The organism is Chryseobacterium daecheongense (assembly GCA_027920525.1).
In the GTDB taxonomy this organism is placed as follows: Bacteria; Bacteroidota; Bacteroidia; order Flavobacteriales; family Weeksellaceae; genus Chryseobacterium; species Chryseobacterium proteolyticum.
Genome location: CP115858.1, coordinates 1,499,459 through 1,557,129, shown reverse-complemented (window position 1 = coordinate 1,557,129; position 57,671 = coordinate 1,499,459). Strand labels below are relative to the sequence as shown.

Sequence of the window (57,671 nt, the reverse complement as noted above, 5' to 3'; positions counted from 1 at the left end):
TAAGTTTATCTACTGTTTTTTTAGCGAGCTCCGGTTCGAAAAGAAGTTCCAGATAGTCCTGGGCTGCCGGGAAATCATGTTCTTCCGGTTCTTTGATCCAGATATTGTCTCGGCTTAAGCTTTTTTTCATAAAAGTATATTATTACATAAAGTTACCAAAAGATCGCATATAGTGCACGCATTTTTATTGCCTATTTCCTATAAACCAGCTAATCACGAATTAGCTAAGACTATGAAAGTACCGGTGATTATTTAAAAGCTGAAATAACAGGGATTTTTTAGGATTATTAAAATTGAAATTGTTTCGGGAGAAGATTTTGTATTGTGAAATTTTTGGTATAATATAATATTTGTTATGAATATTTTGTTGTGTTATGTTTTTAATTAATTATAATTAAATGAAATTTTCTATATGATTCATTATTGGATGAATTTGCATAAACGTGAATCATCCCATATTTTTTCCTTAAATTCGCATAAAAATTTTAAGCTAATGAATTACGATATTATTGTCATCGGAAGTGGTCCTGGTGGATATGTTACAGCGATTAGAGCGGCACAGTTGGGTTTCAAAACTGCAATTATCGAAAAAGAGAATTTAGGTGGAATTTGCCTTAACTGGGGATGTATACCAACTAAAGCTTTATTGAAATCTGCTCAGGTTTTTCATTATATTAATCATGCTGAAGATTATGGTTTAAATAAAGTAGAGCCAAGTTTTGAATTTCCAAACGTAATTCAAAGAAGCCGTGGTGTTGCCAACAAAATGAGCAAAGGAATCGAGTTCTTAATGAAAAAAAATAAGATCGATGTTATCCTTGGTACGGCTAAAGTTTTAAAAGATAAAAAAGTATCTGTTACAGATAAAGACGGTAAAGTGACTGAATATGCAGGAAGTCATATTATCATTGCAACAGGTGCACGTTCAAGAGAATTACCAAATTTACCACAGGATGGTAAAAAAGTAATCGGATACAGACAGGCATTATCTCTTCCTGAGCAGCCAAAATCTATGATCGTTGTAGGTTCAGGTGCAATCGGAGTAGAGTTTGCCGATTTCTATAACACGATGGGAACAAAAGTGACTATTGTTGAGTTTATGCCGAACATTGTTCCTGTAGAAGATGAAGAGATCTCTAAACATCTTGAGAAATCTTTGAAAAAATCAGGAATCGAGATTATGACCAATGCTTCTGTAGAAAGCGTGGATACCAGCGGAGAAGGTGTAAAAGCAAATGTAAAAACTGCTAATGGAAACATTACCCTGGAAGCTGATATTTTACTTTCAGCGGTTGGTATTGCTGCCAATATCGAAAATATAGGATTGGAAGAAGTAGGAATCCAGACAGATAAAGGAAGAGTTTTGGTTAATGAGTGGTACGAAACTTCAGTTCCCGGATACTATGCTATCGGTGACCTTATCCCGACTCAGGCATTAGCACACGTAGCTTCTGCAGAAGGAATTACATGTGTTGAAAAGATCAAAGGATTGCACGTAGAGAAAATTGATTATGGCAATATTCCTGGATGTACTTACTGTCACCCTGAAGTTGCTTCTGTAGGTCTTACAGAAAAGCAGGCTAAGGAAAAAGGATATGAAATCAAAGTAGGTAAATTCCCTCTTTCTGCAAGTGGTAAAGCAACTGCAAACGGAAATACAGATGGTTTCATCAAAGTTATTTTCGATGCTAAATATGGAGAGTGGTTAGGATGTCATATGATCGGTGACGGAGTAACTGATATGGTTGCCGAAGCTGTTGTTGCAAGAAAATTAGAGACAACAGGGCACGAGATCATTAAATCTATCCACCCGCACCCAACTGTTTCTGAAGCAATCATGGAAGCAGCTGCGGCAGCTTATGGAGAAGTGATCCACATTTAATCTATAATACAGAAATATTTAAAAGCCCAGATTATTCTGGGCTTTTTCAATATAGTTTATGCAGGAATATTTATTAAAATAATTTTAAAATTAGAATATTTCAAAAAAATAATCAGATTTTCTCGACCTGTTTTCTTAATTTTATTCTATGAATCTTGAGAAAGTAGGGCTTGTTTTATCAGGTGGCGGTACCAAGGGTATTGCACATGCCGGAGTTTTAAAATTCCTGATTGAGAAGAATATTGATATTGATGTATTGTCTTGTTGCAGTGCAGGTTCTATCGTAGGATGTCTGTACGCAGTCGGTAAAACACCTGAAGAAATTCTGGAATTCTTCAATTCGGTTTATTTTTTTAACTGGAAGCATTTTACATTCAACCAACCCGGGCTGGTATCCTCCATTATTTTCACCAACTATTTAAGACCCATCTTTCAGGATATGAAACTGAAAGATCTGGATAAAGAGGTTAAGATCGTAGCTACGGAACTGGTGTCCGGGACGCAGAAAATTTTTGATGAAAATTTTAAAGTTACAGATGCAATTATTGCCTCATGTTCTATTCCCGGGATTACAACGCCTTATATCATCGGCGAAGAGATGTATTGTGATGGAGGAGTATTAAATAACTTTCCTGCAGATATCATCAGGGAGGAATGTGATAAGCTGATCGGGGTTTTTGTATCTCCGCCTCATGAAATCGATATTAAAGATTTAAAATCCATTAAAGCTATTGTTTCACGCTCTTATGACCTTCTTTCGTACAGAATAGAGAAAGGAAAGTTCGATTATTGTGATTGGTTCATTACCTCACAGGATCTTTCCAATTACGGAACTTTTGAAAGGAAAAAGGATCGTCTTGAAGAGATTTTCAATATAGGCTATAATTCGGCAAAAGAAAGTTTTGCAGAGAGTAATTTTTATACCCAGATAAAACAATTAGGTACATAAAATAAAAACTCCCGCATCCAATGCGGGAGTTTTTATTTTACTTTTTTACCACGATTCCATCCTGTTGTACCACAGTATTACCACTTTCATCACTTACAACGAGCGTATAGGGTGCTTTCGTTGCTGAATCGGTGAGGTAATTTCTCCACACCTGGTAATGAAATCCTTTATTTACGAAATCATAATAATAATTACCTCCGGAACCATCTGGAACAAGCTCTCCGTCACTGATGATCATATTAGGTTTCGAGGTAAGTTTTGAATTGGCTCCCCATGCCTGATAAAGGTATTTTCCGTTAGGTTGAAGATCGATCCGTATTTTAAATTTCTTTGTTTTAATAATAACGGTTTTGGGAACCTGCTGGATATATTCTGAACTGTTTTCAGTTTTTATAACCGGATTTTCATTAGCAGCGTATGCATAAGCTGGAGAAGCTAATGCTATAATTAATGTGCCCATTAAGATTGTTCTGATCATGGCAATAGGTTTTAAAATTAGATTACCTGAATCTAATCAAATATAAAGCCATTAAAAAATCAATACAATTTAAATCTTAGCTGGTATGGCTTGCAAAAGCTTCTTCCAGGCTGCCGAATTTTCCTTTGAATTCTTCAATCGGACAATCCTGAAGGATATTTCCTTTATGGATAAGAATTACCCGTGAGCATAATGCTTCAACCTCCTGCATAATATGGGTTGACAGCAGGACGGTTTTTTCTTTACCGATCTCTTTTACCACATTTCTTATTTCAATAATCTGATTAGGATCCAGACCGTTGGTAGGTTCGTCAAGAATGAGAAGATCAGGCTGATGTAGAATAGCCTGTGCCAAACCAACCCTCTGCTTATATCCCTTGGAAAGCTGGCTGATTTTTTTCGATTTTTCAGGAGTGATCCCTACAAGCTCTATCACTTCATTAACCCGTGTTTCAGGGATTTTATGAATATTAGCCACAAATTGCAAATATTCTTTAACATACATTTCCAGATACAGAGGATTATTTTCGGGAAGAAACCCAATATTCTTCTTAGCTTCTATCTCATATTCCGAAATATCTTTATCATTAAAGATGATTTGCCCTTCATCTATTTTTAAAGCTCCGACAATGGATTTCATTAAAGTAGATTTTCCTGCGCCGTTAGGTCCCAGAAGACCAATGATTTCATTTTTATCAATGGAGATGTTAATCTGGTTAAGGGCGGTTTGGTCACCAAATTTTTTGGTTAAATTGATTATTTGAAGCGACATAGGGTGTAATGATCTTTTTGCAAAAATAAAATAAAAAAACTCATTCTTAGGAATGAGCTCTGCTATATTGTAAAAATAATTATTATTTTTTCGTTTTCTTATTTTTATTGCCGGAATTATAAGATGATGCTGAAGTGTCCGGCTTATTGGAATGAACATTGTTCATCATGGCAGTCCTCTCATACAGAGATGATTTCCCATTTGTTTTTCCGAAGATTTTATCGACCTGCTTCTTATTTAAGAATTGAGATTTTCCAACATATTTTCGGTTTTTATTAATGAACTGGATAAACTGAACGGTTGGCTGGCCATAGTTTTTCTCATAATGGAGCTCAATGATATCGTTTGGAAGCTCCAAAGCGATGTTTCCTTCAGGAAGGGAAATAAACCCGTCCGTAATCAGTTTATATAGATCAGAGACATCTCCGTTCAGGTTTTGAAAAGAAAAAGATCTGAAAGTATTGAGGTTGCTGGTATTAAGATCCTGGTAATTGATAGTGAATTTATCCTCCTTTTTATATAAGCCAACAGAGTTATCTTTACCAATTTCCACTAGAGTCTCATTTTTTAACACTTTAATTTGTGCAAAAATTGAAATACCGAACAGACAAGTAAATAGTAAAATTATTTTCCTCATTGGATTGATTTTTAACATTTTATAATATGGCGTCCTTGCAATTCCGGGATTAGATAGCATTAAAAACTTCGTCCCTAAAGCAAAAGTAACATTTTTTTTTGATATTTATTTTTGAAATATGCGCTATGTTATGTACAACATCTAACTCTAACGCAAAAGAGTTTATTCCGAATCACGCTGAATTACCCGGCTGTTCACGAAAATGTAAAAGAGTAATATGATTTTGGATAACAGAAAGTTGCGGGGAACAGATCACCCGGAATAGATATCCGGTAAGAAATGGGTAAAATAAATTTTTCATGTGTTTTAATTGTGTTACTAAGACAAATCTATGATATTAAATTTAATTAATTCAATTTATCCCAAAAGTTTGGAAAATTTTTGAACAGTGACCCTACAATGGCAGGTCTTTATGTTTTGAATAGATGAGTCTGATAAGCCCGGAATTTACTATTCAATTATTCTGAAGTGTTTGCTGGAACAGGTTTATACAGGTATTTCCTTAGTTTATTAACGGGTAAATAGACGGAAAGTACAGACAGTATTCCTGCAAGTGCTCCTACGAGTATGGCCATTGCCATAGCATCGAGCTTGTAGTTTGTTGAAAATTTGTACTGAGCAAATACCAGAAGAGAAAGTACAAGAAGCCCACTGACAACACCATGTAATATACTGAATTTCGTCATGAACTTTTTTGTATTCAGCTTGTTATCTACCATGAATTCTATTGTCCCCTCTTCTGCAGCGGCAGTCACTCTTTTGGTGATATCGATCGTGAGGATAACCGGCAGGAAAATGGCCATTGGCAAGGTTAGCCGGGCCAGATTCTGGGTACCTGAGAAGAAATGAGTATAACCCAGCTCGTGAAAGCTTGCATAGGCAATAATAAAATTAAGAAATGCATTCGGAAGAACATAGTAGATCGTCCGCGTTAATAAAAAGCGTTTGAGAGTGGTTTTCTTTTTTATAGTAGGGGATTTATCCGTTTTCATGTTTAGTTCTGTAAAGATACAGTAAGTAGTTCAAGGGCTTTATCTTTAATTTCTGTGGCTTTCTGTCTAGACAGGAAATCTTCATTCGACATAAGCGTAAAATCCATTTCCTGCTTGTAGGTAGTGGTAACCAGGGTGTTCGAATTGAGCCAAGGAAAAGCGACGGTGGGACTCATAATCGTTTCGAGCTCAAAACGCTGATATTGATCCGGAATATTAATTTTTCCCATGTTGGATAGGGTAATATCATGTCCGCCGTGGGTTGATTTAAGCATGCTGATCATGCGTTCTACAAGCGGGTGCATCTGTTCACCCATCCAAAGAAGTTCCCGTGCTTCTATTTTTTCTAATTTCTCAACAAGGTCTTTTTTGATGTGTCCTGCCTGGTCAAATATCCCATAATTTCCTTTTTTCAAAGAAAGTTCTATGGTAGGAGCAAAAGCAAATACATGATCCTGCTTTATTTCCGGAATAAAATGGCGCACGTCCACGGGGCTGATCACTTTTCTTTTAGCCTCAGCTCCCCGGATTTCCTGAAACGCCTGCATGAATGAAGCACACAACAGCGAGTGTACAGAAACACCATGCGCTTTACACTTACTGGTGATCTGATTCGTTATTTCCGGGTTCAGTTTCCAATGGATCACATAGTTTTTTCCAAGATTTCTTTTTTTACTTTTCTTTTGCATCAGAAAGAAGAGCCTGGCCATAAGCAGGTATAACCTTGCTTTGCGTACTTTCTTTTTGGTATTAAAACCAGATGGCAGGAAGTCATCAACTGAGCTGAATGCCTGGTATGTATCCAGTTCCACAGTTGGATCATCCAGCAGGCAGAGAAGCTCCCGCATCAGAGTCACCTGGGAAGTTCCATCACAAATGCAGTGGGGAAGTACCCAGAGAATTTCGGAAACCTCATTTCCTTTAATCCATACCAGTTGAGCCAAAGGTTTCCGATGATCTTCAAACATGCGGAACCATTCTTTTTCAGACTCACGCAACCAATCTTCATCGGATTCCCGGTCTATGATCCGAAGGGGAATGGCTTCCATCTCTCTTTCTTCTATAAAAAAGGGATATTGTTCAGTATCGGTATCGATCCTGGATCTGAGCAAAGAATGTTTTTTCTGGATTTTTTCTAAAGCTGTTTTAAAATCTGCTTCATGAAGTGTTCCTTTGATCTTTGCTGTAAATACGCAATTGAGGGGTGTTCCGGAATCAACATACATGATTCTCTCCACCATCATTAGTTTTCTCTTGATCATGATACTGCTGAATATTCAAGTTTTAATTTTATAGTATCAAGGATGTCCTTACGAATGGCCTGTGCATCTGAGTAAGGTAGATATCCTTCACTACCGATAAAGCAAAAATCCATTTCTCCCTGAAAGGTTGAAACTACAAATCCGGTAGTCTGGCCCAGAGGGCCCAAAGCTGAAGGGCTGAAAACGGTATCTACAGTAAAGTTCCTATACTCATGGGGTACCTGAATAAGGCCAAGATTAGAAAGCATACAATCATTGGTTGCTTTTCCATTTCTCAGGATTCTTGTGAAATTATCCAGGGCATAATGCCATGATTCAATGATCATCATCTTGGTATATGGATCCAGTTTTGAGGTCTTACGCTTCACGTGCTTCTGCATCTTCCGTACATTATCCAGAAAATTCAATTTTTCATTAATCGAAACTTCAACCATCAGCCCGAAGGCAAAAATATGATCATGTTTGATTTGTGTTGTTAGACGTCTGATATCCACAGGGCAGCAAATTTTATTCAATGCAGCTTTCCCCCTTATTTTTTTAAATGCCTGAAGAACAATTGCACAAAGAAAAGTATTAACGGTAAAACCATTGGATTTACAATAGGAAATTACTTGTTGAGTCATTTCCTTGTCAAACTTCCAATGGATCATATAATCGTTTTGCCTCTCTATTGGTTTTTTGTTTACAGGAGCATATTTAATGATGGTAGATGCCACTCTGCCGAGTACTTTTGCTTTAAGCTTATGCCTTCGGCTGTTTAAGATGCTTGCGGGGACAATATCCTGGATTCCGAGGATAGGATTCTCTACACCAATATCGGCGGAAGGGTTGTCCAATACCTGTAAAAACTCATACAATAGTGTCATTGCGGAACCTCCATCGCATAAACAATGGTGAAATGAGAAAAACATGTCTGAAACTTCTTCTCCTTTGATCCATACAAACCTTATCAGGGGGAACTTTTCATGATCGAAAGGCATATACCATTCTTTCATGGATTCTTTCTGCCAGTCGTCTTCTCCCTGCCGGACCACAATTCTTATAGGGATGGGTACAACTTTCTGGGGCACTTCAAACCATGGAAGGTTTTCTTCGTCATGGGTTACATGTGCTTTTAACCAGGGATGTTTATTTTGAAGCAAAGCCAGAGCCCGCTGAATTTCTTCCAATTTGAACGTACCCCTTAATCTGAAAGGGATAATGCCATTAAAAGCCTCTGTTCCATCTCCTAATATCATTCGTTCTCCAAATAGTAGTTTTCTTTTCATAGGTTATATCAAATTAATGTTTTTCTTGTTTTTTATGCAAAAGCTTTCTGATCATTCCAACCTACATTCTTGCTGTCTGCTGCAAAGAGATCCATTTTGGATCTCTTTAGTTTTATATCATTCCGTTTACTTCACCTGCTTCCCGAATAATACCGGACAAGAAGTAACTTTATCAATCTTTTAGTTCATATCACTGATTTTTATCTGATCATAATACTTCGGCATATTCCAGTTTAAGTTGAATGGACTCAATCATCTCATCACGTATGGCTAAAGCTTCAGTGTATGGTAAATATCCCTCACTACCCATAAAAGAAAAATCCATTTCTCCCCTGTAGGTGGATGTTACCATGGTTGTTGTATTGCCCAGAGGACCGATTACAGAAGGACTGAATATGGTTTCAACGGAAAATTCTTTATAGTTCTCAGGAATCTGGATCCTTCCCAGATTGGAGAACATACAATCATTGGTAGACCTTCCTTGTTTCAGAAGCCTGGTGAAGTTTTTCAGGGCATCGTGTCCGGACTCCATTACCATCATTACCATGTACGGATTAAGCTTGGATGTTTTACGTTCCACATCTTCCTGCATAAGCGTCAGATTGTCTTCAAAGCTCACTTTTTCATTGGATGACAGGGTAATCATCAGCCCGAAAGCAAAGATGTGATCCTCTTTTATCTGTGAGGCAAAACGTCTGATATCTACAGGACAGGAAACTTTATTGAAAGCCGCCGGACCTTTTACTTTCTTAAAAGCCTTAAGCAATGAAGCGCTCAAAAAAGTATTCACGGTAACCTTCATGGCTTTACAGTAAGAGATCAGTTGACTGCTTGTCTCACGATCAAATTTCCAGTGGATGAAGTAGTCATTTTTCCGGTCAATGGCTTTTTTGTTCACGGGCATGTATTTTATCGCTGTGGCAGCGACTCTCCCGATAAATTTTGCTTTCAGCCGCTGTCTCCGGTTCAATAAAATAGCTGATGGAACCACATCCTCAATTCCCAATATCGGATTCTCTGTTCCAATATCTGCCAACGGATTATCCAATACCTTTAGAAATTCATCTAAAAATGCCATTGCAGAACCACCGTCAGACAGACAATGATGGAAAACAAAAAGCATATCTGATACTCCTTCTCCCTTGATCCATACAAACCGGATAAGAGGAAATTGGTCATACTTAAAAACGGTTTGCCATTCCTTTATGGATTCTTCCTGCCAATCGTTTTCCCCTTTTCTGACCACAGTCCTTACAGGAATAGGAACAATAGGATCCGGTACTTCAAACCACGGTACTTTCTTTTCATCATGTGTGATGAGTGCTCTCAGCCAAGGGTGCTTGGCCTGGATCTGATATAAGGCATGCCGCACATCTTCTTCCCTGAAATTTCCTTTTAACCGGAAGGGGATAATTGCATTGAAGGGTTCCGTTCCATCCCCCAGTAACATGCGCTCACCAAATAACAACCTTCTTTTCATGATTTAAACAGAAACTAATGTTGATTGTTCTTGTTGTACAAAATTCTCCAGTAGCTCTACAGCCTTATCATTACCTCCTGCAGTAAGGAATGTTGTCTGAACTTCTTTTGCTGCATTGCGGTAAGCAGGATTTTCCAGCAATTCAAAAACCGTTTCACGGAGTGAATCTATGCGTAATCTTTTATAACGGATACTCTTGCCACAACCAGCCTGTTCGATGAGTTTTGCGATGTGGAAATGATCGTAGGCAATCGGTGTGATCAGCATTGGTAATCCGTTACGGAATGTATCATTAACTGTATTAAAACCTCCGTGGCAAATTACCATATCCATATGAGGCATTAATGCCGATTGAGGTACAAAACTGTTTACAATGAAATTAGAAGGCCATTCTTCAAAAATATCCGGTGGCGTGGCCGCAACGATAGTTACCGGCTGATCCGCGAATGCCGCAATGATCTTTTCGAAAAAGGCTTTTCTGATGTCTACAAGGAGTGTTCCTAATGATACAAATATTTTGGGTGTAGTAGCCGCATGCAAACGATCCCAGTCAAAAGGAGCATCATTGGGACGTCCTTTCACAGGACCTACAAATTTCATATGGTCAGGTACTGTTTCAAAACCTGCGAAAGCCTGAGATGTAAATACAAGGTTTAATTTATGGGAATGGATGAAAATTCCATCATCATCAATCCCAACTTCTTTTTGGAGATCTTTGATGAGGTTTTGTTGCCATTCAAATATTTTTGGAGCACTTTTTTCTGTATCTCCCATAACATCTGGAGGTACAGGAGTAGTTGTTACACATGGAATATTGTGTTTATGAGCAAAAAGGGCACCACCGAAAGTAATACAGTCATTAACGATAACATCAGGTTTCCAGTTTTCAGTAAGACGGCTTAATCCGGGCATCATCATTTTGGCAAAAGGAACATAAGTTTCCTCTAATGCCAGTTTCATAACTTCAGGCCCGGAACAGGCGGGTCCGTCATCCTGTCTTTTTAAAATACGTTTGATCTCATCCTGATAGGGAATAAGATCTTCTTCAGGGTAGAAATACGATCCTCCTTCCGGAATATGTTCATCTCCTAGCGGGGTAATCCCGAACCATTTTACTTCGTGTCCTCTTGCTATAAGGCTTACACCGACGCTCAGAGTAGGACTGATATGTCCAAAAAAAGGAGGGATAACAAAAAGGAATTTCGAACGGGATTTTATCTTTTGTGTGGCATCGGTAATAGCTTTTTCCAGTAAATTGGCAGCTGTTACCGTACCTCCGGCCTCAATAAAAGACTGACGGATGATTTCTGCTGCTTTACGATAATCAGGATTGTTAAGGATCTGCTGTACCGCCTCTTTTAAATGGTTTGATTTGAACCGGTTAAAATTAAGACGCTCACCCGCTCCTGTACGTACTACACGTCCTGCAACATGGGACTGGTCATAGGCAATCGGAATAACAACCAACGGCAGTCCGTTTGAAAGCGTTTCGGATACCGTATTATGTCCCCCATGGCAAACGACACCATCAAGATGCGGCAAGAGATCCAATTGGGGAACCTGCTGATATACCATGAAATTTTCCGGCCAGCTGTCGAAAAGCTGAGGATCTGAAACAACTACAACCGTTAGGTCTTCATCTTTAAATGCGTCAATTACTTTTTGGAAAAAAGCTTTTTTATGATCATGATCGAAAGTCGTACCGATACTTACAAGAATTTTCTTTTGAGTGCTGCTGTTAAACCTTTCCCAGTCGAACTCACAGGATATCCGGCGTTCCGTTAGAACAGGACCTGTAAACTGGTAATTGGAAGGTAGTTCCATTTCACCAAAGAAATATCTGGACGTTAAAACCATTGTTAAGAGGTCTGAGGAAGCCAAAGAATAGTCTTCCATTATTCCCAGTTCCTTTTGCAGTTCAATGATTTTATTTACTTCCCACTCATGAACCTTTGGTAATTCATCCATGATTTTGATGGCAGCGGGTGCAGTAACAGTAGTACTGTAAGGAAGGTTTAGCTTTTTTGCAGCAATAGCAGCTGCAAATAGCTGATGATCACCGATTACAAGGTCAGGTTTATAAGAATCGAGTAAATGGACAATACCATTATAGCAATGCCTGTTCAGTGGGATAAGTACATCATCGTAAAGAAATTTGATGCTGTCTATACCGTATACTACTTTTTTGGAAATAATATCCAGGTACTGTTCGCTATCTCTTTTTTCTTCGTCAGTTTGATCGTATTGGATAAGCAGGAGCTCTCCTCCTGCCGGAAGTTTGGTATTAAGATTTTTGTCAAGACTGATCCATGCCACTTCATGTCCTCTGTTCAATAATTCAGCCCCGATACTCAGGGTAGGGTTGACATGGCCCGTCAACGGTGGAACAACAAATACAAATTTAGCCATGATTTTGTGTTAAGGTGTTAGATTTAGATAATGATTTGGATAAAAAATGCACAATAGCCTCAGCGATCTGAGCGGGTTCCTGTATCGGGATATTATGATCTCCAGGAATGAGTTCAAGTTTTGCCTGGCCGAGTTCTTTCTCTAGCCATTCTCCCGTAGGACGACAATTGGACTGATTCCCATATAAAAGCAATGCCGGAACATTTATCTTTGTAAGATCGGTTTCAGTAAAGAAATCTTTCTCTCTGATCATATCCGCTTTGATACTGGTCTCATAAAACAGGAATTCATACATTCTGTGATTTTTTTCCATTTGCCTTTTGCCCATCTGCACTTTTGTAGTGTCTGTAAAGTTGGCTACATAATGTTCCAGGAATTCCTTACTGTACTGATCGATAATCCCCCGGGTTTCTTCATCCCTGGGATCAGGAGCTTCCATAATTACAAGCTGATTTATGCGGTCTGCATATTTCAATGCTGTTTTCAAAGCAATAAGTCCCCCGAAACTATAACCTACCAAATGAACTTTTTTCAGGTCAAGGAAATCAATAAGGCCAAGAAGATCGGAAACCATATTTTCAAGATCGTATCCATCGAGTATACGTTCACTCATTCCATGGCTTTTTAAATCATACATTACTACGTGGTAATGCTGTGCCAGGATGGGTGCTATGTTAAAATAGTAAATGGACAGATTACTGAACATCCCATGGATAAGCACAACCGTTTCCCGGGCACCTTTATTAAGTTCCTGAATATGAATTTTCTTGTTATCAACTGTAATTATTGGCATTCGTAAATATAATTGATGATCATACGGAGATCCAGGTTGATCAGCTGGTCGAGGTCCATAGAAGACAACCACCCTGTAAAATCAATCTGATCTCCAAAATGTGCTTTTATTTTTTCTGAGAAAGAGACAATTTCTATACTGTCCATTTCAAGATCTTTAGTAAATGAACTCTCCGGAGTGATATCCATCTCTTCAACAAATTCCTCTCCTATAACTTCAGTGATAAAACCTTTCAAAAGAGTGAATAATTCCTCGTGATTCATTTTTAATGTGTTGTTCATAGTGTCCATCCGATAATATAATTTTGATGTTTTATGGTTTTTATTTCAGTTTGGTTGATCCACAAATGATCATCCTTTATTAGTTGTACTTCATATGCTTTAGGATTGCCTTGCAGTCCTTTTCCCAGGAACTTTCCGTAGGCTTCTTTGGCAACCCAGAAGCGGGTCGTCCATTCCGCCTGATCCCTGCCCTTTAATAATTCCAGCTCAGAATCTGTGAATACCAGATCATAGAAACCGGAACTTCTTTCCTCGATCGTTTCCATATCAATTCCTACGGAATTTCCATGGCGTGCGATAGCTACAGCCTCTTTTCCCTTATGGGCAAGGGACACATGGATATCCTGTGTGAAATCGCTGATGAGGTAAGGCTTGCCCAGTTCATCTGAGCCTATTTCAAATGTAATAGGATAGCAGGCGTGATTCTTTTGTTCACGGAGTAAATTCCTTACGGCGTCTTTTACAGCAACCCGGCTAACCATCCAGTTTTTCTTCTTGTTGGGTAGTAATTTTTGGTGGTATTGTTTTTCCGTCTGGTTGAAATATCGTTTCAGGATAAAGTCCCAGGAAGCCACTCTGGTATAAGCCTGATGGAAGAAAAATACCTGAGGTGCTATTTCTTCTGAAAGACGGTTGTGAAGAGGAGACATGGAAACATTCCATAATGCTTCATCGATTTCAAGTCTTCTGTTCTGCCAGCCTGTAATGGCACACCACACCTTTCCATCTCTTTTCAGTATAATGTTGGCGGTGGCAAATTCCTCATTTAAATCGGTAAGAATACAGGTACATTCGAATAATCCGTCCTGGTCTTCCATGTTTCCGAAGAATTCAATATCCCTTATTTTTACCGGAAAAGCAATCCTGTCTTTAGTAAGGGTAAGCTGCAGCCACAAGCCAAACAGCTGTCCTGCATTATCCAACAGGGAACCTTTTCCGCCATTTCCTTTAATAGTTCCTATAATACCTTTACTTCCAACGGATAAAATTTCTGTAATTCCCTGATAAGCATCTCCATGGAACATATGTTTATCATAGATTTCCTCAGGAGTACGATGGATGGGTAGCAGATCTCCGATCGAAAGATCAAAAACCGGTACGACAGGAGTTGAAGATCTTAATATGACTTCAGCATTGGCGAAATTTTCTATATCAAGATAAGCGTGGGTTGAAGAACGCCATTCTCCATTCACTGTTTTTTCAAATGGTTTGGCTACGTTCATCCATTGGAATACGCTAATGTTCATTATTTTATGGACCTGCATTTCCGGGATCTCAGCCTGGGCTATTTCTGCCAGTAATTCAAAGATCATGGTCATGGGAATCACAGGTTCCATATCCGTTACATCAGGCCAGCCTGCAGGTTGTCTAAGCAGACTATGGTCGATGAGGTATGGATGGGTATCCAGATTCACATGCAGGGATTTTGAAAAATTCTTGCTTACAGGTGCTTTAGGTTGAGTAATTACCGGACTTTGAGTTGTCGTCTTTGGTCCGTGCTGGAATAGCGTTAAAACTTCTTCCTGCATACGGATCATATCCGCAATATTTTCCTGGAAAGCCTGCACAAGAGGATGCCCGCTTTTCGTTGCGATGGCGGAAGTTCCGTTTTGTGCCGGTACATCAAAAGATTTAGCCAGTGTTTTGGCTTCTTTAAAATTACGGATGATAGGTGATCCCAATTCCAGTTTAATACCTTTACCTGATGATTTTTTAGAAGCGTGATGTATTTCTAAAAAGTCGAGTGAAATATCTTTACCCTCCACAAATAATGCGGCAACTACACGTTGTAGCTGGGCAAGAGAAGATCGGGTAGCGACACTTGATGCTAATGTACTGAATGGTCTTCCTTTCAAGGTATCATCTATAAAGCCGATCAGTCCTCCGGTACCTACCTGGATAAAGAATCTGGCTCCTTCTTCATACAATTTCTCCGTCAGTTCCCTGAAGCGTACAGGCTGAACCAAATGTTCCGCACTTAGTTTTCTGATGGCCTCCTCGTCCGAAGGATAAGGCTCCAACGTCGTTGCAGACCATAACGGGATTTTCGTTTTCTGGAATTGTGCTTTTTCCATTCCCTGCAGGATTATATCCAGTTTATCTGCGATAAAAGGTGAATGGAATCCTGATTGGAAGGGAAGTATCTGATGAAATATCTGCTGGGCTTTTAATAAAGGAACCAGTTCTTCCAGTGCAGCATTACTACCACAAAGGATTACCTGATTCGGGCAATTATCATTGGAAATATAGATATTCGGAATTGTTTCAATAATGGGAGTGATGGTATCAATACCTGCCCCGATCGCAATAAACTTAGAATCTTTTAGTTCAAATGTTTCAGGATTCAGAACATCGATCAGTGCTTTTACAGAATTCACTTCTGCCAGCTCAGAGGAGTAGCCGGCCAGCCATTCTCCCAAACTGTGTCCTGCATTCATATCCGGTATTATGCCTAGTTTTTTCAATGAATTATCCAGGATGCTGCAGTTGTTGAATATATTTAATGCGTCCGTAAGTAAACCTTCGCCCTCTGTTTGTATTGGTTCTGTTAATCCGAAATAACGACTTACGCTTTCTACTTCGCCTTTTGCCAGTCCATCCAGTCCCGGGAATACAAAAGCAACTTTTCCTCCATCATGAAGCAACGGAGTATTGGTGTACCAGATATCCTGTTTATTACGCCAAGGTTTGTCCTTGGATACAATTTTAATAAGTTTTTCTATTCTTTCAGGAGTAGGATCAAACATGGCCACTCTGTAGTTCCCTTCTCCGGTTGTACTTTCGTTATTCTGTAAAGCTGAAAGTAACTCCTGATGTGTTTTTCTGGCCAGTAGCAATACGCGATCTTTTTTAGGCATATCGTATCCTTCAAGAACCACATGGGCATTGATTCCTCCAAACCCAAATGCATTAACAGCGGCTACCTTCGGTAAGCCGGTTTTGGACCAGCTTGTAGGTTCCTGTACCGGTGCGAATCTGGTTTGCTGCATATCGGCAATAGGATTTTCGCAATATAATGTTGGGGGAAGGATATCATGATGCAGGGCCAGACACGTTTTTATTAAACCTGCAATACCGGCTGCCGGCATGGCATGTCCGATATTGGATTTAACGGATCCGATACCTGCCGTAAGAGCAGATTCTTCTTTTCCAAAAAACTGAGCGAGCGTCTGAAGTTCTGTTTTATCTCCAAGCGGTGTCCCTGTGCCATGGGCTTCAAGATAACCGATTTTCTTTTCATCAAGGTCTGCATTGATCCATGCCTGTTGCAGTGCCTTCAGCTGGCCTTTTGCAGATGGGCTCATAACACTCGTGCCACTGCCGTCACTGCTTACACCAACTCCTTTGATCACGGAATAGATCTTATCCTGATCCCTGATGGCATCTTCCAGACGTTTCAGGACAACAAATCCGCAGCCTTCTCCAATCAATAATCCATCGGCATCCATGCTGAAAGGTTTGATCTGCTGTTGGCGTGACATGGCGCCCAATTGGGCGAAAATACTCCAAAAAGCTGCATTTTGTCCGGTGTGTACGCCTCCGGCAATAACCATATCACAACGGCCCCTGTTAAGCTCCTGAACAGCGTGGTCTACTGCGATCAGAGAACTGGCACAAGCGGCATCTACTGTGAACGCGGCTCCTCCCAGATTGAACCGGTTGGCCACTAAAGAAGCAACAAGGTTAGGGATCAGTCCCATTGCAGTATCTGCAGCAAAGCGTCCTTTTCTTTCCTGGAAAGCATGTTTTACTTTTTCAATTTCTGCAGGAGATATTTGTGGGAGCAGCTCCTGAAGCAATGAAGATATTTGTTCCCCGGTTCTTACGATTTCGATAGCACGGGTAGCTCCCGGGCCTGTATAATTTCCTTTACCAATGATGATTCCTGTTTTTTCGAGCGAAACCTGTTTTTTGAATACACCGGCATCGTCTAATGCTTTTTGCACCAGATCAAGGGTTAGCAAATGATCAGGTTCGGTGCCTTCTACAGCTAACGGTAAAATACCATAGGCGGTGGGGTCAAATTCGTAATCGGGAATGAATCCGCCACGCTGACAATAAAAACGGTCAACCGAACCTGGTGTATCGCTGAAATGGATCGGATCAATACGATCCGCAGGTGCAGTTTGGGTAGAATCTACCTTATTAATGATATTTTGCCAAAAGGTGTTGGCATCCTGTGCTCCGGGGAAGACACAGGATAGGCCAATTACAGCAATATCTGTTTTTTTCATAGTTATCTGATACAGCGATTTACCAATTATTTCCTGACATGATCAGCACCTGGCTTTCCGTTCCGTACTTGATCTCATTAAGGAAGATCTCTTTTCCCTGATCCAACGGAATCAGAGAGATTCCACGACGTTCATATTCTGTTTCCAGGGTTGAGGAAACCATACCGGCACCTTTCCATGGTCCCCAGTTGATGGAGATCACTTTTCCTGTTAATTTTTTATCCAGAGCTTTGGCATAATCATCCAATACACTATTGGCTGCTGCGTAGTCCGTCTGCCCTTTATTTCCATATACGGAAGCAATGCTTGAGAAGAGAACTACAAACTGGCATTCCGGACGAAGCTGTTCTGCTAATACACGTAACGGTTTCACTTTGGTATCAAATACACGTCCGAACGAACTGGTTGTTTTCTGTTTAAATAGTTTGTCTTCCAGAAGGCCTGCACCGTGGATCACGCCATCCAGCTGCCCATATTTATCATAAATAGTATTGATAAGATCGCATAATCCGTCTTCGTCACAAAGATCCAATGAATGGTAAACTACCGTACTTCCAAGTTGTTCCATATCTCTGATAGTACGCAGGATCTGATTGTTCTTAAATACCCTAACCGTTTCTTTTTCTATTTCTGAAGGAGAAGTAAATTGTCCTGTTTTAATCAGGTAACTTCTGATTTCTTCTTTCGTTTTCAGGGTTTCCAATTCTTTAAGATCAGACGTTCCTTCTCGCGGATCTGCAGACCGGCCAACAAGGATATAGGTGCAAGGGTAGGCTTCGGACATGTGTTTAACAAGTTCAGCCGTGATGCCCTGTCCACCACCTAATACAAGCACTACAGATTCTTTGTTCAATTGGATGTGTGCTTCCTCCAGGCTGGTTGATAGAGGAGATGGTATAATATCTACCTTGTGACGTTGGTCATCTTTATAAATAACTTCGGATGGCTTGTCTGTCGTAAGTATTTCTTTTAAGGCAATATCTGCAATTTGATCAAGATCCTGAGGAGTACTCAGGTTGATCAGTCTGCATGAAGTTTGCTCATACTCCCTGGCAAGGCTCTTAAAGAAGCCTGGATATCCCTGATAATGGCGTAATACTTTAATATCGGTCAGTTCCTGAAGATGTGCAGGAATATCGGATATCAGGTATACCCATTTTACTTTATCGAAGTCCAGCTTCTTTATAAGGTCAACATATTCAATGATGCCGTTTTTTACTTCAGAAGAGAAGATGTCAAGAATGATAAGCCCGTCAAAATTTTTAAGGTCCGTTTCCATATCGATCACTTCACCGATGGCTCCGCATTTTTCAAGTATATTTTTAATGGCTAATGTTTCTATAATCGTAGCAGGAGTAATGGCGAAACGCTTTCCTTTTATTGTTTCTGTATTTTGTATTGCAGAAACATCACTTGGTGTAAGGTCAAACCTTAGACGTGATAACATGGCCTGTTCCTGAGCTTCTCCTGATATCTGTTCAGTAATTTTAGCTTCTGCTTCATGGCTGGCTTCACTGCTTTTTCCATTAAGCTCACTGATCCATGATGCCAGTCCCCGAAGGGTTTTAATCGCTGCCAGTTTCTCCATGATGTCATCTGCCTGCTCTAAATCCTGTCCGAATCCTATCTTGGTTTTCAGGTCTCCGATAATTTCCATTCTTTTGATGGAATCGATGCTTAAATCTGCTTCAAGATCCAAGTCCAGACCCAGCATTTCTTTCGGATATCCTGTTTTTTCACTTACAATATCCAGGATTGCATTTTGAAGATCTTCCAGGGAAAAAGAAGACTGATTTTTCGGTTCTGCAACTTCTACGGCCTCAGTTTTTGTATTCACTGCAGCAGGAGCTCCCATAAATTCCGTAAGCCAGGAAACCAGCCCGTTTAAAGTTTTGATCGAGGCAAGTTGCTCCATTACAGTGTCTTCATTAGAACTGTCCATAGATAAAGCACCCAGCTCACTTCGAAGAGTTCCTATGATCTCAACTCTTTTGATGGAATCGATACTAAGGTCCGCTTCAAGATCCATTTCCATACCCAGCATTTCATGCGGGTATCCGGTTTTTTCACTTACAACCTGTAGTAATAAAGTTTTAACGTCTTTTATTGGGGCTTGTTTTGTCTGAGTAACAACTGCCGGTTTTTCTGTAACGATTTGCGAAGTTGGTATCGTAACCACGTTGTTAGCCCCGTTAGCCCCGTTGGTTCCATTTGTTACCGGTGCGTGATACACGGGAGCAGAAGTAATTTGAGGATTCTGACCCAGGAATGAAAGCATTACATCCCTTTGAGCCTGTATCATCATCTTCATACTATTTAAATATTCCTGCAGCATACGCTCGGCGGCGGGTAAATTCTCGGTTGCAGGTGCTTGATTATTAGTGAAGTTGTTCATTTGGATAGGGTTTAAAATGGGTAGTGCACCATTGGCAGGCAAATTACCTGTAGTAGGGTGTGCTGTTTGTCCGTTAACACGCCAGATGGCCGGGTTTTTCTTATAAAGATCAGGTTGGTCAATCTGAATAAATCGGGTATTGCGGCCATCGAAAAGCTTGCTGATGTCAAAGTTTCGACCCGTACCTAAGTACTGGGCCAGCATGCACAGAAGATGGCTGAATTTATTACGACTGTTGTCTTCTACATACAGGGTCAACTGATCTTTACCTAAGGAAGATTGCGTTAATCCGGTAAGTACTTTTCCTGGTCCTACTTCGATGAATATTCTCGCTCCGTCTTCGTACATCGCCTGAATTTGCTCTACAAATCTCACCGGCTGTACAAGATGGTCTGTTAGCCTTTCCTTTATTTCTGAAGATCCTGTCGGATATACTGTTGCGGTAGTATTCGACCAGACAGGAATCTGCATTTCCTCAAATGGAATATCGTTGAGTACCGTTGTATACAGATCTTTGGATTTGGCAACAACAGGACTATGGAATGCACAGGCAACCTCCAGCTTTTTAGCAGAAATTCCTTCCTGTTTAAGGATTGTTATCAGGTTATTGATTGCATTGGTACTTCCTGCAACCACACACTGGGAAGGTGCATTATAGTTTACGGGATAGCAGCCTTCGGTTTTTTCAAGGATCGGTAATAAACGTTCTTTTGTTATGCTTACAGCTACCATAGTACCCGGATCTCCGCCTTCCACAGAGTCCAGAATAGCATGCGCCCTGCGTGTGCTAAGGTCTACAAGTTTTTCTTCTTCAAAAACACCGGCAAAACATAATGCAGGCAGTTCTCCGTAGCTGTGACCTGCCAGCATATCCGGAACAATTCCCAGGGATTGAAGGAATTTAGCCAGTGCAAGATCCACAATTCCTAAAAGAGGTTGTGCCAGGCGGGTATCTTTAATGGTTTCTTTTTGTTGCTTTAAAGTTTCCGGATCGAAAGACGTAGAAGGGAAAACTACTTTTTCAAGCTCAGGGTACTGGTCCAGAAGTTTACGCATTGCAGGGAATACGACAAACAGATCACGCGCCATATTGATACGCTGACTGCCTTGTCCAGGGAACAAAAAGGCTACCTTACCGGCTTTCTTATTAACGGTAAAAGTGTCTTTGGTTTCGATGCCGGACAGAATCAGCTCGATCTTCATCATCAGATCTTCAGCTGTGTCCGCTACAATACTCAACTGGACAGGCTTTTCAGAACCTACGCTTAAGCTGTATGCTATATCTTTCAATGAGATATCATCATTGATTTCCAGTAAAGAAGTGATCTGGCTTAGCTGGCTTTTTGCTTCTTCATAAGTATCTCCACGGAATACAAATAATTCCGATGGCCATGATTGCATGGTCACAGGCTCTTCCTGTTTCGAATGATTGGCAATCACAGTATGGAAATTGGTTCCGCCAAATCCAAAAGCACTGATTCCCGCATAACGGTTTTTATCGCCCCACAATCCGCTTTCTGCATAGAATGCAAAAGGACTGGTTTGTGCATTATAATAAGCATTAGGCTGCTGAAGGTGAAGGGTAGGTGGTTTTACACCATGATACACTGCTAATGATGCTTTGATCAGCCCTGCTAATCCTGCCGCGCATTTGGTATGTCCGATCTGGGTTTTTACAGATCCCAGGTGAGTCTGGCCCGGTATCGCTCCAGAGCGGCTGAATAAATTGGTTAATGCATTAAGTTCGGTCTTATCTCCGACTACAGTTCCTGTACCGTGAGCTTCTATTAATCCTACAGCTGCAGGACTAATACCTGCTTGGGCATAAGCACGTTCCAGTGCTCTTACCTGGCCAATTTTTCGTGGAGCAGTAAGCCCTAAAGCCTTACCATCACTGGATCCTCCGACACCTTTGATCACCGAATAAATGCGGTCACCATCACGTAAGGCATCTTCATATCGTTTCAGGACAAGAATAGCAACCCCTTCTCCCAGGGCAATTCCGTCGGCTTCACTGTCAAAAGTTGCACATCTTCCTTTTCGGGAAAGTGCATGTGTGCTTGAAAACATAAGATAATCGTTGATCCCGTTATGCAAATCTGCTCCACCGGCCAGCACCATATCCGATTTGCCTAATACAAGCTCCTGGCATGCCAGTTCTATTGCGGCCAGAGATGATGCGCAAGCGGCATCCACCGTAAAGTTTCTTCCTCCAAGGTCCAGACGGTTGGTGATTCTTCCGGCGATTACATTGGCTAAAATACCCGGGAATGAATCTTCTGTAGTATGTGGGAATGCTTCTTTTACTTCATCATGAAGTTCCCCGAAAACCTGTTTGTAATACCCTCTGAAACTGTAGCTGTTCGCAAGGTCATTACCGCCTTCAGCTCCTATGATTACAGAGATATTTTCTCTGTTGATATGTTTCTCACCATAACCAGCATCTTCCATGGCACGTTTGGCCACCAGTAATGTTAATAATTGTGTAGGTTCAATAGCGGCGAGAGATTGAGGAGGTATTCCGAAGGCAAGCGGATCAAAATCAATTTTCGGAATGAATCCACCCCATTTGGAATGGGATACATCCGGTCCATCTGAATCCGGATGATAATAAAGCTCTTTATTCCATCGTTCATCGGGTACCTCTGTTACACTGTCTTTTCCTAAAATGATATTACGCCAGTATTCTTCCAGATTTTTTGCACCCGGAAATATACATTCCATACCTATGATTGCTATGTCAAGCGGTTTTTCATGAGAAGATGGTTCTTCCGGTAAAGCGGCATCCTGTATATATTTAAAATTATCTACAGCAACATCTCCATGAAGGTCCGAAATCGAAATAACACGGTCGTGCATGGTAGCGATCTGACCAATCATGTACATCCCAAGATCCAGCTGTTGATTTTTAGGAATATTAACGAGTTGGTCCCCCTGACGATCTACTCCTTTTGCTGCAATCCTCAGACGGCCTACGTTGAGCTTTTCAAGCTGTTCCCAAACCTGTTTTTTATCCATTCCGGCTGCCAGAAGTTTTGTTTTTTCAGCACTGAAATGTTGAGCAAATGCCGTGTTCAGGCAACGCGTTTCATGTCCCGGTGCGGTTTCCAATAAAACGGTGTCTTTTGCCTGCATGGCTTGTATCTGGAATTCTTCCTGGATAGCACCTGTAAGTACGGCTTCCTGGGTATAAAGATATGCTGTACCCATCAATACTCCAACCTTTACACCTCTTGCTGCAAGAGGTGCTGCCATGATAGAAACAAATGCTGTTGAAAATGCATTATGGATCCCACCTGCAAAAAAGACGCTGATATTTTCAGGGTGTTCTTCTTTTAATATACGTTCAATTTGTTTTTCCCAAAGAACAGTGCTTGAAAGCGGTCCTACGTGTCCGCCACATTCGCGTCCTTCAAATATGAAATTTCGGGCTCCTTCTTTTAAGAAAATATCCAGCAAAGCTGGTGAAGGAACATGAAGAAAGGTCGTTATTCCTGCTTTTTCAAATATTTTTGCCTGAGCAGGTCTTCCTCCGGCAATTAAAACTACAGGAGGTTTTGCCTCCAATATATAAGAGGTTTGCTCATCTCGTAATTCCTGGGGAGCAAATCCTAAAATTCCTACACCCCAAGTTTTTTCTCCCGCAAGCTTTTTAGTATCCATAACCAAATCTTTAGCCTGGTTTCCTTTAAGTAAAGAAAGGGCAACGAAAGGCAAGGCGCCTGCATCAGCTACAGCGTTAGCGAACGAAGGAACATCACTGACACGGGTCATTGGACCCTGAGCAATAGGATAACGAAGGTTTAGCTCTTTCGCTAAAGCATTTTCCTCGTCAATTACCTGTAGGGCTTTTGCCTGTTTAAGATGGCCATACATGGCTTCTTTAAATCCAAAAACCATTTTCTTCAGGTTTTTGAAGTCTTCAAAGAGGTCTGTTGCTAATGAAATATCTTGTCCCATTGGGATATAGCTGTTAGCTGGGTCAAGATCTATGAAAAATTCTTTAAGATCTTCTTCGGTGGTATTTTCCGGTAAAGAAGGTGAGTTGGGTCTTACCAAAACACGATGGTTAGCAATGATTTTTGTTTCGGTTCCGTTAAGCTTTGAGCAGAGATCTTTTAGATCCTGTGGAACAGAGCTTTCCGGAAACAGCGAAAGCTGGCTGTCCAGTACAACACCGGTTGCTCCCAGTGCTTTTGCGGCAGCAGCGGTATGAAGTCCCACGCCTCCCTGGATCCATACCGGGATAGAGGTTACTTCTTTTATGATTCGCTGAAATAAAACAAATGTTGACTCATATCCTACAAGTCCACCTGCTTCATTTCCTTTAATAATAATACCTGCAGCTTCCATACGTTCAGCTTCTTTGGCTTCTTCCAGACTGCTTACCTGATAAACAATCGGTAAATTCGGGAAGAGATTGGCGGAAGTGCCAAATGGAAGGATCACAAATTCTACTTTTTCAGAAATTTGAAGGGATTCGAATTTATCATCGGAGGAATAAATACCGTAAGAAGGTATATCGGTCTGGTCTAATTGATGAAGTGCTGCCTGGGCGATTGCTGACTCATGTCCCAAGCTTAAAACAGCAAATGCACCTGCCTGGTGTAGTTTTAATATAAGATGGGCATCCGGCTTCTCGAAAGGAGTAAGCCCAATAATAGTTATGTTTTTCATGGCGTTTTTATATTGAGTGATCAGGATTCCTATAACCAATCGGTAAAACGTTTAATGTTATATCCGGTTGTTTTGTTATGGAGGAATAAAAATAGTAAAATTATATTATATATTCAATAATAAATAGTATTTAATGATTATTCTTTAATTTTGAAAGAATTGGTTTTCCAAAATGCTATTGAGCGGTGCTTATAAGGCATGCATTCTACATTGCTCTTTTCATGGGGCTTTAAGTCGATGGTGATTAGATTTTTCATTACATTTATAATTTTTGAGATAAACGGCGGGAAATGTCATAGCAGGATGCTGAACGTCCGATATATAGAACGATCGTCTGTTATGATGGAATAAAAATAATTAATTCTGTGATATGTTTAATAATAAAGGCGATTTGGTAATGATTTTTTAATAATGACTCTTTTTAGCCTTCAAATATCATTAAACACCTGAAACTTATATTTTTATTCTTATGAAAAAACTGGTACAATCTATGTGATAATAATTATAAATATTTATAATTATTTAGCAATATTAAGCAAATATATGAATAAAAATGTGATATTTCAATAGGTGGAGATTTGTTTTTTTAATATTACAAAAAGATAACATACAAATAGGGGTATATTTGGAAAAAATGAGCAGGCTGAATTGGTAGAAAATTCAGTTGATTTTGTATAAAGATGGTCACATCCATATCATAAAATCCGTACTCCAAATAATGCTAATTATCTGTTTCTTAAATTTTTATTCCGGTCATTAAACGGGTACAATCTGTGTTACTTCAATTGTAAAATGTTTACAATTATTCGGTAACGTCACGCAAATGTACAAATAAAAATTAAATATTTCAACGGGTAGGGATTTGTTTTTTGTATTACAAAAATATAATATTAAAAACGTCGTCTTTTTTACAAAACGAATAAGAATCAATTCGATGAATTGCTTCAATAATTTTGTACCAAGCTGGTCAGTTTAAGTGCTGATAATTGAACAGGGTTGCAGCAACAATATGACAAAATTATTGATAATAGGGATGATCAGGGAAAATGGATTGAAGGTAAGTGTTTAAAATTTTAAGTAATTTATATGTGTAGCATTGCTGTATTTAATAAATTAGCGGACTAACTATTTAAATTATTAATGAAAAGTTTGATAGTATGAAAAATTATAAAATTAAGTTTAAAAGATTTAGAAAAAACTTAGAAAGAGGAAAGTTGTTTCATAAGAATAAGATTTTCTGTCGAATTATGGTAACGACCTTCCTGTTCGTTTGTAGCTTTAGTTTTAGCCAGACCCATAATTCTGAATTTAATAGTTTGTATGCGCAAATACAGAAAAAAAACTTCTTTAGTGCACGTGAAATTTTTACAACAGCCAGGAAAAAATTGCCGGTAGAATACCAATACTTTACGGAAGCGATTCTTAATAATGCATTCAATAAGCCCCGGGAGTCTAACCTGAAGATTTTGAAACTGGAAGAGTTGAAAACAATAACGTTACCAGATTCACTACTGTTGAAAATATCTCATCTCAAAGAGGATAACAGTATGAAGCAATATGATTATGCGGGAGCAAAAACTGCGGTACAGAATACCCTGAAAAAATATGATCAGATATTGACAGAAGAAGAGAGGAGTGATCTGAAGAATAACCTGAAAATCTGGACGGCACTTGAAAAGGAGCCTCGTCAGAAAGTTACGATGAAAGGGAGTACAAACATGAAAATGGAAAAAGATGTGGCTAATTTAAAAAATCTCAAAGTGCAGATTGGTGACGATTTTATGAATTTTATTTTCGATACGGGAGCTAATATATCTACTATTTCAGAATCTGCGGCTAAGCGTTTGAAAATGAGGATTATTCCCGCAGGCATAGATGTGGATGCAATTACCGGTATATCCGTAAAGGCTGACCTGGCGGTTTGTGAAAAGTTTAAGCTAGGGAATGTCATCATAGAAAATGCTGTTTTTTTGGTGTTTGCAGATACTGCGCTTAGCTTTCCGCAAATTAAATACCAGATCAATGGCATTCTTGGATTTCCTGTTATTGAAGCACTTCGTGAAGTACAGCTGACACAGGATGACTATTTTATTGTACCGGAGGCTGAAACCAAAATAAGTAGTCCTTCCAATATGGCGATCGACGGTCTTTCACCTCTTATTTTTATAGATGAAAAACACTATAGTTTTGATACGGGAGCAGATCAGACGATGTTATATGCTCCCTTTTACCAGGAGAATAAAAAAGAAATCGATGAGCATTATAAAGTAAGTAAGATCGGCATGGGAGGAGCTGGTGGAAAAGCCGAATACGATGGATTTAAAATAAATCATACTTTCCATATCCTTGGAAAAGAAATCGAATTAAGGGATATCCGTTTATTAAAAGATAAGATCAATAAAGAAACCGTGTATGGAAATATAGGGCAGGATGTTATCCGAAAATTTAATAAAATGACGATGAATTTCGATCAGATGTTCATTAAGTTTGATTAATATAAATTAGAAAAAGATTTAGAAAATAATCCCTCCGGAAAACATCAGGAGGGATTATTTTTTTAGATCAATTATTTCGTAACATTTTGTTACAACGGGTAACAAATAGCTAAAATCTAAAGATTTGAAAAAGACAGATTTAGAATTAGAGTTTGAGCTCAGGCTAAAAGAATATAAACTTTTAATCTATAAGGTTTGCAGGATGTATAGCAATGATCCCAATACTATTCAGGAGATGTATCAGGATATTATTATTCAGTTGTGGAAATCTTATCCGAAATTCAGAGGTGAGTCAAAATTCAGTACCTGGCTCTACAGGATTGCTATTAATACGGTTCTGATGAGTCTTTCCAAACCGAAACGTTCTATTCAGATCAGTGATATTGAACTGCAGTACGTTCAGGTCTCCTATGAAGAAGATACGGGATTGAAAGAAGAACAGCATCAACAGTTGTATGTAGCGATACAACAACTGAATGATGTGGAAAAATCGGTTGTAATGTTGTACCTGGAAGATAAATCTTACGATGAAATGGAAGAGATTCTGGGGATCAGCAATGCAACGTTGAGAGTAAAGATGAACAGGATTAAAGACAAATTAAGAACCTTAACAAACAACAAATAAGATGGAATTAGATGTATTGAAAAACAACTGGAAAACAATTTCAGTAAATGTAGATCAGAACGAATTTGATATTATTTCTGCTACTAGAAAAGGGATAGCCTCCCCACTTGATGCCCTCAAAAAAAGAACAAAAAAGCAGCTGATGATTTTACCTGCTCTTTTCGTTTTTTTAATAATTGCAGGCATAAATGCAAATAAAACGGGAAACAGTTTTTTTATATGGGTGGCGGCCGCCATTCTGCCTGTAATGATCATTTATCATTTTTTTAATTTAAAAATGATCAATGGTTTGGAAACGTTTAATGGCCCGGTAAAGAAAGATATTGAAATGAAGATCAGGAAACTTATCAAAAGCAATGGTCGTTATCTTATAGCAACAAGGTTCATTTTTTTATTGCTGATCATTTCTTCGGAAGTTTTACTCAGATATAATAGGGTAGATTGGATTCAGGGACTTGACCTGCTGGCTAAAATTGATTTTCCTCTCAGATTATGTATATATGCGGCGATATTCGGATTCCATTATCTGATCAGTGAATACACATTTAATAAATATTTTGGACAATACCTTAAAAAACTGAAGGATGTATTAGCTGAAATGCAATAAAGGTAGCCCCTCTGAAATACAGAGGGGCTATTGTTTTCTTTAAAAGTGAAACTGTCCAATAATTATTAGCTGTAGCTATTGTTGTACACAAGATTCACAAATAACGGCTGGTGTATATCAAAAAATCTTAATAGTTATTGTCCAGAATTCTTTGAAGAACTAATTGGGCTTGGTTGGTTTTTTTGTTCTTAATCGCTTTAAATAATTGTTCATGCAAATGATGATTCATTGCAAAACGGCTGATTCCTTGCTTTTCTCTTGCAAGAAAAAAATTACGCATGATTAAGGTGAAACTGTAATATAAATCAGATAATACTGTATTTGAGGAAGCCTTGGCAATCGCTGTATGAAAAGCAATATCTGTATCGGCACAAAGCTGAGCGTCTTCAGCATGAATAGCCAGTCTGCGATTTTCTAAATATTGTTCGATCTCCTGAAGTTGTTCCTCAGTACGATTTTGTGCGGCCAATTTTACAATTTCCTTCTCCAGAAGTCTCCTTACTGCATTGACGTCATCAAAATCTGCACGTCTTAAGCGCTGCTCAATGCTGACCTCCTGGAAGCTGTTATTAACAAAAGTCCCGGATCCCTGCTGTACTTTCAGAATCCCTGAAATGGCCATGGTTTTAATCGCTTCTCTGATCGTGGAACGACCTACACCATATAACTTCATCAGTTCAGGTTCGGAAGGTATCTTTTCCCCCGCTTTGTATTTCCCTTGAGAAATATCTTTCTTTATCAGACTAATTACCTTTTCATAAAGTTTCATGATTCGCTAACTCCTTTACAGCAAACATACGACATTTCTGGTAAACATCATATAATTCCTTAGGATTCTGAGGTAGTTGGACTCGTTGAAAATATTATTTTACCATCAAACGCCTTTCAATACAGTTATATAAGTATAAAAATTAAACATATGATGTTTTTTAAAAACATATGATGTTTTGCTTTGGGATGTCATATTTAAATTTTACATTTGTTTTAATATTAATATAAAAAGATATGGCAACAACAAGACGTGGATTTCTTTCCGCAGTATCTTTATCAAGCTTTGGTTTGGTAACAGCATCAACAGGCCTAGATTTATTAATTCCAAAAAAGGCCGAAACTTCAGTAAAAAATGGGTCAAACGATCCCAAGGTAGAAGAATTGGAAGATTTTGTATACGACATTGAAAATGGAAGTAAGGGCTGGGTAGGTCCCGGTGGTACAGCCAAAGAAGCGACTGTAGAAGAATTTCCGGTATCGCAAAGTATTGCAGGAGTAATTATGCGGTTAAACCCGGGTAGCTTCCGTGAATTACACTGGCATTCAATCGCAGCAGAATGGGCTTATGTGTTAGAAGGAAGTGTACGTACAACTGTTGTTGCTCCGGATGGAACTACGGCAACAGATGATTTCGAGAAAGGTGATATCTGGTATTTCCCGAAGGGCCACGGACATTGCCTGCAGTGTATTGGTGATCAATCATGCCTGTTTTTATTAGTCTTTGACAATGGTCACTTTTCTGAATTTGGAACTTTCAGTTCCACAGACTGGATCAACCATCTCTCTCCTGAGATACTGGCACGCAATTCCGGATTACCGGCAAATGCATTTGCATCCTCTCCTCATAAAGAGCTTTATATTGGTACGGGGAAAATAGCCACAGCCAAAAAACCACAAAACATAGATCCCAATATACCTCCAAGTTATGCGGCCCATAAATTTCGCATGGAGACCGATGGTGTTTATGAAAAATATCCTGGTGGTTCTACTATAAAAGTATCTGCTCAGGAATTCCCTATTCAAAAGACTTTAACAGCCTTACGGATGGATATCGAACCAGGAGCAATCCGTGAACTGCACTGGCATCCTAATGCCGACGAGTGGCAATACGTTATGAGCGGACAGGGAAATCTGAGTATTTTTGGTTCACATGGACGGGTAAAAACAATGCCTTATAAAAAAGGTATGGTTTCTTTTATCAAGCAAGGTTTCGGTCACTATATAGAAAACACCGGCACTGAAACCCTTAAATTGATTATTGTTTTCAACTCTGACGAATATCAGGATATATCCTTGAATGACTGGCTGGCCTCTAATCCAGCGCAACTTGTTGAAGATCATTTTGGAATTACCCCAGCCCAGACGGCTAAAATAGCAAATCACAAAAAAGGAATTTTTTAGTTTTGGAAAATATGGAAAAATAAGGCTTCTGAAGTATAATCTCAGAAGCCTTATTAATAAGATGCTGTTTGGGGTGCATTCAGGTTGAAATAATTTTGATGATCCTAAAAGAACAAAATATAAATCAGGAGTATCAAAAATAAAGTCGTTGAGACTCAGTTCTTACCGACTGCATTCCTTTATTTTATCTGAGATTCTGCCAGGTTGAAGTTGTTTTACTCAAAAAATTAATTATATTTTTGATAATAATTAATTCTTAGGCATGCCGAATTGTGCCATATAACCCTCGATATTATGATGAAAAAATATATTACTTATCTGTTATTTTTTGGATTTCCTTTATTTGGATGCCAAAGCAAAGTGGCTGAAAATTCTACGTATCAACAAAACTGGATGCAGCTTGAACAGCAGAATAAAGCAATTGCTTTCGATGCTGATGTAAAGTTATCCGATGCTGAAATTGCTTTGGATCAAAAGTTATTTCAGATAAGAAAAGATTTCCTGGCCGGAGCGGAAAAGCAAAAAATATCTTTGTATAATAGCTCATTTAATGAATTAAAACCTCTGATTGAAAGCAGTAGATTATTTGAGATCTTTCAATCAATGCCTAAAGGAGGCTTGCTGCATACGCATAGTGGCGGGATTACGGATGCAAAATGGGTAATTGCTGCAGCAAGAAAATATAAAGAATGCTATATCTATGATCAGGCGGATACCAAAGATTTTATTTTCGGGCAGCTGGCGTTTTTTCAAGATGGGAAAGTCCCAAAAGGATTTGTCAGCCTTGATCAAAAATTGAGTTCCGAACCCGGCTTTGAAAAACAGTTGACAGAACTTCTTCTGCTGAAGAGGGAATCACTCTGTACGTACTCGGATTACTGGATTGAATTTGAAAAACGCTTTACAAGGATAAGCCTCCTGTTGCCTTACCGTCCTTTTTTCAAAGAGTATTATAAAAAAGGATTTGAAGATTTAGCGGCAAATAAAGTACAGCATGTAGAAATAAGATATGTTTTTGATGAATTGTACGATTTTCAGCATGGAAAATACCCTCTGAAAACTTCAGTCACAGATTTACAGGAAGTAGTGAAAGAGATACAGAAAAAGTACCCGGAATTCAGTCTGAAATTAATTTATTCAAGTTTTAAATTTTTAGACCCACAGGCTGTAGGAAAACAACTTGAAACAGCTTTTGAACTTAAAAAAGAATTTCCGGATGTTATTTCAGGTTTTGACCTTGTGGCCGATGAGGCTGCCGGGAATAGTATTTACTCTTTTCGGGAAGATTGGGCGAAGCTGAATGAACTCAGTAAAAAGTATGGCGTAAAGATGCCTCTTTTCCTTCATGCAGGGGAAAGCGTTTCTGTCTTTAATAAAAATATGATCGACATTGCATCACTGGATAACCCAAGAATCGGACATGGTTTGAATTTGATCTATTTTCCCAAAACTATGGAACTGATCAAAAAACAAAATAAGCTTGTTGAGGTTAGCCCGATCAGTAACCAGGTTTTAGGATATGTGAGTGATCTGAGAAATCATCCTGCAAGAGTTTTGTTAAGTAACGGAATACAGTGTTCCATTAACAGTGATGATCCTAGTGTTTACGGATACGAAGGTCTTGGATATGATTTCTGGGTTGCGTATATATATTGGGAACTTGATGTAAAAGCCCTGAAGAAGCTTGTTTTTAATTCGATTAATTATTCGTCTCTGAATGAAAGTGAAAAGAAACGGTCATTGACGTATCTGAATAAACAATGGGATGATTTTGTTAAGGAGATGAATGGCAGGCTTAAGTAATCAGATATACTATAAATATAAGAAAAGCATCATTAAATAATGATGCTTTTTATGTGAGTGGATCACAATGTTTCATTACTAGTCCGGATCCGGATAGAGTGGTGGACAGCTGTTAAGACGGTCACATTTCATATCAAGCGTCTCGCATTGTCTTGGTGTACACATCGGATAAGATAGATCCGGATCATTTCCTCCTGTAATTTTTTTCAGTTCTCTTTTGGTGAGCTTTTGGGATAAGTTTTTTAAGTTTTTCATAAAATTGGTATTTAGTTTTTATTTTTTTATAAAAAATACATATCCAATATACATAAATAAACTTTATTAAAATATGATGTGAGGAGCGAATGAGGATTACGTAAATTCCTTTTCAAAGTATTTAATAATGGATACAGCAATATAGGATTAATATTCACTTTTATTATGTATGATTCGATGATTCTTATGTGGTTCTCACTTTACTAGTCTTCTTTTTCCATTCCTCATATTTTTCCTTCATACAGTTTCCGCAAGGCCTATAGTTATATGTAAGCGCTTCTTCTTCGTTTTTAAAGAAAACACGGTTTTCGGTCTTCATTCTTTTACCTGAAGAACATGAAAGTAAACCATAAATCTTTGCTTTTTTATAACCACCAAGTGTTATAACGCCATTACGGATCATAGAGCTGAGCGCTTTTTTTCTTTCCTCGGAAGTCTGGCCGAGATCGGTATGCTTTATCATCTTACTGCTTGATATTGGTTTCCATATTTATTTTTATCTCAAAAAGTCTTTTAAATCGTTTTGATGGAGGTAAGACTTAACTCAATCCGTCATGGAGAATAATACCCAGGCTGTGCCTTTGTCCACTGTGAACCGGACTTACACCATGTTTCATATTAACCCGGTAATACCCTTTAGACCCTTTCACCGGACGGAAATTGGTTGTGAGTATCAGCATATCGCCCCGGTTGGGTTTTAATACATTAGCTTTGGATTGCGCACGGGGAATCTGCTCTGTTATAACAAATTCTCCACCTGTATAATCTTCCTCTGTCTGATCCAGCATAAAAACGATCTGCATCGGAAAATAAATTTCACCATACAGATCCTGATGCAAGGTGTTAAATCCACCTTCACTATATTTTAATATTAATACTGTTGGCTTTTCCTGGTTATGTTCCATACAGAGCTTTTTCATCTCTTTATGTGTGGAAGGGAATGTTTTTTCAATAGCAAGTTCCTGCATCCACTGATTGGCCACCGGTGCTATTTCAGCATATACCTGTTCCCTGATCGTGGTAATGAGTTCAGGTAAAGGATATTGGAAATATTTATACTCTCCCCGGCCAAAACGATATCGTTCCATATTGATGGTTTTGCGGTACGTGTTGTCTGCATTGTATAAAGCAATTAAATTGTCACATTCCATTTTTGTTAATATATCCCGGACAATCACAAAACCCTTATCGTGCAATTCCCTTTTTACTGAATGCCAATCCTTCGCAGCAAGCCTCTTTTCTATATCTTTCATATCATGATCTTTATGAAGTAAAATTAGCTTTACACAGAGAAATAAGAAATCCGAAACTTGCGGTATTGTACTAAAATTGATGTGGATTTTCTTTAACGATGCTATTGTTGCAGCCATATGGATATCCGCATCTTACTATTGCAGTATATGGTCAGTATCTATTTTATTTAAATTTCAGGCCTATCATGAGTATCATTGTGGTATCCATAGCGACTTGCTCGTGTCCACGTTTTACATGTTCAAAACCATATGCCTGATTGAGAAGAGCTGTACGTTTTATAGCAACATCCTTTTTACTATAAGGATGAGCTTTGTCCTCCTCATTGTTTTTCTTCTTGGCATGATTATACAATAGCCCTTCAGATAATATACGATCGCTTATCAGGAACGATCTATTACTCTGTAAGCGCATGTCGGTAAGCCTTTGTCCTGTGCTTGTGTCGACTGGTGACATGAAAGCAGGTTCCGATAGGGCACACCTCGCACAGGTATATTTAAGTAAAAGTTTCCCTTCAGACAAATAACCTTCAAAAGGTACGGACAGGTAAATATCAGCCGGCCGGCTGTACATTTGGTAAATGGCCGTCATAATAGCTGGTTCAGCACAGTTACTTGGCATCCAGTTTTCAAGCATAGTGATCCTGTTTTGTCTATTTTTATTGTCCCTATATTCGGGAGTTTGCAGGAAATATAAGCTGGATTGCATTGAAGGTGGTTTTATGCCAAGGCGTTGCATAATATCCACGTGCTTAAGTAACCTTTCGACTGTTTTTTCATAAGAATTACCGGCTGCATCTATGGGATCGGGGACTCCCATGCTGATATAACTATTTCTTTCAATCTGTACTTCTTCTAAATTAAATTTTTCACCATAAGGCCTGATACCAGAGGCTCCAAAGACGGGTCTGAAAGTTGCTCCACTACGATCTTTCATATGTCCCTCTTTAATGTACATAATACAAATACATCCTTTCCTGCTACCAGGTAATATGCCTGTTTCTCCTGTAAACAAATTATGCTTCATTAAAAGTTTGCGCGCATGCTGATGCATGATCTCATGTCTGTTAATTTTGTTGAAACTGTTGAATGTGAGCCACCGGTTTTTTGGGAAAATTGCTGCCAGGCGTGAATCACTAGGCAATAACATAACACCGGATTTTATAAGCGATATATAACGTTCATCAATTTTCAGAAACTGAGTAACTTCTTTGAACAGCTCTTTTTCTTCTTTTTTTATCCTGATAGCTGTTTCTTTTTTCTCATCTTCGAGGTCTTTTTTTGTTTTTTTTATTTTTTGGTCATATGATCGCTCAGACTTTCTGATTATTTTCCTCTTGTATCCTTCATGGGTACGTTGCCTGAAATGTATTGGTCTGGAACGTTCATATTCCAGCTGGCGAATTTGATCTGAGTATCTTTTTTCAAGTTTAGCCAATTCAATCTTAGGCTTATCCTCCATATCTTTCAGGTGAGACATAATAGTCAGATAATTGATCTTATAATTGTACATTTTTTTCATTCTGCTTAACTCAGCTTCTAAGATTTTTTGCTCTTCCGTATCGGGTGCAGATGAGATGTAATTTTGCCTTATACGGTTTATGTAATACAAATCCTCTTTCAGGTAAAAGCTGACATCTTTTTTTACAATCTTTAAGTCATATTCATAGTCCTGTAGTGATCCTTCTGAACCCCATTGAAATCTTTCATCGTTGTCAATATCCAGGCTTTGTAAAATAGTTCGTATCTGAGATAGTTCTTCCTTTTGCTTTACAAGTTTTTCTTTCATAGTATTATTTCTTAAGCGATATGTAATATTTCCATCTCTCCATTTTTGTGGTTTGATTTTCCATCTTATGGGACATTATGATTCTGGAATTCTATTGAACTGAATCCCGAAACATCTCCATAAACCAGGTTTGTATTGCTAATTTCCTATGAAAATTGAATTTGTGGGTCAGGGCATACCCCTATTTTTTGTAAATCAGGTGTTGGGTTGGGGTATCGTTTTCTTTTTTCTTAATGAATTGAGCATATAGGTTTTAGACTACCGAGGTATTGGTTTTACAATGTTTTACCATAAGAAAGATTTACCCCTTGAGAAACATAAAAAAGATAAAAAGTGATTGATGAATATGATTCAGGTCATAAAGTATCCGGTTTTACTTTTCTAAATTCGATGTGAAACAGAAATGATCTTCTCCGGTGTAAGGGATGATTTTTTTATTTTACTGACCAAACCAATTTAATTATATTATGAAAAATTCAATTTTAACCCTTCTTGCAGTTTCCACGATGTTGGCCTGTAAGAAAAGCGAAACAACGACAGTTAATCAACCGATGGACAGTACAGCAGTGGCTCCCTCCGTTGATTCACCAGCTGTTACTGCCGATTCTACCACTGTAACAGGCACTACCAATACCAAAGTCTCCCTTTCGGATCAGGATAAGAAATTTGCCGATGGGGCAGCTCAGGGAGGTTTGATGGAGGTAATGATGGGGAAGCTTGCCGCGACGAATGCATCCGACAAAAATGTAAAAAACCTGGGTGAAATGATGGTAAAAGATCACAGTAAAGCGAATGAAGAACTAAAAAGCTGGGCATCAACAGTTGGTTATACTTTACCAACAAGTTTAGATGCTGAAAAACAAAAGAAATACGATGAGCTGAAGTCTAAAAAAGGAGCAGAATTCGATCGTATGTATAGTGATCTTATGGTGAGTGACCACAAAGAAGATATTGTAGAGTTCAAAAAAGAAGCTGCTGATGGTCAGGAAGCTTCACTGAAGTCATTTGCAAGCAAAACCTTGCCAACTTTGGATCACCATTTAATGGAAGCACAAAAAACAAAATCCGGAATAAAGTAAAAATAAAGCCACAAATTGTAAGAAACGTAAATCTTAGAATGATGTGTGAACCGTTTTTTTCGATCCTGTGGCTTTATTTTATTAATCTTACGGAATAACAAATAATAAAAGATTCGAAAACGTGCAGTTTTCGAATCTTTTTATTTGGAGATAGATAAATACTATTTAAATACCCTGTTTTCATACAGAATATTGTCATCTTCATCAAAACTGATGATCAATACCTTATATTGTTTTGCGGTGTCATTATTGAAGAATTTAATTCTTGGAGGAACATAATCACTGTCATACAGATTAGGATTCCAGTAAAGTGTTTCCCTGGTATCATTTTCAATTTTCTTTGCAGGATCATCCGTATCCAGTGTTTCAATAGGAAATTCTGATGGTTTGTCGTATCCCTTTATAACCGATAGGTTATTCTTTTGAGGATCCTTCTCGTTACTTTTAGATTTCATATTGCCTCTCATTGTATAGATGAGTACTGCGTTACCGATTAGTCCGGAACCCTTAATAATTTTCACCATGGCAATATTGTTGACCGGAAGGCTGGTGATCATACTTGCATCGGTAGGAGTTTCATCCAGGTAAAGCTTGGCTTGCTGACCACGGATATAGGGCACATTGATCCCTGAGTTATTTCTCTGGAATGTTAAACCGGCAGCTCTTCCCTGCAGCCAGTCCAATATATTGGTTGATCCGGCGATATGTTGGTCCTCGTTAACGAAATCGAATATAGTGGAATTCACGGAACTAAACATTCCCGAGGATAGTTGTTTGTTTAATTCTTCTTTGGGATCCTTCTTTTTTCCTGTTAATTGGACTTCTTCAATTTGGACATCAATATGTTCCAGTTTTTTAATATTTTTCTGAGTGTTGATGGCTTTTGAAATGGCCGGAGGAAGTTTTTTATTCTCAGTGGCTGTTACCAATGTGTATTTCGTAGCCGGCAAGCTTCCTTTAAAGGGTGTTGGGATAACCAAGGGTTCTACCGTCACGAATAAATGATCATTTTCTGATTCCTTACCCTTCTCAGAATTTGCAAATACGGAAACGTTCAGGGGTTCATTAAAACTAAGATTGTTCAAATAAACATATCCCATCTGATCGGTTCTGAACTGATTGATACTGGGTTCGTTTTCCCCTAATTTCAGAACTACATTTACATTGGTATCTCTCATCAGGGCGTTGTCTTTAAGGGGTTTTATCCTGTAAGAAAGAAATTTCTGAGAATTGGCTTTAATGGCGGGAAGCGTTCCGCTAAGTACTGAATTCCAGTCAAATCTTTTCCAGTTTTCAGAAATAAGCAGGGCATCCAATGCTTCGGTATTAGCATTTTTAGAGAAGTATTGGGCTGGACTGTCTATTTTTGAAGAAAGATCTCCTGTTAACCAAAGGCTGCTCAGGATATTCTCTTCTTCAGTTGTGTTACTTCCGTCATCCTCACTTACCAGAACCGTATAATTTTTAAAATAAGACTCCGGTGAAAGGTCGATACTGTTGAAAGATCTTGGTGTTTCTTTTAAATTCTGGCCAACAATTTCTGCTTTCTCAATCTTTAAATTATTCGGTTTGATAAAGCAAAGTCTTTTTGCGACCAGATTGTCCTGTTCATCAAAAATAGCCAGCTGTAAAACACCATTGGCCCCATTGCTGATTTTTGTAGGGATCGTGCTTGAGACTTCACCGGTTGATTGGGTAATATTTGCTTTGTAAGCTAAGTGATTATTAATGGTCCCTACAATTTTATAATTCTGAAGCTGTTGTTTTAAATTGACTCCTTTTAAACTGTATTTTATCCCTTCATTCGAGCTGGAAACTTCTACATGGAGACCACTGTCTGTAACTTCGGGTAAATTGATGGTTTGCTTTTTTCCTGTATTATCTTCAATGATGGCCTGGTATTTTTTTCCTGATGCCGGCGTTATTTTAAAAGAAGCTACATTTTTATCAAGCGAGGTGAAAGTGGTTATAGGAACATCTGGATTTTGTACGTCTATTATTTTTCCACTCCATTTTTCCGGAAGAGAAACATTGCCATAAAGTCTTACAGCAAATTTTGTAGGTGTACCATTAATGAAGTTTCCACCTTCAGGAAACGCTTTGGCGGACCAATCTGAATTTTTAGCAACTTCTAATGCTTTAGTTGAGGTAGGATTGTAAACCGGAAGGGTTTTAACAATTTGGAAATCATCGCTGAAATTCGTCATGTACGGAGTATAGGCCCTTACAAAATAAACCTGCTCCGGAAGGTCTGCTTTAAGCTTGAAATCTCCGCTGCCTTCGCCATTGGTAAGAAGTACTGTTTTCCAGTCTATTAACTTCTTATCGGAATCGTACAATTCCACAAACAGGGTGGTGGATAATGTCGAACGGTTGTAACCGTCAAATACAAAACCTTTAAACCAGATCTGGTCTCCAGCTGCATATTGAAGTTTATCGGTAAGGAGGTATACTTTTTCCTGTTCGTAATTATTTTCAAGATTAGTGATTGCTTTTTCCAGTTTGGTTTGTGATAATAAGGGTTGAACCGTTGAAATCAGCATTAAAAAGAAGATATTTTTCATAAAAATCTTAGTGCATTTGTCCAATGCTAAATTACTCAATTAAAGATTCCGAATTTGATATTTGTCTTTTAACTTAAAAAATTAATGAGATTTTAATTAATTATGAGATTTATATATAAAATTTTGGTTATAAGCTTGTTTATAGTTTATTAATATACATTTTTTTTTCCTCTCTTTTTATTCTGTTCCTTGGTGTTTTAAAATTGTTTAATTAATTGTTTATCAGTATGTTATTGGATTTTATGATCACATGGTATTCTTTAATTTAAATGCTCTTACCGATTGGCTTATACGACTTTTAACAAAAATAAAATACAATAAAAGTATATTTATATTCTTTTATAAGTATATTTGTGTACTAATTTATTCAATATGAATTATGATCTTATCAAAACAGTGGTAGAGCTTATTCAGCAATTTATGGAGCAAAATGAAGACAAAGCTCTATACAGTAACGACATCCAGGGTTTTGCGGAATGGTTAATTATTTCGCATCCTGAGGATTCTGAATCAGAACCTGGATGGCTGGGGATGGAATCAGAAAGGAGCACCGACAGTATTATCAATACTTTATTGACAAGGATGGGGAGATATGCAAAATCTTACTCGCGATCAGCAACCTACCACTCCGTTTTTTCAAGCCAGGATGATTTCATTTACCTTATAAGCCTGAAGTCTGTAGGACCCATGACCAAAATGGAATTGATAAGACGTAATGTGCATGAAAAATCTTCGGGCATTCTTATTATTAATCGTTTGATCAGAAATGGCTGGGTAAAACAGGAGATTTCTCAAAAAGATAAAAGAACAAAACATGTTCAGCTAACACAGGAAGGCTTTACTGTATTAAATGAGCATATGGATGAAATCCGTAAAGCCTCAAGGGCTGTAGTAGGAAACCTTACCCATTCTGAACAAATGCTGTTCATTGCCATACTCTCTAAATTGGATGAATTTCATCATTCCCTTTACCGTATGAATCTGGAAGCCCAGGAATTACTGGACGCTGTCTATAAAAAGCTGAACTGATGAAGTTTAAAAGTCTGTGTTAAAATGATTAAATAAATGATAACGAATACCAATAGCTTAAGAAAAAGAATTGCCGTGATAGGCTCGGGATTTTCCGGACTTTCTGCTGCTGCGTATGCTGCAAAATCAGGACATGAAGTACATGTATTTGAAAAGCATCACCAGCCTGGCGGACGGGCAAGACAATTTAAAACGGAAAACGGGTATGTTTTTGATATGGGACCAAGCTGGTATTGGATGCCTGATATCATTGAAGACTTTTTCAGTGATTTTGATTATAAAGCATCCGATTTTTTTCAATTGGTATCGTTAGATCCTCAGTTTGAAATGGTTTTTTCAAAAGAGAAAGTCTCAGTTCCCGAGAAAAACAGTGAAATCCGGGATTTATTTGAAAAAATAGAACCCGGAGCTGGCCGGCGTTATGATCAGTTTATGCAGTCTGCTCAATTCAAATATGAAACGGGGATGAAAGACTTTGTGACAAAACCATGTTACAGCTGGCTTGAATTCGCTTCTTTAAAAATAGCGGGTAGTGCTCTGAAACTTGATCTTGTAAGTAATTTCAGAAAATATGTTTCGGGCTACTTTTCGGATCCGAAGCTCAGATCACTGATGGAATTTCCGGTTATATTCCTCGGTGCTTCACCGCAACATATTCCCGCATTGTACAGCCTGATGAATTACGGAGGATATGTCCTGGGAACAAAATATCCTATGGGAGGATTTTATCAGCTTGTTCTTGCCATGAAGAAGGTGGCAGAAAAACAAGGCGCAACTTTCCATTTTAACCATAACGTACAGCAGTTCAATACGGAAAAAGGCAAAGTTACTTCCATCAGGATCAATGGGGAAGACCGTGAATTTGATGCCGTCATTGCCTCATCAGACTATCATCATACCGAAACATTAATTCCTGAATCCCTCAGAAACTATACCGATGCCTATTGGAAAACCAGAACCTTTGCTCCTTCATGTCTCATCTACTATCTCGGTGTTAAAGGGAAAATTCCTCATTTAAAGCATCACACCCTTTTTTTTGAAAATGAGCTTGACGATCATATAGATTGTATTTATAAAGATAAGAAGTGGCCGTCAAAACCCTTGTTTTATGTATGCTGTCCTTCAAAGACAGATCCGGATGTAGCACCTCAGGATGGCGAGAATCTTTTCTTGCTGTTGCCTCTTGCTCCGGGAATACATGACGAAGAGTCTCTAAGAGAGCAATATCTGATGAAAATGCTTGCAAGAATTGAAAAACATACGGGAGAAAGCGGTCTCCTATCCAGAATTGAATACAAAAGAAGCTATTGTGTCAGCGATTTTATTTCAGATTATAATGCTTATGAAGGTAACGCGTACGGATTATCCAATACATTATCCCAGACGGCTGTTTTAAAACCTAAAATAAGAAACAAAAAGATTAAGAATCTTTTTTATACAGGACAATTAACTGTTCCGGGACCGGGTGTTCCTCCGTCAGTAATTTCCGGAAAAATTGTAGCGGCTGAAGTTAGTAAACTAAAAATAAATTAATATGAAAAAATTGTTTGATGAATTGTCTTACGAAGTCAGTAAGAGCACCACACAAAAATACAGTTCCAGTTTCTCACTAGGAATATTGGCATTGAAGCCATCCATCAGACCTGCTATTTATGCTATTTATGGTTATGTACGCCTGGCAGATGAAATTGTTGATAGTTTTCATTGCTATGATAAAGAGAGACTTTTGAAAAGATTAAGAGCTGAAACCTATCGGGCACTGGAAGAGGGTATATCGCTGAATCCCATTTTGCATTCCTTTCAGGAAACAGTTCGCAGGTATGATATCGATACAAGGCTGATCAGGCAGTTTTTACACAGCATGGAAATGGATCTTCATAAAATTGATTATAACTCGGAACTCTATGATGAATATATCTATGGCTCTGCTGAAGTGGTGGGTTTGATGTGTCTGCAGATTTTTACTGAAGGTGACAAGCAGCAATTTGAAAAGCTGAAACCGTTTGCCATGAAATTGGGCTCTGCTTTTCAGAAAGTTAATTTTTTAAGGGATTTGAAAGATGACTATCAGGTCCTTGGACGAACCTATTTCCCGTCTGTAAATATGTCTGTCTTTGATAACACCGTGAAAGGGCAGATCGAAAAAGAAATTGAAGGAGAATTTAAAGAAGCATTACAGGGGATTAAAAAATTACCGGGTTCCTCTATGTTCGGAGTATATCTCGCATACAGATACTATCTGTCATTGTTTGAAAAAATAAAGAAGACAAGCTCTCATCGTATTTTACAGCAAAGAGTCAGGATCGCTAATTCACAGAAACTTTTTGTTGCGTTCAAAAGCTATATAAGATACAAAGCTGCTTATTTCTAATTAATAAAAAGAATGTTACACAGATTATACAGGGAGCAACAATTAAATTGTACTATCGAATCGGTCTGGAATTTCTTCTCATCGCATGATCATTTTTCTGAAGCAACTCCTGAAGTAATGAATTTTCTGGTTGTTTCGGGTATTCTGGACCGGCCGGTTTTTAAAGGAATGGAAATAGAGTATAGGGCCTTTTCTTTTTTAGGAAGCCCGATCAAATGGGAAATGATGATTAGCCAGGTAGAAGATTATAAAAGCTTTACCGGCTTCCAGAAAAAAGGTCCGTATAAGTATTGGAATCATTTTCATGAATTCATTCCAAATGATAAAGGAGTATTGATGAAAGATACTGTAGATTATGAACTTCCCCTGGGGATCATAGGAAGAATAGCCCATCGGTTATTTATAAAGAAAAAGCTCGAAAGTATATTCGATTTAAGGTCCGGCGTTTTAAATGCTCTTTTTAACAATAATGATTATTAACATGAATTTTCTGATCGTCTTAGGTGTTTTTATTTCAATGGAAGGCGCAACATGGCTCATCCACAGGTATATTATGCACGGTTTTCTCTGGAGCCTGCATCGCGATCATCATGACCATAGTCATGATGGAAAACTGGAAAGAAATGACCTCTTCTTTTTCATTTTCGCAAGCCCGGCCATTGCTCTATTATACCTTGGAGTAAAACAGGAATTCAGTTATCTTTTTTTTGTAGGCCTTGGAATAAGCCTTTATGGAATGGCCTATTTCTTTGTGCATGATATTTTTATTCATCAAAGGGCAAAGGTCTTTACTAAGACAAAGAATCCGTATTTCCTTGCCATCAGACGTGCCCATAAACAGCATCATAAACATCTGGGAAAGGAAAGCGGGGAGTGCTTTGGTTTTTTGTGGGTTCCTGTAAAATATTTTAAAATGTATTTCAATAAAAAATGATGCCTTATACTTACATACTAATCAATTTTTTCACTGTTATCATTTGCTTTTTGGCTTCTTTTGATAAGAGAATACAGTTTCATAAGCTTTTCGGAAAGTTTTTGATTTCCTCTGCTATTGTGGCCATTCCTTTTATTGGCTGGGATATATGGTTCACTGCAAAAGGGGTGTGGTGGTTTGATCTCAGGTACACTATGGGATTTAAGATAGCCGGACTTCCTATTGAAGAGTGGCTGTTTTTTTTCTGCATTCCCTTTGCGTGTGTTTTTACCTACTACTGTCTGGACAAATTTTTTAATCTGGACTGGGCCAATGCTTTCAATAACCTGATCGTATTTGCTGCCGTTATTATCCTCAGTGTTACAGGACTTCTTTTTTATGACAGAATATATACCCTGGTAACGATCATTGTTACGATTTTTACCCTTTGTTATCTCCATTTTATAGGTAAAAAAGAATGGATAGGGAAAGCAAGCTTTGTGTATCTGGTCTTAATGCCGGGATTCTTTGCTGTAAATGGAATACTTACCGGTTCTTTGATTCAATCTCCGGTGGTGAATTATAACCCTGATGAGTTTATGGGAATCAGAATGGGGACCATTCCTGTCGAAGATGCTGTGTATGGTTACAGTCAGTTTTTGCTTATTATTTATTTCTTTAAAAAACTGACTGAAAGTAAAGAACAGAAAATTCCCAGCTATTAAACAAATACTATACTTTAATTGTAAAAGATACCTCATGGAGAAAGTGAATATTTTTTGGTTCAGAAGAGACCTTAGGCTGGAAGATAATGTTGGACTTCATCATGCCCTTACCTCAGGGTTAAAGGTTGTTCCTGTTTTTATCTTTGATACTGAGATCCTGGACCGTCTTCCGGATAAAAATGATAAACGAGTAGATTATATTCATCAGGCTTTGCAACGGATGCATCAGACTTTGCAAAAATACAACAGCGGACTTACGGTTTATTATGGTAGTCCCGTCAATGTTTTTAAAAAACTAACGGAAGATTTTACTATTGATGCAGTTTTTTGCAACAGGGATTACGAACCTTCAGCCATACAAAGGGACCAACGGGTAGCTGATCTGTTGCTCAAAAGCCATATTGATTTTAAAGATTTTAAAGATCAGGTCCTGTTTGAAGGCAATGATATTGTGAAGGATGACCTTTCTCCTTATACTGTTTTTACTCCGTATTCTAAGAAATGGAAGGCAAATTTGAAAAACGTAGACACTTTTACCATACAATTGGATCATTTTGCAGATTATAACGGGCCTTCGGAGATCATCTCACTGAAAAAAATCGGATTTAAGAAAACAGACCTTGAATTTAAAGAACCTGAGCTGAAAAAGAATATAATAGATTCTTACGGAAAATATAGGGATTTTCCAGCTATGGATCATACCACACACCTTGGGATCGCACTGCGTTTCGGAACCATTTCGGTAAGGAAATGTATACGGTACGCTATTAAGCATAATGAAGTCTGGCTTAATGAGCTTATCTGGAGGGAATTTTTCATGCAAATTCTGTATCATTTTCCAGATGTTGTTCATCATTGTTTTAAAAAGAAATATGAAGATATTAAGTGGAGGAATGATGAAAAAGAGTTTAAGGCTTGGTGTGAAGGTAAAACAGGATATCCTATTGTGGATGCCGGAATGAGAGAGCTCAATCAAACCGGATTTATGCATAACAGGGTAAGAATGATCACTGCAAGTTTTCTTACCAAACATCTGCTCATTGATTGGCGATGGGGAGAAGCCTATTTTGCTGAAAAATTATTAGACTACGATCTCGCAGCCAATAACGGGAACTGGCAATGGGCTGCAGGTTGCGGTTGTGATGCTGCACCTTACTTCAGGATATTTAATCCATATGAGCAGACTAAAAAATTTGATAAAGACACTAAATATATCACAAAATGGCTTCCCCCAGATTACAAGGAAGAACCGATTGTAGAACATGCAAAAGCCAGAGAAAGAGCATTAAAAACTTATAAGGAAGCATTAGCAGAATAACGAAAAAGACATGGCAAAAAAAGGAATTTTATTAATCAATCTTGGTTCACCAAGATCAACGGCGGTAGAGGATGTAAAAGAATATCTGGATGAATTCCTGATGGATGAAAAAGTGATTGATTACCGGTGGATTTTCCGGGCACTTCTGGTTCGTGGAATTATTTTAAATACCCGCCCGGCGAAATCAGCAGAAGCTTATAAAACCGTCTGGACAGATGAAGGCTCTCCACTTATTGTTATAACAAAAAAGATACGGCAAAAGCTGCAAAAGCTCGTGGATGTTCCCGTTGAAATAGGAATGCGGTATGCTGAACCCAGCATTGAAACAGGCATCAGGAACCTGGCTGAAAAGGGAGTTACAGAAATTGTTTTACTTCCGCTTTATCCCCAATATGCGATGAGTACCACCGAAACTGTGATTGAAAAAGCTGAAGAAATAAGAAAGAAAAAATTTCCCCATATAAAGATCAATTACATTCAGCCTTTTTATCATCGGGACCTGTATATCAATTGTCTGGCAGAAAGTATCCGGGAGAAACTTCCTGAAAATTTTGATGCCTTGTTGTTCTCTTACCATGGGGTTCCGGAAAGACATATTTACAAAACGGATCCAACGAAAACCTGCAATATGAATGATTGCTGTTATAAAGATACCCTTCCCAGCCATTCGTTTTGTTACCGCCATCAGTGTTTTAATACCACCGAGCAGGTGATCAAAAAACTGGGATTACCTAAAGATAAAGTGATTGTCTCTTTTCAGTCCCGATTAGGAAAAGACAAATGGATTGAACCTTACACAGATCATACATTAAAAACGATTCCCGCAAAAGGAATTAAAAATCTTGCTATTGTTTGTCCTGCATTTGTTTCAGATTGCCTTGAAACTCTGGAAGAAATTTCAGTTGAGGGAAAAGAACTCTTTCTGGAAGCAGGTGGTGAAAACTTCAATTATATACCTTGCCTGAATGATGAAGACCGGTGGATCGAAGTCATCCGGACACTTTGCGAAGAACAGCTGAATCAATTTTATTTGGTCTAGCTCATAATGGTAAGCTATAGACTTGTATGAAGAATTTGGTATATTTGTAAACTATTTAATTAAAATGAATTACACGCTTATTAAAGATTGTATAGATCTGTTACAGGAGTTTGAAACGGAAGTCCGTTCCAATCCTGATTTATATCCGGGCAATATCCAGGGCTTTAAAACATGGATTTCTGCTCAGGGAAATATGGGGTCAAATTCTTTAGAGGAGCCTTATTGGGAGGGTAAAGAGAACGGAAGGACGCCGGAAAGTGCTATCAGTACACTGCTCGTTCATCTGAATCGGTATGCAAAAACCTATTCAAAATCTGCTATTCTGGATTCTGAATTTTCCACCCAGGAAGATTTTATTTATTTAATTAATTTAAAGGCGTTCGGAGAAATGACGAAGATGGCTCTTATCAAGAAAAATATTCATGATAAACCGGTAGGTATGCTTATTATTGCAAGATTACTGCGTCAGGGACTTATAGAGCAGACGGAATCCGAGGTCGATAAACGCAGTAAATTGATCCGTATCACGGAAAGAGGATTATCGGTTTTAGAAAAACAAATGGAAAAGATCCGCCAGGCCACGAATATTGTGGCAGGAAACCTTAATTACAATGAAAAGATGGAACTTATACGTATTCTCAATAAGCTGGATCGCTTTCATTATCCCATTTTTTCACGGAACATCCATTCCGATCAGCTGATCAATACCGTATATGAAGAGTATATATTGAAAGATTAATAATAAACACTGCTACTTCAGCACATTATTTACGGGAATCAAAAAATCAGAGATGTTTTTTGTTTGAATTGATACACAGATAATATAACCAATATGCTGAAAAGATAGTTTGTAAAAAACAATCAACAAGATATACCCATTTAATAACTTTTTGGATGTAATAATATAGGTCGATAATTAGTAAACTGAGGCAACAAATTAATATTGATAAAGCAATTATCTTATTTTTTCTAACACTTATCGTAAGGTACGCAAGAAGTAATGAATAAGGTAAAAGAAGTAAGCCTACGGTTTTAACAAGCCAAATATCTGTTTTTGGACCTGAAACAAATAAGAAACTTTCCAGATGGATCAAGGGCCATATTCCGGTTAGAAAATAATACACGGTCTGGAAAAATGGAATTGTGCGGAAATTTTGCATATAAATACTGTTATCACTTACATTCGATGATAAAATAAGGGAGGTCTCAAAACCATATAATCTTGCTTTTGTCTTTCTTAAGTATGAAAACCATATTGACTGGTTGTCATATTGGATTTTCACTGCATTATATTGTCCATTTTTGAAACCTCCCTTCTTTTCACATTAATCTTCCTGTTCAGCGTCAAGATTGATATATGTCTCAGCAATCTCTGTCAGGTTATAGTCGGTATCTTCTTCCTCTTCAAGCGTTTTTTCCAGTAATTCTGCTGCTTTGTTATGTCCCATAGTGAGAGCTAACTGAACAAGCCCCCCATAGGTGGCTATTTCATAATGTTCTACTTTTTGGGCAGCAATGATGAGTGCTGCGTCGCGGGTCATACTCCCTTCTTTTGTAGATTTTATAACTTCTTCGCCTTCTTTGATGATTCCTTCTATAGCTTCACATTTTTTCTTCTGTGGCTTTTCTTCAATCAGGTTGAAAACTTTTTCAAGACGGCTTACGTGCTTTTTAGTTTGCAACTGATGATCCTCGAATGCATCTTTGAGTTCTTCTGTAGTAGCAGCTTCCTGCATTTTTGTCAAAGCTTCTATAATGGCTTCTTCTGCATAATAAATATCCTTTAATGCATCGACGAAAAATTTTTTCAGAGAAGATCCTTTTTCATCAGAAGAGGCAGGTGATAATATTTTTTCTACAATATTACTGTCTGTAGTTGTTGTATCTGTTTTTGCCATGATTTAATTTATTAGAATAATTAAAAGGATTACCTCTTTCTCCACAAAAGAGGTAATCTTAAAAATATAGGATGAATTATGAATTACGTCCACTTCTGGATCCTGATCTTCCTGAACCTGAAGATCTGCCGCCTCCATGGGAAGCCTCACCTCCCATTCTTGCAATCCTTGTCCGTTCAGCTTTACTCATAGATGCAAATCCTCTTCTTGATGTTCCGTTTCCTGAACCAGAGTTTCTGCTATTTCCTCCGGAATTTGAGCCTCTTCCTCTTCCTGAACTGCTGCTATTTCCGGATCTTGAACCGGAACCGCTACTATTGGATCCTGACCTTCCGGAACCTGAAGATCTGCCGCCTCCGTGAGAAGCTTCACCTCCCATTCTTGCAATCCTTGTCCGTTCAGCTTTACTCATAGATGCAAAACCTCTTCTTGATGTTCCACTTCCTGATGAGGATCTGCCTCTTCCGGAACCTGACCTAGAGCCTGATCCAGAACCGGAACCACCACGGGAATTTCCCCCTGAATTTCCTCTTCCTCCACGGCTGCCTGAAGTAAATCTTCCCTGGCTGTCTCTTTGCTGGTTATTGGAATTCCTTCCCCGGTTACCACCTCTGGAGCCTCCACGACCCCTGTCGTCATCTTCATCGTCCTCATCTTCATCATAATCATCCTCACTATCTTCATCGTCTTCATAATCATCATCGTCATAATCATCATCGTCATCGTCGTCGTCTTCATAATCATCATAATAATCTTCATAGTCCGAAAAGTCATCATCATAATCTTCGTCGTCGGACGCATCATTATAACCATGGTCATAACCTAATTGGTAAACTTCTTCCAAAGTAGATCTGTCTTCATTGGATGAGCTGCTCCTTGAGCTACGGTTGTTTGAATTTCTAGTGTTCATAACTGAATTTTTTAAATTAATATTTGGTGATGGTTTTACAGATCCGTGACTAGTATTGGATCTGCAAAAAGTTTAAATTAAATCTTTAAGGAAATAGAATAAAAATGTTATTAAAGATGATATTCTAATAACTATTAAAAAAGAATAACAAAGCGAATGTATAAACTTAAATTCACGGGTATTATGACCTGAGTCACTTTAAAAGAAAATTTTTCTATTTTTAATTTTAACAATTTTATTTTTTTCCATATTTTTTATAGTTCTTATAGCAGTTTCAACACAAACACCTGTAAGGTTTGCCAATTGCTGTCTTGTAAGAGGAACTTTAAATGAAAAAGGATCTTTGTATTCCGAGCCGCTCTTTAAATAATCCATCAGATCTATTATCCTCTGTGCCGGACTTTGTGCTGAATTTGCCTGTAGCATAATATGTTGATAATATAGGCGGTCAGCCAGTGCCTTGCATAAAGTATCGTATAGCTGTGGATATGTATTAAGCATACTGAAAAAATTGTTTTTACACAGTCTGAAAATGGTGCAAGGTTCCAGTGCTACTGCTTCCATAGGATACACCTTGTCCATAAAAAGCATGGAATCTCCAAAACTTTGTCCTTCGTAAACTATATTTTGGATAAATTCTTTACCATCCTTTGTGTAATTATTGAGCTTCAATCTCCCTTTTATTACCTGAAAGTAATACATAGGAATTGCTCCTTCCTGGAAAATTATTTCACCTGAATTATAGTGTTTTATTTCAGCACCTGCTGAGTATAAAAGCTTTTCATTGATAACCATAACGTCTGTTTTAATTGTTTTTTATACTTTTCATAATAAAATTGACTCCTGCGCCATCAATAAATAAATACCTGTAAGCTACTATTACTGGATGTTGTAGCTTGTTATTTCATAATAAATAGCCCATCCAATAAACAAAATGACTATGATCCAAATCCAGAAAGGAATGGTTTGGGGCGTTTCACTTCCATTGATGATGAAACTTTTCTGATTCCCTTTGTCATAGGCATTAATCATTAGTGATAAAGTACCATCTACTACGTCTTTATTTTTTAAGCCTTCAATTTTTATTGTAGGCCCGTTGGAAACCATAAAATTTATTTTTCTGATTCCCTCTTTTCCGGATGGGGATCGGCTTACAATTTTCAATGTGTGTTCACCATCCGGCAGTTTCTTCGTATCCAGATCAAAAACGATCGGGGTTTCCAACTCTGCAATTGGGTTGAGATCGTCATCTATGAAAAGGAAAACTTTACTTTTATCTTTTGTCATAACACTTAATTTTCATCTGAGAAAACACTGTACTTGATGTGGTGTTTATTTTTCTCTCCTGGCCTGATCAGGTATTTTACGGAATAATAAAAGGCTAATATTGTTATCAGGATCACTATACCTACAATAAACCAGTCCCAGTCGCTTTCCGGACCCGTGCCATGGGTCCACTCACGTGTCACTTCAGGTTGTTGAAGTTTACATGCATCACATGCTGCCACATATACTGATAGAAGAGTCAGTATAATACTGAATATCTGTTTCGGAAGATCTTTCATATTACTTTATTTTTTCCATGATTACTTTAATTTCGTCCAGAGTTACCTTCTTTGCATTATTTCCCCAGCTTGTTCTTTCGTGGTTCATAATGGCTGTTACATCTTCCGGGGTAAAGTTTGCGTTAGTACCTACAGGTGGCATTGTTGCAAATTCCGGCCTCGGATCGTAACCTTTCATAATAATGGTGACATATAATTCGAGATCACCCCCTGTCACTACAGGACTTCCTTTCAAGGGAGGAAATGCTCCTGGAACACCTTCTCCACTTGCCTGATGGCAGGAAGCACAATTGGCAGTGAAGAGCTCCGCCCCGTCTGGCAGATTTTCACCATTCTGAGCTCCGCCTTCTTCTTTTTTCTTTTGCTTGTATAAAAAGGCCGGAACAATGGTCTTATCTGTATAGTCAGTTTGCTTTAAAGACTTTAAATATGCAACCAGTTGAAGAGCTTTGACTGTTGCAACAATTTTCTTTCTTTTATTTTTAAGAAATTTTTCAGGAACCTTTACTTCCACATCTCCCGGTTGCAGGTAATCTCTTTCGATAAAAAGAAATTCATAAGAAGGCATAATGGATGCCTCAATGGCAGCTCTGGGTTGGTATAAGTGAATCAGATGCCATTCCGCACTTGGCTGTCTTTCTCCTACATTGGTAAGATCCGGACCCGCTCTTTGTGTTCCCATAAGATTAGCAGTGTTCCGCCAAAAGTCAGTTCTGCGGTTGACTGCAAAATCTGCCGGAATGCTTGGTCTCTTACCAAAAACATTATCCATCTCAACACTTCTTACCTGTTGGGTGTGGCAGGCAACACATCCATTTTCTATGTACACCATTTTTCCTGCCCGTTGTTCATTGGTAAGGACTTTTGCTTGCCTGGGCAGGGGTCTGTTGATTTTTTGATTATCAAGAGCCGGAATAATAGCTATATAAAGTGTCAGAAAAATAAACAGACAAAGTGCAGAACCGAAAAGTATCCTGTGATCATTCAAAAATATCATCATTCATTTTTTAGGTGTTAAACTCATTGTTTGTAAGCTGTTTTTTGACAGCCAGTATTTCCGCAGGAGTCCTTGGAATTTTAATGTCATTTTTTACCCTTACCATTCTGTAAAAATTGTAGGCAAAAATCAGATGTGCAACCCACATCATTGTTCCTCCAATAGCCCTCCATAACCAGAATGGAAACATATTGATCACTCCGTCTATAAAGGGTTTCTTTTTCATCCACATCATTCCGGTTTGAGTTCCGCCTATCATTAATGCGATCACATACATGAGCAATCCGATTAAGGCCAGCCAGAAATGTATGCCTACGAGGACTTTTGGAGGCTCTTTTCCGGTGAGCCTTGGAAGTAAGGTGTAAGAAAAACCCCATAACATAAACGTGATAATTCCATACATGGTAAGATGGGAATGGGAGACCGTAAAGTCTGTAAAATGCCAAAGCAGATTGGTATATCTGAACGCTTCAACAGTTCCCTGAAACGACCCTGTAAAATAAAATATGATCGCCATAAAATAGAAAGGAAGCGTATAACTATTTTTTAACTGATACCATGCACCATTAAATGTGAGTAAGAAATTAGTTGTTCCCGCAGCTACCGGGATTAGCATACCTACACTGGCAACAATAGCCGTAGTCTGTAGCCGCCATGGAATAGCGCTGAAAATAAAATGGTGGGTACCAATTAAAGTATAGAATAAAAGGTGGGTCCAGAAAGCCAGGGCACCCAAGCTGTAAGAATAAATAGGTTTATTAAGCTGTTGAGGAAGAAAATAATACATCAGCCCCAGATTGATCAGCATAAACCACATTCCAATTGCCTGATGCATATAATATCCTTGTGTAATTGTTTCCCCTACGCCGTCCTGCCATATGGGAATGTATCCGACCAGAATAACAATGACAATAAACATGAATCCTGAAATGATATACCAATTCGAAATATAAATTTCCGTAACGGTTCTTTTTACAACAGGCTTGAATAAATTATGTGCAGAAATTGCAACACCTGCTCCAAATGTGATCATAATAGGCCAAATATATTCTCTGTATTCACCACCACCATTATTCACCCCGGCAAATAACGAGATAGTTCCTGCAAGTACTGCTATATTAACCAATATCAGGGACAAATAACCTTGTTTTATATTGTAATTCTCTATATTGCTTACTCTTGTAACTACATAGTATGAAAGCCCTATCATGGCCAGGGAGGCCCATCCCCAAAATACGGCATTGGTATGCGCAGGACGTAACCTCCCAAAACTAAGCCAGCCGATATGCTCTACATCAGGTGCCACATACTTGATCCCTGCATATAATCCGAAAGTAGTCCCGGCCACAAGCCAAAAGATCGCTGTACCTAAGAAATAAATAATCAATTTGCTGAGCTCCGGTGAAATATACTGTTGAAAAGAAGATGTCCTTCTTTTAGTAGGAAAGACACGTAATTCATCTACAGAATTAACATTTTGTATGACACCTTTTTCATCCCTGGGAGGCAAAGTACCCGAAAGTAGATTCTCCTCAGGCAGAAAATTGATGGCTTTTTCTCTTTCTTCATAAATATGGAGCTCTTCAGCAGACATATTTTGTATTTTTTTTTGAGTTTCGAGCAATTCTTTCCTCCTTAAAATACGTCCGTAAATAGCCAAAAATTTGAAGATAAGTACTACTAAACCTGCAATAATAATCATTAACATTAATAATAATGTAATTTGTATACCGGTCTGATTGAATAATGAAGATTCTGCCATAATGAAATATTATTACGGGTTGTTAATTGAAAAAATAATTTCTTTATCTAACAAAAAGATATTATGAAAGAATCTGTTACTTTTTTCAAGTACAAATGAAACGTCTTTTTGATTAGATAAAATACTCGTTTAAAAAACTATTTGCTGTTTTTAATTGAATCTACATCGTAGGCTGTACTGTCCATAGGAAGTGTCTGGTCTCCTGAATCCGGGGTGACTTGAGCAGTACCGGAAACCATACTATCGCCGGTATTGATTTTGTCGGTTTGTGTGTCTTGAGGTTGTTGTCTTTCTTTTGTACAACTGACGACGAGGCTACCCGCTAAAACGGTTACTAAAAAAAATGATTTCATAATATTAAATTTTGTGGTGTGTGATTCAAAGGTATAGAGTTCTTAATTTACATCTTTATGATTCATGTCATAATAAATTTATTTTCAATGTGTAGTTTATTGTTTTGGTTAATTTTTTTAATTGTTTTGTGATTTTGATCATATATTTTTCTTTTTTCAATGGCTAGGTTTGCTATTATCAAATCCCATTATTATGAAATACTTGATACAGTTTTTATTCCTGTTGTCGGTTTTGTCGGCATGTACAAAATCTGAAACACAGTATATTAATCAGTCCAATAAAAAAGAGACTGTGAACGACAAAAAATCAGATACGATCCAAACATTAAACGAAATCTCAGACACTACGAAACTTACAAAAGATAGTGCTGTCGTGAGATAGGGAATTAATCACTATTTATTATGAATCCAAAAGGTAGACTTATAATCATGAGAGGTGCTGACATGGGTATTTTCCATGATGCTAAAAATGAGGTTACATCACCAGATTTTCCGTCTGAAATTTTCAGCTTCTTGCCAGAGGAAAAGGATAGTCGTCTCGAAATCCTTACAACTTCCAATTCTGGTGGATGCGCTAACGAAAGACTAATTAAAATGCTACAAGCAGAGGGGTATAGCAACTTTGGGATAATAAATGTTCAGCATACCGAAGATTTTCACAATTGTTATACAAAGATAAGTGAAGCTAAAGTTGTTTTCTTGGCCGGTGGAGAGCCTGAAATATGGAAAATGATGAAGAGATCAGCAATAATGGAGCTTTTACTTAAGAGGTACCATGATGAGGAGGATTTTACCATTGTGGGAATAGATGCCGGGGCCATGTGCATCTCAAGGGTTATATTAAGTGAAGGAGGAACTGGTACCGGTCTTGGATTTATACATAACTGTATCATAGATACAAAGTTTCAACATGGTGAAAGATGTAAAGGTCTTGTAAAAGCAATCATAGCTAATAAGGAATGCTTAGGCATTGGTTTAAACAGAGGAATGGCATTAATTATTGACAAAGGCTACAAAGTTTCATGTTTAGGTAAAGGTACTGTAATGGTTGTCAATGCCAGAAATATAAAAAATAGAAGATTAAAAGCAGGAGCATCTGTTTATGCCAAAAATTTACAAGGACATATCCTTACAGGAGGAGCCACACTTAATTTATTTAGTGGAAATCGGATAAAGGATGATTTACTTCATTATAATTTAAATTTTATCAACAGAAATAATATTCAATAACTACTAATTAAATACGGTTTAAAATGACACCCAAAGGAAAATTACTAATTATAGGCGGTAAAGAAGATAAGGATGGAAATGATCCTGAAATGAAGGAAAAAAATAATGATTTTTCTCCTTATGAGATTCTTAAATTGCTTGTAAAATCTAAAGATGACCGGATAGAAGTGATCACAGCAGCCACCTCTGAACCGGATGATGCAAAGAAAACGTATATGAAAACCTTTCAAGAAATCGGATTCACAAATTTTGATTTTCTTCATATAGCCGATGATCATTGCCATACAGATTATTATTTAAAAAGATTGGAGGCTGCCAAAGCTGTATTTTTTACCGGAGGAGATCAAAACCGTATCTGTGAATATTTAACACAATCCGTTCTCACAGATATGCTAAAGAAAAAATACTTTGAAGAGGAGGATTTTATGATTGCAGGAACCAGTGCAGGAGCAATGTGTATCCCTAAAATAGTCATTCTCGAAGCCATCAACGGGGAAGCTATTCTGGAACATGATATTGAATTAGGTGCCGGGTTGGGGTTTATAGAAAATTGTATTGTCGATACACATTTTGTACATCGGGCACGTTTCGGGAGGCTTGCACACGCCATAATCTTACATCAAAATTGCTGGGGAATCGGTCTGGGGGAAGACACGGCTTTGCTTATAGAAAGAGGATCTAATGCAAGCTGTTTCGGATCGGGATCAGTGTGGATAATGGATGCGAAAGATATTGGACAAACAAATACGGATAACGTCAAAAAAGGAAATCCTGTTTATGTGGAAAATCTCAAAATTCATATTTTAACAAATAACTGCACATTTAATTTTAATACCAATGTATTTCAGGGTGAAAATTCCGGAAAACAATAGACAGGGAAACAATTGTGCTTCTTCATATCATTAAGTACGCACAATTCTCAAAAGCTAGTCATTGTATCATAATGTAATAATCCTGTATTTTTTGTGAAATGGGTTATAACCCGGACTGCATTTTTTACGAAACAACCATTCCGACTAGCTTTTCAATGTATTACGACCATTTATCGTTACGATCATCCCTTTTTAGTTCTCTTTCCACCTCGTTCACATCAGTTAATGGAAGTTCGTAAGTTTCATCAATATATTTAAGAATCTTTTGATGGATCTCATGATTTAGCTTTCGGATAAAAAGCTGGTTAGTAGTTTTTAATAATCCGATAAGATGATTTTGGGATTGATCCCTGTTAAAAAAAGATTTTTCAATAGATGCTCTTTTATCATCATTTACAATAATATCTTTAAAAACCGTATTCATGAGCACAGTCTGAAAAAATGATTCTGCAGGTAAGAGCGTATGTAAATAATAATCCTCAAAATCCATTACCCGCTTGTTATTGGTTAGAAAGGAACATGTTTCTCGGGTGAACATAAACCATTTTCCGCCGATATAAGGAGTAACACCGTCCATGAATGCCCTTTTATAAATCATTGAGGAGATTTTATGGGTGAGTTCAGTGAAGTGGTTCTGTATCCTCTGAAGCGTAGCAGGTCTGTAAAACTTCTGATCATAATAAAAAAGATAGTTCCTGCCATTATTTACTGTGAGAAACTGACGGATAATATTTTGTGATTTAAGCGGATAATCTTCTCCGCTTAGGTTGACAAAATAATCCCATTCTGCGTTCACATTAAGTAAGTATTCCATGGCATTAAGTTCTGCCTGAATCATACTGAATCCGCCAGCTACGATATTTATGCTTTCCAGAATATAAACGTTGGGAAAATGTACCAGATACTGCTGGATTTCCTCGGTAAACTCTTCTTTGGCTTTCCGGTCTATATGAACCAGGTAAAACTGATCTCGGGTGTAGATTTTTTCGAACATTGCCTTAAATATTTCCGGCTTGTGGTGTACCATGATAAAATAAGCAATTCGGATCTGAGAAGATGGGTTACTATCTGATTTGTGGGATAAGGGATGCGGTTGTACTGCGGTGGTTTGCATATGCTGGAATTATAAAATTATCCGCTCTATGCAAACAATTAGATTTATGGGGGTAAGGTACGAATATATTTTTGATAATCAGTTAATTAATATGTACCGGATGTCTCCCTCAATAAATCTTAGCAGCCAGGAACCATGAAATTTTGACAGTATTTCAGAAAAAATATCACAGCATATCGACTGGTATTTTTTTTGTTGACTTTCCACATAGCCGGCCAGCTACCTTTACACTGCCGTTTAAACGGATTTTTCTTGTTTGAATCTAAAGATTGAAATATTTAAACCCTAATAGTTATAGAGATATGCTTTGGACAGTATGTGTTTTGTGTATGACAATTTTAGGTCTGATGTTTTTGCTGAAAAAACTTAAGCAGCCCTATCTTATCGCTTATATTATTGCCGGGGTATTGTTGGGACCCTATGTTT

The 57,671-nt window shown here is 38.1% G+C and carries 49 protein-coding genes (2 of these 49 running past the window's edge); 21 read left to right on the top strand and 28 right to left on the bottom strand.

What is annotated here, in order from left to right; genetic code table 11:
- Positions 1-130: the 5' end (the start) of a hypothetical protein gene (locus tag PFY10_06790; protein ID WBV58148.1), read on the bottom strand. 242 nt of this gene lie to the left of the window's left edge; only the first 130 of its 372 coding nucleotides appear in the window; its start codon is at positions 128-130; the stop codon falls past the left edge of the window.
- 363 nt (positions 131-493) lie between these two features.
- Here PFY10_06790 and lpdA point away from each other — a divergent pair, with 363 nt between their 5' ends.
- Complete coding sequence (lpdA, locus tag PFY10_06785; GenBank protein WBV58147.1) at positions 494-1,882, top strand: dihydrolipoyl dehydrogenase; 1,389 nt, start codon at positions 494-496, stop codon at positions 1,880-1,882.
- Between the two features lie 148 nt (positions 1,883-2,030).
- On the top strand, positions 2,031-2,831 hold the full coding sequence (locus PFY10_06780) for a patatin-like phospholipase family protein (GenBank protein WBV58146.1): 801 nt from the start codon (positions 2,031-2,033) through the stop codon (positions 2,829-2,831).
- A gap of 37 nt (positions 2,832-2,868) precedes the next feature.
- Here the strand turns inward: PFY10_06780 and PFY10_06775 are convergent, their stop codons facing one another.
- From PFY10_06775 to PFY10_06720, 12 genes are all read right to left on the bottom strand, one after another.
- Positions 2,869-3,309, bottom strand: coding sequence for a hypothetical protein (locus PFY10_06775; GenBank protein ID WBV58145.1), 441 nt, complete (start codon positions 3,307-3,309; stop codon positions 2,869-2,871).
- Positions 3,310-3,385: 76 nt separating this feature from the next.
- Positions 3,386-4,081 (bottom strand): ATP-binding cassette domain-containing protein, encoded by a 696-nt coding sequence (locus PFY10_06770; GenBank protein WBV58144.1) that lies wholly within the window; start codon positions 4,079-4,081, stop codon positions 3,386-3,388.
- Positions 4,082-4,163: 82 nt separating this feature from the next.
- The gene (locus PFY10_06765; GenBank protein WBV58143.1) at positions 4,164-4,718 is read right to left on the bottom strand and encodes a hypothetical protein; all 555 of its coding nucleotides are present in this window, start codon (positions 4,716-4,718) and stop codon (positions 4,164-4,166) included.
- 458 nt (positions 4,719-5,176) lie between these two features.
- Positions 5,177-5,710, bottom strand: a complete 534-nt coding sequence (locus tag PFY10_06760; protein WBV58142.1) for a hypothetical protein — start codon at positions 5,708-5,710, stop codon at positions 5,177-5,179.
- Between the two features lie 2 nt (positions 5,711-5,712).
- Entirely contained in the window at positions 5,713-6,972 is a 1,260-nt protein-coding gene (locus PFY10_06755; GenBank protein WBV58141.1) for a condensation domain-containing protein, read from the bottom strand.
- Positions 6,969-8,240, bottom strand: coding sequence for a condensation domain-containing protein (locus PFY10_06750; GenBank protein WBV58140.1), 1,272 nt, complete (start codon positions 8,238-8,240; stop codon positions 6,969-6,971). The genes PFY10_06755 and PFY10_06750 overlap by 4 nt, the downstream gene beginning before the upstream one ends.
- Before the next feature lie 208 nt (positions 8,241-8,448).
- Complete coding sequence (locus PFY10_06745; protein ID WBV58139.1) at positions 8,449-9,720, bottom strand: condensation domain-containing protein; 1,272 nt, start codon at positions 9,718-9,720, stop codon at positions 8,449-8,451.
- A 3-nt stretch (positions 9,721-9,723) separates the two neighbouring features.
- Positions 9,724-12,129 carry a glycosyltransferase gene (locus tag PFY10_06740; protein WBV58138.1) on the bottom strand — a complete coding sequence of 802 codons (2,406 nt, stop codon included), beginning with the start codon at positions 12,127-12,129 and terminating at the stop codon, positions 9,724-9,726.
- Entirely contained in the window at positions 12,122-12,922 is an 801-nt protein-coding gene (locus tag PFY10_06735) for an alpha/beta hydrolase (GenBank protein ID WBV58137.1), read from the bottom strand. The genes PFY10_06740 and PFY10_06735 overlap by 8 nt, the downstream gene beginning before the upstream one ends.
- Positions 12,913-13,185, bottom strand: a complete 273-nt coding sequence (locus PFY10_06730; GenBank protein ID WBV58136.1) for a phosphopantetheine-binding protein — start codon at positions 13,183-13,185, stop codon at positions 12,913-12,915. Before PFY10_06730 ends, PFY10_06735 begins: the two co-directional genes overlap by 10 nt.
- A gap of 14 nt (positions 13,186-13,199) precedes the next feature.
- Positions 13,200-17,438, bottom strand: a complete 4,239-nt coding sequence (locus tag PFY10_06725) for a beta-ketoacyl synthase N-terminal-like domain-containing protein (protein WBV58135.1) — start codon at positions 17,436-17,438, stop codon at positions 13,200-13,202.
- Positions 17,439-17,457: 19 nt separating this feature from the next.
- Positions 17,458-24,510 carry an SDR family NAD(P)-dependent oxidoreductase gene (locus PFY10_06720; GenBank protein WBV58134.1) on the bottom strand — a complete coding sequence of 2,351 codons (7,053 nt, stop codon included), beginning with the start codon at positions 24,508-24,510 and terminating at the stop codon, positions 17,458-17,460.
- Between the two features lie 1,157 nt (positions 24,511-25,667).
- Between PFY10_06720 and PFY10_06715 the strand changes: the two genes are divergently transcribed.
- The 3 genes from PFY10_06715 (at position 25,668) to PFY10_06705 (ending at position 28,237) form a co-directional block, all read left to right on the top strand.
- Positions 25,668-27,005, top strand: coding sequence for a retropepsin-like aspartic protease (locus tag PFY10_06715; protein WBV58133.1), 1,338 nt, complete (start codon positions 25,668-25,670; stop codon positions 27,003-27,005).
- Between the two features lie 124 nt (positions 27,006-27,129).
- Complete coding sequence (locus PFY10_06710) at positions 27,130-27,630, top strand: RNA polymerase sigma factor (GenBank protein WBV58132.1); 501 nt, start codon at positions 27,130-27,132, stop codon at positions 27,628-27,630.
- Position 27,631: 1 nt separating this feature from the next.
- On the top strand, positions 27,632-28,237 hold the full coding sequence (locus tag PFY10_06705; protein ID WBV58131.1) for a hypothetical protein: 606 nt from the start codon (positions 27,632-27,634) through the stop codon (positions 28,235-28,237).
- A gap of 127 nt (positions 28,238-28,364) precedes the next feature.
- On the opposite strand, the gene PFY10_06700 is transcribed toward PFY10_06705, so the two are convergent.
- Positions 28,365-29,006 carry a FadR/GntR family transcriptional regulator gene (locus PFY10_06700; GenBank protein ID WBV58130.1) on the bottom strand — a complete coding sequence of 214 codons (642 nt, stop codon included), beginning with the start codon at positions 29,004-29,006 and terminating at the stop codon, positions 28,365-28,367.
- 236 nt (positions 29,007-29,242) lie between these two features.
- Here PFY10_06700 and PFY10_06695 point away from each other — a divergent pair, with 236 nt between their 5' ends.
- Both PFY10_06695 and PFY10_06690 read left to right on the top strand, forming a co-directional pair.
- Positions 29,243-30,409: a cupin domain-containing protein gene (locus PFY10_06695; protein WBV58129.1), complete on the top strand. Its 1,167-nt coding sequence runs from the start codon at positions 29,243-29,245 to the stop codon at positions 30,407-30,409.
- A 294-nt stretch (positions 30,410-30,703) separates the two neighbouring features.
- A complete protein-coding gene (locus tag PFY10_06690) occupies positions 30,704-32,212 on the top strand; it encodes an adenosine kinase (protein WBV58128.1) in 1,509 nt (502 codons plus the stop codon).
- 78 nt (positions 32,213-32,290) lie between these two features.
- Here the strand turns inward: PFY10_06690 and PFY10_06685 are convergent, their stop codons facing one another.
- The 4 genes from PFY10_06685 to PFY10_06670 form a co-directional block, all read right to left on the bottom strand.
- Complete coding sequence (locus PFY10_06685; GenBank protein ID WBV58127.1) at positions 32,291-32,467, bottom strand: hypothetical protein; 177 nt, start codon at positions 32,465-32,467, stop codon at positions 32,291-32,293.
- A gap of 184 nt (positions 32,468-32,651) precedes the next feature.
- On the bottom strand, positions 32,652-32,930 hold the full coding sequence (locus PFY10_06680) for a metal-binding protein (protein WBV58126.1): 279 nt from the start codon (positions 32,928-32,930) through the stop codon (positions 32,652-32,654).
- Positions 32,931-33,006: 76 nt separating this feature from the next.
- Positions 33,007-33,720, bottom strand: coding sequence for a 2OG-Fe(II) oxygenase (locus tag PFY10_06675; protein ID WBV58125.1), 714 nt, complete (start codon positions 33,718-33,720; stop codon positions 33,007-33,009).
- 163 nt (positions 33,721-33,883) lie between these two features.
- Positions 33,884-35,506: a hypothetical protein gene (locus PFY10_06670; GenBank protein WBV58124.1), complete on the bottom strand. Its 1,623-nt coding sequence runs from the start codon at positions 35,504-35,506 to the stop codon at positions 33,884-33,886.
- A gap of 467 nt (positions 35,507-35,973) precedes the next feature.
- Between PFY10_06670 and PFY10_06665 the strand changes: the two genes are divergently transcribed.
- Complete coding sequence (locus tag PFY10_06665) at positions 35,974-36,585, top strand: DUF4142 domain-containing protein (GenBank protein ID WBV58123.1); 612 nt, start codon at positions 35,974-35,976, stop codon at positions 36,583-36,585.
- A gap of 161 nt (positions 36,586-36,746) precedes the next feature.
- Here PFY10_06665 and PFY10_06660 read toward each other — a convergent pair whose 3' ends face one another.
- Positions 36,747-39,149 carry a hypothetical protein gene (locus tag PFY10_06660; protein WBV58122.1) on the bottom strand — a complete coding sequence of 801 codons (2,403 nt, stop codon included), beginning with the start codon at positions 39,147-39,149 and terminating at the stop codon, positions 36,747-36,749.
- A 372-nt stretch (positions 39,150-39,521) separates the two neighbouring features.
- Here PFY10_06660 and PFY10_06655 point away from each other — a divergent pair, with 372 nt between their 5' ends.
- The 9 genes from PFY10_06655 (at position 39,522) to PFY10_06615 (ending at position 47,283) form a co-directional block, all read left to right on the top strand.
- The gene (locus PFY10_06655; GenBank protein WBV58121.1) at positions 39,522-40,178 is read left to right on the top strand and encodes a MarR family winged helix-turn-helix transcriptional regulator; all 657 of its coding nucleotides are present in this window, start codon (positions 39,522-39,524) and stop codon (positions 40,176-40,178) included.
- 36 nt (positions 40,179-40,214) lie between these two features.
- On the top strand, positions 40,215-41,711 hold the full coding sequence (gene crtI, locus PFY10_06650) for a phytoene desaturase family protein (GenBank protein ID WBV58120.1): 1,497 nt from the start codon (positions 40,215-40,217) through the stop codon (positions 41,709-41,711).
- A 1-nt stretch (position 41,712) separates the two neighbouring features.
- A complete protein-coding gene (locus tag PFY10_06645; protein WBV58119.1) occupies positions 41,713-42,549 on the top strand; it encodes a phytoene/squalene synthase family protein in 837 nt (278 codons plus the stop codon).
- A gap of 12 nt (positions 42,550-42,561) precedes the next feature.
- The gene (locus PFY10_06640; protein ID WBV58118.1) at positions 42,562-43,029 is read left to right on the top strand and encodes an SRPBCC family protein; all 468 of its coding nucleotides are present in this window, start codon (positions 42,562-42,564) and stop codon (positions 43,027-43,029) included.
- A gap of 1 nt (position 43,030) precedes the next feature.
- Entirely contained in the window at positions 43,031-43,483 is a 453-nt protein-coding gene (locus PFY10_06635) for a sterol desaturase family protein (GenBank protein WBV58117.1), read from the top strand.
- Entirely contained in the window at positions 43,480-44,187 is a 708-nt protein-coding gene (locus PFY10_06630; GenBank protein ID WBV58116.1) for a lycopene cyclase domain-containing protein, read from the top strand. Before PFY10_06635 ends, PFY10_06630 begins: the two co-directional genes overlap by 4 nt.
- A 34-nt stretch (positions 44,188-44,221) precedes the next feature.
- On the top strand, positions 44,222-45,505 hold the full coding sequence (locus tag PFY10_06625) for a deoxyribodipyrimidine photo-lyase (protein ID WBV58115.1): 1,284 nt from the start codon (positions 44,222-44,224) through the stop codon (positions 45,503-45,505).
- Between the two features lie 10 nt (positions 45,506-45,515).
- Complete coding sequence (gene hemH, locus PFY10_06620) at positions 45,516-46,544, top strand: ferrochelatase (protein ID WBV58114.1); 1,029 nt, start codon at positions 45,516-45,518, stop codon at positions 46,542-46,544.
- A gap of 64 nt (positions 46,545-46,608) precedes the next feature.
- Positions 46,609-47,283, top strand: a complete 675-nt coding sequence (locus PFY10_06615) for a MarR family transcriptional regulator (protein ID WBV58113.1) — start codon at positions 46,609-46,611, stop codon at positions 47,281-47,283.
- A 586-nt stretch (positions 47,284-47,869) separates the two neighbouring features.
- Here PFY10_06615 and PFY10_06610 read toward each other — a convergent pair.
- The 8 genes from PFY10_06610 to PFY10_06575 form a co-directional block, all read right to left on the bottom strand.
- Positions 47,870-48,442, bottom strand: coding sequence for a ferritin-like domain-containing protein (locus PFY10_06610; GenBank protein WBV58112.1), 573 nt, complete (start codon positions 48,440-48,442; stop codon positions 47,870-47,872).
- 76 nt (positions 48,443-48,518) lie between these two features.
- Positions 48,519-49,352 (bottom strand): hypothetical protein, encoded by an 834-nt coding sequence (locus tag PFY10_06605; protein ID WBV58111.1) that lies wholly within the window; start codon positions 49,350-49,352, stop codon positions 48,519-48,521.
- Between the two features lie 198 nt (positions 49,353-49,550).
- Positions 49,551-50,147, bottom strand: coding sequence for a Crp/Fnr family transcriptional regulator (locus PFY10_06600; protein WBV58110.1), 597 nt, complete (start codon positions 50,145-50,147; stop codon positions 49,551-49,553).
- A gap of 84 nt (positions 50,148-50,231) precedes the next feature.
- Complete coding sequence (locus PFY10_06595; GenBank protein ID WBV58109.1) at positions 50,232-50,639, bottom strand: cytochrome C; 408 nt, start codon at positions 50,637-50,639, stop codon at positions 50,232-50,234.
- Positions 50,640-50,644: 5 nt separating this feature from the next.
- On the bottom strand, positions 50,645-50,917 hold the full coding sequence (locus PFY10_06590) for a hypothetical protein (protein WBV58108.1): 273 nt from the start codon (positions 50,915-50,917) through the stop codon (positions 50,645-50,647).
- 1 nt (position 50,918) lies between these two features.
- Positions 50,919-51,914 carry a cbb3-type cytochrome c oxidase subunit II gene (locus tag PFY10_06585; GenBank protein ID WBV58107.1) on the bottom strand — a complete coding sequence of 332 codons (996 nt, stop codon included), beginning with the start codon at positions 51,912-51,914 and terminating at the stop codon, positions 50,919-50,921.
- 10 nt (positions 51,915-51,924) lie between these two features.
- Complete coding sequence (locus PFY10_06580; GenBank protein ID WBV58106.1) at positions 51,925-53,676, bottom strand: cbb3-type cytochrome c oxidase subunit I; 1,752 nt, start codon at positions 53,674-53,676, stop codon at positions 51,925-51,927.
- A gap of 137 nt (positions 53,677-53,813) precedes the next feature.
- Positions 53,814-54,029, bottom strand: coding sequence for a hypothetical protein (locus tag PFY10_06575; GenBank protein ID WBV58105.1), 216 nt, complete (start codon positions 54,027-54,029; stop codon positions 53,814-53,816).
- A gap of 193 nt (positions 54,030-54,222) precedes the next feature.
- Here PFY10_06575 and PFY10_06570 point away from each other — a divergent pair, with 193 nt between their 5' ends.
- Genes PFY10_06570 through PFY10_06560 form a run of 3 tightly spaced genes read left to right on the top strand, consistent with a single transcriptional unit; the run spans position 54,223 to position 56,131 of the window.
- A complete protein-coding gene (locus PFY10_06570) occupies positions 54,223-54,411 on the top strand; it encodes a hypothetical protein (protein WBV58104.1) in 189 nt (62 codons plus the stop codon).
- 20 nt (positions 54,412-54,431) lie between these two features.
- Positions 54,432-55,259: a Type 1 glutamine amidotransferase-like domain-containing protein gene (locus PFY10_06565; protein ID WBV58103.1), complete on the top strand. Its 828-nt coding sequence runs from the start codon at positions 54,432-54,434 to the stop codon at positions 55,257-55,259.
- 23 nt (positions 55,260-55,282) lie between these two features.
- Positions 55,283-56,131 carry a cyanophycinase gene (locus PFY10_06560; protein WBV58102.1) on the top strand — a complete coding sequence of 283 codons (849 nt, stop codon included), beginning with the start codon at positions 55,283-55,285 and terminating at the stop codon, positions 56,129-56,131.
- Between the two features lie 160 nt (positions 56,132-56,291).
- On the opposite strand, the gene PFY10_06555 is transcribed toward PFY10_06560, so the two are convergent.
- Entirely contained in the window at positions 56,292-57,245 is a 954-nt protein-coding gene (locus tag PFY10_06555; GenBank protein ID WBV58101.1) for a glycosyl transferase, read from the bottom strand.
- 302 nt (positions 57,246-57,547) lie between these two features.
- Here PFY10_06555 and PFY10_06550 point away from each other — a divergent pair, with 302 nt between their 5' ends.
- Positions 57,548-57,671, top strand: the 5' portion of a protein-coding gene (locus PFY10_06550; GenBank protein ID WBV58100.1) for a cation:proton antiporter. It continues 1,025 nt past the right edge of the window; only the first 124 of its 1,149 coding nucleotides appear in the window; it begins with the start codon at positions 57,548-57,550; its stop codon lies off the right edge, out of view.

What these genes read in the sequence shown, in the direction of transcription:
- lpdA (WBV58147.1), top strand. Translation starts at nt 494, where the DNA reads ATGAATTACGATATTATTGTCATCGGAAGTGGTCCTGGTGGATATGTT.
- PFY10_06780 (WBV58146.1), top strand. Translation starts at nt 2,031, where the DNA reads ATGAATCTTGAGAAAGTAGGGCTTGTTTTATCAGGTGGCGGTACCAAG.
- PFY10_06775 (WBV58145.1), bottom strand. Translation starts at nt 3,309, where the DNA reads ATGATCAGAACAATCTTAATGGGCACATTAATTATAGCATTAGCTTCT.
- PFY10_06770 (WBV58144.1), bottom strand. Translation starts at nt 4,081, where the DNA reads ATGTCGCTTCAAATAATCAATTTAACCAAAAAATTTGGTGACCAAACC.
- PFY10_06765 (WBV58143.1), bottom strand. Translation starts at nt 4,718, where the DNA reads ATGAGGAAAATAATTTTACTATTTACTTGTCTGTTCGGTATTTCAATT.
- PFY10_06760 (WBV58142.1), bottom strand. Translation starts at nt 5,710, where the DNA reads ATGAAAACGGATAAATCCCCTACTATAAAAAAGAAAACCACTCTCAAA.
- PFY10_06755 (WBV58141.1), bottom strand. Translation starts at nt 6,972, where the DNA reads ATGATCAAGAGAAAACTAATGATGGTGGAGAGAATCATGTATGTTGAT.
- PFY10_06750 (WBV58140.1), bottom strand. Translation starts at nt 8,240, where the DNA reads ATGAAAAGAAAACTACTATTTGGAGAACGAATGATATTAGGAGATGGA.
- PFY10_06745 (WBV58139.1), bottom strand. Translation starts at nt 9,720, where the DNA reads ATGAAAAGAAGGTTGTTATTTGGTGAGCGCATGTTACTGGGGGATGGA.
- PFY10_06740 (WBV58138.1), bottom strand. Translation starts at nt 12,129, where the DNA reads ATGGCTAAATTTGTATTTGTTGTTCCACCGTTGACGGGCCATGTCAAC.
- PFY10_06735 (WBV58137.1), bottom strand. Translation starts at nt 12,922, where the DNA reads ATGCCAATAATTACAGTTGATAACAAGAAAATTCATATTCAGGAACTT.
- PFY10_06730 (WBV58136.1), bottom strand. Translation starts at nt 13,185, where the DNA reads ATGAATCACGAGGAATTATTCACTCTTTTGAAAGGTTTTATCACTGAA.
- PFY10_06725 (WBV58135.1), bottom strand. Translation starts at nt 17,438, where the DNA reads ATGAAAAAAACAGATATTGCTGTAATTGGCCTATCCTGTGTCTTCCCC.
- PFY10_06720 (WBV58134.1), bottom strand. Translation starts at nt 24,510, where the DNA reads ATGAAAAACATAACTATTATTGGGCTTACTCCTTTCGAGAAGCCGGAT.
- PFY10_06715 (WBV58133.1), top strand. Translation starts at nt 25,668, where the DNA reads ATGAAAAATTATAAAATTAAGTTTAAAAGATTTAGAAAAAACTTAGAA.
- PFY10_06705 (WBV58131.1), top strand. Translation starts at nt 27,632, where the DNA reads ATGGAATTAGATGTATTGAAAAACAACTGGAAAACAATTTCAGTAAAT.
- PFY10_06700 (WBV58130.1), bottom strand. Translation starts at nt 29,006, where the DNA reads ATGAAACTTTATGAAAAGGTAATTAGTCTGATAAAGAAAGATATTTCT.
- PFY10_06695 (WBV58129.1), top strand. Translation starts at nt 29,243, where the DNA reads ATGGCAACAACAAGACGTGGATTTCTTTCCGCAGTATCTTTATCAAGC.
- PFY10_06690 (WBV58128.1), top strand. Translation starts at nt 30,704, where the DNA reads ATGATGAAAAAATATATTACTTATCTGTTATTTTTTGGATTTCCTTTA.
- PFY10_06685 (WBV58127.1), bottom strand. Translation starts at nt 32,467, where the DNA reads ATGAAAAACTTAAAAAACTTATCCCAAAAGCTCACCAAAAGAGAACTG.
- PFY10_06680 (WBV58126.1), bottom strand. Translation starts at nt 32,930, where the DNA reads ATGATAAAGCATACCGATCTCGGCCAGACTTCCGAGGAAAGAAAAAAA.
- PFY10_06675 (WBV58125.1), bottom strand. Translation starts at nt 33,720, where the DNA reads ATGAAAGATATAGAAAAGAGGCTTGCTGCGAAGGATTGGCATTCAGTA.
- PFY10_06670 (WBV58124.1), bottom strand. Translation starts at nt 35,506, where the DNA reads ATGAAAGAAAAACTTGTAAAGCAAAAGGAAGAACTATCTCAGATACGA.
- PFY10_06665 (WBV58123.1), top strand. Translation starts at nt 35,974, where the DNA reads ATGAAAAATTCAATTTTAACCCTTCTTGCAGTTTCCACGATGTTGGCC.
- PFY10_06660 (WBV58122.1), bottom strand. Translation starts at nt 39,149, where the DNA reads ATGAAAAATATCTTCTTTTTAATGCTGATTTCAACGGTTCAACCCTTA.
- PFY10_06655 (WBV58121.1), top strand. Translation starts at nt 39,522, where the DNA reads ATGAATTATGATCTTATCAAAACAGTGGTAGAGCTTATTCAGCAATTT.
- crtI (WBV58120.1), top strand. Translation starts at nt 40,215, where the DNA reads ATGATAACGAATACCAATAGCTTAAGAAAAAGAATTGCCGTGATAGGC.
- PFY10_06645 (WBV58119.1), top strand. Translation starts at nt 41,713, where the DNA reads ATGAAAAAATTGTTTGATGAATTGTCTTACGAAGTCAGTAAGAGCACC.
- PFY10_06640 (WBV58118.1), top strand. Translation starts at nt 42,562, where the DNA reads ATGTTACACAGATTATACAGGGAGCAACAATTAAATTGTACTATCGAA.
- PFY10_06635 (WBV58117.1), top strand. Translation starts at nt 43,031, where the DNA reads ATGAATTTTCTGATCGTCTTAGGTGTTTTTATTTCAATGGAAGGCGCA.
- PFY10_06630 (WBV58116.1), top strand. Translation starts at nt 43,480, where the DNA reads ATGATGCCTTATACTTACATACTAATCAATTTTTTCACTGTTATCATT.
- PFY10_06625 (WBV58115.1), top strand. Translation starts at nt 44,222, where the DNA reads ATGGAGAAAGTGAATATTTTTTGGTTCAGAAGAGACCTTAGGCTGGAA.
- hemH (WBV58114.1), top strand. Translation starts at nt 45,516, where the DNA reads ATGGCAAAAAAAGGAATTTTATTAATCAATCTTGGTTCACCAAGATCA.
- PFY10_06615 (WBV58113.1), top strand. Translation starts at nt 46,609, where the DNA reads ATGAATTACACGCTTATTAAAGATTGTATAGATCTGTTACAGGAGTTT.
- PFY10_06610 (WBV58112.1), bottom strand. Translation starts at nt 48,442, where the DNA reads ATGGCAAAAACAGATACAACAACTACAGACAGTAATATTGTAGAAAAA.
- PFY10_06605 (WBV58111.1), bottom strand. Translation starts at nt 49,352, where the DNA reads ATGAACACTAGAAATTCAAACAACCGTAGCTCAAGGAGCAGCTCATCC.
- PFY10_06600 (WBV58110.1), bottom strand. Translation starts at nt 50,147, where the DNA reads ATGGTTATCAATGAAAAGCTTTTATACTCAGCAGGTGCTGAAATAAAA.
- PFY10_06595 (WBV58109.1), bottom strand. Translation starts at nt 50,639, where the DNA reads ATGACAAAAGATAAAAGTAAAGTTTTCCTTTTCATAGATGACGATCTC.
- PFY10_06590 (WBV58108.1), bottom strand. Translation starts at nt 50,917, where the DNA reads ATGAAAGATCTTCCGAAACAGATATTCAGTATTATACTGACTCTTCTA.
- PFY10_06585 (WBV58107.1), bottom strand. Translation starts at nt 51,914, where the DNA reads ATGATATTTTTGAATGATCACAGGATACTTTTCGGTTCTGCACTTTGT.
- PFY10_06580 (WBV58106.1), bottom strand. Translation starts at nt 53,676, where the DNA reads ATGGCAGAATCTTCATTATTCAATCAGACCGGTATACAAATTACATTA.
- PFY10_06575 (WBV58105.1), bottom strand. Translation starts at nt 54,029, where the DNA reads ATGAAATCATTTTTTTTAGTAACCGTTTTAGCGGGTAGCCTCGTCGTC.
- PFY10_06570 (WBV58104.1), top strand. Translation starts at nt 54,223, where the DNA reads ATGAAATACTTGATACAGTTTTTATTCCTGTTGTCGGTTTTGTCGGCA.
- PFY10_06565 (WBV58103.1), top strand. Translation starts at nt 54,432, where the DNA reads ATGAATCCAAAAGGTAGACTTATAATCATGAGAGGTGCTGACATGGGT.
- PFY10_06560 (WBV58102.1), top strand. Translation starts at nt 55,283, where the DNA reads ATGACACCCAAAGGAAAATTACTAATTATAGGCGGTAAAGAAGATAAG.
- PFY10_06555 (WBV58101.1), bottom strand. Translation starts at nt 57,245, where the DNA reads ATGCAAACCACCGCAGTACAACCGCATCCCTTATCCCACAAATCAGAT.